At 60.1% G+C, this 56,464-nt stretch carries 54 protein-coding genes (2 of these 54 running past the window's edge); 33 read left to right on the forward strand and 21 right to left on the reverse strand.

What is annotated here, in order from left to right; genetic code table 11:
* The 3 genes in view from gpmM to C9411_RS23570 are tightly spaced (at most 9 nt apart) and all read left to right on the forward strand, a layout consistent with a single transcriptional unit that may run on beyond the window.
* On the forward strand, positions 1-1,062 hold the 3' portion of the coding sequence (gpmM, locus tag C9411_RS23560) for a 2,3-bisphosphoglycerate-independent phosphoglycerate mutase (RefSeq protein WP_107228033.1). 483 nt of this gene lie to the left of the window's left edge; only the last 1,062 of its 1,545 coding nucleotides appear in the window; its start codon lies beyond the left edge, outside the window; its stop codon occupies positions 1,060-1,062.
* 9 nt (positions 1,063-1,071) lie between these two features.
* Positions 1,072-2,406: a murein hydrolase activator EnvC gene (envC, locus tag C9411_RS23565; RefSeq protein ID WP_063991308.1), complete on the forward strand. Its 1,335-nt coding sequence runs from the start codon at positions 1,072-1,074 to the stop codon at positions 2,404-2,406.
* A gap of 2 nt (positions 2,407-2,408) precedes the next feature.
* Positions 2,409-3,359, forward strand: a complete 951-nt coding sequence (locus C9411_RS23570) for a divergent polysaccharide deacetylase family protein (protein WP_107228034.1) — start codon at positions 2,409-2,411, stop codon at positions 3,357-3,359.
* A 41-nt stretch (positions 3,360-3,400) separates the two neighbouring features.
* On the opposite strand, the gene tdh is transcribed toward C9411_RS23570, so the two are convergent.
* Positions 3,401-4,426, reverse strand: coding sequence for an L-threonine 3-dehydrogenase (gene tdh / locus C9411_RS23575; protein WP_107228035.1), 1,026 nt, complete (start codon positions 4,424-4,426; stop codon positions 3,401-3,403).
* Positions 4,427-4,435: 9 nt separating this feature from the next.
* Positions 4,436-5,632, reverse strand: coding sequence for a glycine C-acetyltransferase (gene kbl / locus C9411_RS23580; RefSeq protein ID WP_004931154.1), 1,197 nt, complete (start codon positions 5,630-5,632; stop codon positions 4,436-4,438).
* A gap of 239 nt (positions 5,633-5,871) precedes the next feature.
* Between kbl and rfaD the strand changes: the two genes are divergently transcribed.
* From rfaD to C9411_RS23610, 6 genes are read left to right on the forward strand one after another with little or no spacing between them, the layout of a single operon-like run.
* On the forward strand, positions 5,872-6,801 hold the full coding sequence (rfaD, locus tag C9411_RS23585) for an ADP-glyceromanno-heptose 6-epimerase (protein WP_060453247.1): 930 nt from the start codon (positions 5,872-5,874) through the stop codon (positions 6,799-6,801).
* A 22-nt stretch (positions 6,802-6,823) separates the two neighbouring features.
* On the forward strand, positions 6,824-7,870 hold the full coding sequence (rfaF, locus tag C9411_RS23590; protein WP_063991306.1) for an ADP-heptose--LPS heptosyltransferase RfaF: 1,047 nt from the start codon (positions 6,824-6,826) through the stop codon (positions 7,868-7,870).
* Positions 7,871-7,872: 2 nt separating this feature from the next.
* Entirely contained in the window at positions 7,873-8,838 is a 966-nt protein-coding gene (rfaC, locus tag C9411_RS23595; RefSeq protein WP_063991305.1) for a lipopolysaccharide heptosyltransferase RfaC, read from the forward strand.
* Positions 8,835-10,001 (forward strand): glycosyltransferase, encoded by a 1,167-nt coding sequence (locus tag C9411_RS23600; RefSeq protein ID WP_107228036.1) that lies wholly within the window; start codon positions 8,835-8,837, stop codon positions 9,999-10,001. The genes rfaC and C9411_RS23600 overlap by 4 nt, the downstream gene beginning before the upstream one ends.
* A 28-nt stretch (positions 10,002-10,029) precedes the next feature.
* Positions 10,030-11,271: an O-antigen ligase gene (locus C9411_RS23605; protein ID WP_107228037.1), complete on the forward strand. Its 1,242-nt coding sequence runs from the start codon at positions 10,030-10,032 to the stop codon at positions 11,269-11,271.
* Complete coding sequence (locus tag C9411_RS23610) at positions 11,268-12,245, forward strand: glycosyltransferase (RefSeq protein WP_107228038.1); 978 nt, start codon at positions 11,268-11,270, stop codon at positions 12,243-12,245. Before C9411_RS23605 ends, C9411_RS23610 begins: the two co-directional genes overlap by 4 nt.
* A gap of 36 nt (positions 12,246-12,281) precedes the next feature.
* Here the strand turns inward: C9411_RS23610 and C9411_RS23615 are convergent, their stop codons facing one another.
* On the reverse strand, positions 12,282-13,376 hold the full coding sequence (locus C9411_RS23615; protein ID WP_063991301.1) for a glycosyltransferase family 9 protein: 1,095 nt from the start codon (positions 13,374-13,376) through the stop codon (positions 12,282-12,284).
* 8 nt (positions 13,377-13,384) lie between these two features.
* Positions 13,385-14,341 (reverse strand): polysaccharide deacetylase family protein, encoded by a 957-nt coding sequence (locus tag C9411_RS23620; RefSeq protein ID WP_063991300.1) that lies wholly within the window; start codon positions 14,339-14,341, stop codon positions 13,385-13,387.
* Between the two features lie 210 nt (positions 14,342-14,551).
* Between C9411_RS23620 and rfaQ the strand changes: the two genes are divergently transcribed.
* From rfaQ to C9411_RS23635, 3 genes are read left to right on the forward strand one after another with little or no spacing between them, the layout of a single operon-like run.
* Entirely contained in the window at positions 14,552-15,634 is a 1,083-nt protein-coding gene (gene rfaQ / locus C9411_RS23625) for a putative lipopolysaccharide heptosyltransferase III (RefSeq protein WP_107228039.1), read from the forward strand.
* A complete protein-coding gene (locus C9411_RS23630) occupies positions 15,631-16,758 on the forward strand; it encodes a glycosyltransferase family 4 protein (protein WP_107228040.1) in 1,128 nt (375 codons plus the stop codon). Before rfaQ ends, C9411_RS23630 begins: the two co-directional genes overlap by 4 nt.
* A 2-nt stretch (positions 16,759-16,760) precedes the next feature.
* The gene (locus C9411_RS23635; RefSeq protein ID WP_063991297.1) at positions 16,761-17,861 is read left to right on the forward strand and encodes a glycosyltransferase; all 1,101 of its coding nucleotides are present in this window, start codon (positions 16,761-16,763) and stop codon (positions 17,859-17,861) included.
* Between the two features lie 44 nt (positions 17,862-17,905).
* On the opposite strand, the gene C9411_RS23640 is transcribed toward C9411_RS23635, so the two are convergent.
* Positions 17,906-18,919 carry a glycosyltransferase family 9 protein gene (locus tag C9411_RS23640; RefSeq protein WP_049201837.1) on the reverse strand — a complete coding sequence of 338 codons (1,014 nt, stop codon included), beginning with the start codon at positions 18,917-18,919 and terminating at the stop codon, positions 17,906-17,908.
* Between the two features lie 125 nt (positions 18,920-19,044).
* Between C9411_RS23640 and waaA the strand changes: the two genes are divergently transcribed.
* Genes waaA through coaD form a run of 3 tightly spaced genes read left to right on the forward strand, consistent with a single transcriptional unit; the run spans position 19,045 to position 21,585 of the window.
* Positions 19,045-20,322: a lipid IV(A) 3-deoxy-D-manno-octulosonic acid transferase gene (waaA, locus tag C9411_RS23645; RefSeq protein WP_107228041.1), complete on the forward strand. Its 1,278-nt coding sequence runs from the start codon at positions 19,045-19,047 to the stop codon at positions 20,320-20,322.
* The gene (locus tag C9411_RS23650) at positions 20,323-21,096 is read left to right on the forward strand and encodes a glycosyltransferase family 2 protein (protein ID WP_063991296.1); all 774 of its coding nucleotides are present in this window, start codon (positions 20,323-20,325) and stop codon (positions 21,094-21,096) included.
* 3 nt (positions 21,097-21,099) lie between these two features.
* On the forward strand, positions 21,100-21,585 hold the full coding sequence (coaD, locus tag C9411_RS23655) for a pantetheine-phosphate adenylyltransferase (protein WP_107228042.1): 486 nt from the start codon (positions 21,100-21,102) through the stop codon (positions 21,583-21,585).
* 3 nt (positions 21,586-21,588) lie between these two features.
* Here coaD and mutM read toward each other — a convergent pair whose 3' ends face one another.
* The 4 genes from mutM to radC all read right to left on the reverse strand — a co-directional run bounded on the left by mutM (position 21,589) and on the right by radC (position 23,847).
* On the reverse strand, positions 21,589-22,404 hold the full coding sequence (mutM, locus tag C9411_RS23660) for a bifunctional DNA-formamidopyrimidine glycosylase/DNA-(apurinic or apyrimidinic site) lyase (protein ID WP_107228043.1): 816 nt from the start codon (positions 22,402-22,404) through the stop codon (positions 21,589-21,591).
* Positions 22,405-22,485: 81 nt separating this feature from the next.
* Positions 22,486-22,653 (reverse strand): 50S ribosomal protein L33, encoded by a 168-nt coding sequence (gene rpmG, locus C9411_RS23665; protein WP_002442576.1) that lies wholly within the window; start codon positions 22,651-22,653, stop codon positions 22,486-22,488.
* An 11-nt stretch (positions 22,654-22,664) separates the two neighbouring features.
* Positions 22,665-22,901: a 50S ribosomal protein L28 gene (gene rpmB / locus C9411_RS23670; RefSeq protein ID WP_004931195.1), complete on the reverse strand. Its 237-nt coding sequence runs from the start codon at positions 22,899-22,901 to the stop codon at positions 22,665-22,667.
* Positions 22,902-23,163: 262 nt separating this feature from the next.
* Complete coding sequence (radC, locus tag C9411_RS23675) at positions 23,164-23,847, reverse strand: DNA repair protein RadC (protein WP_025304698.1); 684 nt, start codon at positions 23,845-23,847, stop codon at positions 23,164-23,166.
* Positions 23,848-24,030: 183 nt separating this feature from the next.
* Between radC and coaBC the strand changes: the two genes are divergently transcribed.
* The 3 genes from coaBC (at position 24,031) to slmA (ending at position 26,532) form a co-directional block, all read left to right on the forward strand.
* Positions 24,031-25,248 carry a bifunctional phosphopantothenoylcysteine decarboxylase/phosphopantothenate--cysteine ligase CoaBC gene (gene coaBC, locus C9411_RS23680; protein ID WP_063991342.1) on the forward strand — a complete coding sequence of 406 codons (1,218 nt, stop codon included), beginning with the start codon at positions 24,031-24,033 and terminating at the stop codon, positions 25,246-25,248.
* Complete coding sequence (dut, locus tag C9411_RS23685; protein WP_016929680.1) at positions 25,226-25,684, forward strand: dUTP diphosphatase; 459 nt, start codon at positions 25,226-25,228, stop codon at positions 25,682-25,684. The genes coaBC and dut overlap by 23 nt, the downstream gene beginning before the upstream one ends.
* Positions 25,685-25,935: 251 nt before the next feature.
* A complete protein-coding gene (gene slmA / locus C9411_RS23690; RefSeq protein ID WP_025304700.1) occupies positions 25,936-26,532 on the forward strand; it encodes a nucleoid occlusion factor SlmA in 597 nt (198 codons plus the stop codon).
* Positions 26,533-26,563: 31 nt separating this feature from the next.
* Here the strand turns inward: slmA and pyrE are convergent, their stop codons facing one another.
* A complete protein-coding gene (gene pyrE, locus C9411_RS23695) occupies positions 26,564-27,205 on the reverse strand; it encodes an orotate phosphoribosyltransferase (protein ID WP_004931204.1) in 642 nt (213 codons plus the stop codon).
* 96 nt (positions 27,206-27,301) lie between these two features.
* On the reverse strand, positions 27,302-28,018 hold the full coding sequence (rph, locus tag C9411_RS23700) for a ribonuclease PH (RefSeq protein WP_025160305.1): 717 nt from the start codon (positions 28,016-28,018) through the stop codon (positions 27,302-27,304).
* A gap of 126 nt (positions 28,019-28,144) precedes the next feature.
* Between rph and C9411_RS23705 the strand changes: the two genes are divergently transcribed.
* Positions 28,145-29,008 (forward strand): YicC/YloC family endoribonuclease, encoded by an 864-nt coding sequence (locus C9411_RS23705; protein WP_063991293.1) that lies wholly within the window; start codon positions 28,145-28,147, stop codon positions 29,006-29,008.
* 55 nt (positions 29,009-29,063) lie between these two features.
* Here C9411_RS23705 and C9411_RS23710 read toward each other — a convergent pair whose 3' ends face one another.
* A complete protein-coding gene (locus C9411_RS23710) occupies positions 29,064-29,453 on the reverse strand; it encodes a hypothetical protein (RefSeq protein WP_107228044.1) in 390 nt (129 codons plus the stop codon).
* A 362-nt stretch (positions 29,454-29,815) separates the two neighbouring features.
* Between C9411_RS23710 and C9411_RS23715 the strand changes: the two genes are divergently transcribed.
* Positions 29,816-31,000: a NupC/NupG family nucleoside CNT transporter gene (locus tag C9411_RS23715; RefSeq protein WP_004931212.1), complete on the forward strand. Its 1,185-nt coding sequence runs from the start codon at positions 29,816-29,818 to the stop codon at positions 30,998-31,000.
* Between the two features lie 34 nt (positions 31,001-31,034).
* Here C9411_RS23715 and C9411_RS23720 read toward each other — a convergent pair whose 3' ends face one another.
* Positions 31,035-31,469: a DUF3574 domain-containing protein gene (locus tag C9411_RS23720; protein WP_063991291.1), complete on the reverse strand. Its 435-nt coding sequence runs from the start codon at positions 31,467-31,469 to the stop codon at positions 31,035-31,037.
* Positions 31,470-31,722: 253 nt separating this feature from the next.
* Here C9411_RS23720 and C9411_RS23725 point away from each other — a divergent pair, with 253 nt between their 5' ends.
* Positions 31,723-32,340 carry a trimeric intracellular cation channel family protein gene (locus tag C9411_RS23725; RefSeq protein WP_107228054.1) on the forward strand — a complete coding sequence of 206 codons (618 nt, stop codon included), beginning with the start codon at positions 31,723-31,725 and terminating at the stop codon, positions 32,338-32,340.
* On the opposite strand, the gene C9411_RS23730 is transcribed toward C9411_RS23725, so the two are convergent.
* Entirely contained in the window at positions 32,334-33,230 is an 897-nt protein-coding gene (locus C9411_RS23730; protein ID WP_107228045.1) for a LysR family transcriptional regulator, read from the reverse strand. The two genes, C9411_RS23725 and C9411_RS23730, sit on opposite strands and share 7 nt — an antisense overlap.
* Positions 33,231-33,345: 115 nt before the next feature.
* Here C9411_RS23730 and C9411_RS23735 point away from each other — a divergent pair, with 115 nt between their 5' ends.
* From C9411_RS23735 to recG, 6 genes are all read left to right on the forward strand, one after another.
* The gene (locus C9411_RS23735; protein WP_063991289.1) at positions 33,346-34,869 is read left to right on the forward strand and encodes an MFS transporter; all 1,524 of its coding nucleotides are present in this window, start codon (positions 33,346-33,348) and stop codon (positions 34,867-34,869) included.
* A gap of 205 nt (positions 34,870-35,074) precedes the next feature.
* Positions 35,075-35,698 carry a guanylate kinase gene (gene gmk / locus C9411_RS23740; RefSeq protein ID WP_004931218.1) on the forward strand — a complete coding sequence of 208 codons (624 nt, stop codon included), beginning with the start codon at positions 35,075-35,077 and terminating at the stop codon, positions 35,696-35,698.
* A 54-nt stretch (positions 35,699-35,752) separates the two neighbouring features.
* Complete coding sequence (gene rpoZ, locus C9411_RS23745; protein WP_004931221.1) at positions 35,753-36,028, forward strand: DNA-directed RNA polymerase subunit omega; 276 nt, start codon at positions 35,753-35,755, stop codon at positions 36,026-36,028.
* 18 nt (positions 36,029-36,046) lie between these two features.
* Positions 36,047-38,158 carry a bifunctional GTP diphosphokinase/guanosine-3',5'-bis pyrophosphate 3'-pyrophosphohydrolase gene (gene spoT / locus C9411_RS23750; RefSeq protein ID WP_004931224.1) on the forward strand — a complete coding sequence of 704 codons (2,112 nt, stop codon included), beginning with the start codon at positions 36,047-36,049 and terminating at the stop codon, positions 38,156-38,158.
* A 5-nt stretch (positions 38,159-38,163) separates the two neighbouring features.
* The gene (trmH, locus tag C9411_RS23755) at positions 38,164-38,859 is read left to right on the forward strand and encodes a tRNA (guanosine(18)-2'-O)-methyltransferase TrmH (RefSeq protein ID WP_033639122.1); all 696 of its coding nucleotides are present in this window, start codon (positions 38,164-38,166) and stop codon (positions 38,857-38,859) included.
* Positions 38,856-40,937 (forward strand): ATP-dependent DNA helicase RecG, encoded by a 2,082-nt coding sequence (gene recG, locus C9411_RS23760; RefSeq protein WP_063991288.1) that lies wholly within the window; start codon positions 38,856-38,858, stop codon positions 40,935-40,937. Before trmH ends, recG begins: the two co-directional genes overlap by 4 nt.
* Before the next feature lie 44 nt (positions 40,938-40,981).
* Here recG and gltS read toward each other — a convergent pair whose 3' ends face one another.
* Positions 40,982-42,193: a sodium/glutamate symporter gene (gltS, locus tag C9411_RS23765; RefSeq protein ID WP_033649747.1), complete on the reverse strand. Its 1,212-nt coding sequence runs from the start codon at positions 42,191-42,193 to the stop codon at positions 40,982-40,984.
* 240 nt (positions 42,194-42,433) lie between these two features.
* Between gltS and C9411_RS23770 the strand changes: the two genes are divergently transcribed.
* A complete protein-coding gene (locus C9411_RS23770; RefSeq protein WP_107228046.1) occupies positions 42,434-43,834 on the forward strand; it encodes an NCS2 family protein in 1,401 nt (466 codons plus the stop codon).
* A 128-nt stretch (positions 43,835-43,962) separates the two neighbouring features.
* Positions 43,963-45,624: an AsmA family protein gene (locus C9411_RS23775; RefSeq protein WP_107228047.1), complete on the forward strand. Its 1,662-nt coding sequence runs from the start codon at positions 43,963-43,965 to the stop codon at positions 45,622-45,624.
* Positions 45,625-45,659: 35 nt separating this feature from the next.
* On the opposite strand, the gene fabY is transcribed toward C9411_RS23775, so the two are convergent.
* The 5 genes from fabY to typA all read right to left on the reverse strand — a co-directional run bounded on the left by fabY (position 45,660) and on the right by typA (position 50,588).
* On the reverse strand, positions 45,660-46,607 hold the full coding sequence (fabY, locus tag C9411_RS23780; RefSeq protein WP_063991286.1) for a fatty acid biosynthesis protein FabY: 948 nt from the start codon (positions 46,605-46,607) through the stop codon (positions 45,660-45,662).
* 21 nt (positions 46,608-46,628) lie between these two features.
* Positions 46,629-47,066: a D-aminoacyl-tRNA deacylase gene (dtd, locus tag C9411_RS23785; RefSeq protein WP_025304712.1), complete on the reverse strand. Its 438-nt coding sequence runs from the start codon at positions 47,064-47,066 to the stop codon at positions 46,629-46,631.
* Positions 47,063-47,956, reverse strand: coding sequence for a virulence factor BrkB family protein (locus tag C9411_RS23790; RefSeq protein WP_049201866.1), 894 nt, complete (start codon positions 47,954-47,956; stop codon positions 47,063-47,065). The genes dtd and C9411_RS23790 overlap by 4 nt, the downstream gene beginning before the upstream one ends.
* A gap of 51 nt (positions 47,957-48,007) precedes the next feature.
* Entirely contained in the window at positions 48,008-48,598 is a 591-nt protein-coding gene (gene yihX / locus C9411_RS23795) for a glucose-1-phosphatase (RefSeq protein ID WP_107228048.1), read from the reverse strand.
* A gap of 166 nt (positions 48,599-48,764) precedes the next feature.
* A complete protein-coding gene (gene typA / locus C9411_RS23800; protein WP_004931243.1) occupies positions 48,765-50,588 on the reverse strand; it encodes a ribosome-dependent GTPase TypA in 1,824 nt (607 codons plus the stop codon).
* A 369-nt stretch (positions 50,589-50,957) separates the two neighbouring features.
* Here typA and glnA point away from each other — a divergent pair, with 369 nt between their 5' ends.
* The 4 genes from glnA to C9411_RS25655 all read left to right on the forward strand — a co-directional run bounded on the left by glnA (position 50,958) and on the right by C9411_RS25655 (position 55,267).
* Positions 50,958-52,367, forward strand: coding sequence for a glutamate--ammonia ligase (gene glnA, locus C9411_RS23810; RefSeq protein WP_019452181.1), 1,410 nt, complete (start codon positions 50,958-50,960; stop codon positions 52,365-52,367).
* A gap of 193 nt (positions 52,368-52,560) precedes the next feature.
* Positions 52,561-53,610, forward strand: coding sequence for a nitrogen regulation protein NR(II) (gene glnL, locus C9411_RS23815; protein WP_004931246.1), 1,050 nt, complete (start codon positions 52,561-52,563; stop codon positions 53,608-53,610).
* An 8-nt stretch (positions 53,611-53,618) separates the two neighbouring features.
* Positions 53,619-55,031 (forward strand): nitrogen regulation protein NR(I), encoded by a 1,413-nt coding sequence (glnG, locus tag C9411_RS23820; RefSeq protein WP_015379452.1) that lies wholly within the window; start codon positions 53,619-53,621, stop codon positions 55,029-55,031.
* A gap of 113 nt (positions 55,032-55,144) precedes the next feature.
* Positions 55,145-55,267: a YshB family small membrane protein gene (locus C9411_RS25655; protein ID WP_015379453.1), complete on the forward strand. Its 123-nt coding sequence runs from the start codon at positions 55,145-55,147 to the stop codon at positions 55,265-55,267.
* A 35-nt stretch (positions 55,268-55,302) separates the two neighbouring features.
* On the opposite strand, the gene hemN is transcribed toward C9411_RS25655, so the two are convergent.
* A protein-coding gene (hemN, locus tag C9411_RS23825; protein ID WP_063991284.1) for an oxygen-independent coproporphyrinogen III oxidase crosses the window boundary here: on the reverse strand, positions 55,303-56,464 show its 3' portion. The gene runs 212 nt beyond the window's last position; the window shows 1,162 of its 1,374 coding nt (coding positions 213-1,374); the start codon falls outside the window, past its right edge; its stop codon occupies positions 55,303-55,305.

Here is a 56,464-nt window from a genome sequence, read left to right on the forward strand (position 1 = left end):
GCCGAAGCCCCGCTGCAACGCTGCCGCGACGCCTTCGCCGCGGTGGGCGTCGGGCGCATCGCCTCGCTGATCGGCCGCTACTACGCGATGGACCGCGACAACCGCTGGGATCGCGTGCAGCTGGCCTATGACCTGCTGACCGCGACCAAAGGGGACTCCGTGGCCGAGGATGCGATCGCCGGGCTGCAGGCCGCCTATCAGCGCGGTGAAAACGACGAGTTCGTCAGACCGACCGTGATCCGCGCCGCCGGTGAGGCCGATGCCGCGATGCAGGACGGCGACGCGTTGATCTTCATGAACTTCCGCGCGGACCGCGCGCGCCAGATCACCCGTGCCTTCGTGAACGCGGATTTCGACGGTTTCCCACGCGCCAAACAGGTGCAGTTCGGCGATTTCGTGATGCTGACCGAATACGCCGCCGACATCGCGACCGCCTGCGCCTATCCGCCGGCGTCGCTGTCCAACACCTTCGGCGAATGGCTGATGAAGCACAACAAAACTCAGCTGCGCATCTCGGAAACCGAAAAATACGCCCACGTCACCTTCTTCTATAACGGCGGCGTGGAAGCGCCGTTCAAGGGCGAAGACCGCGTGCTGGTCAACTCGCCGAAGGTCGCCACCTACGATCTGCAGCCGGAGATGAGCGCCGCCGAGCTGACCGACAAGCTGCTGAGCGCCATCCGCAGCGGCAAATATGATGCCATTATCTGCAACTACCCGAACGGCGACATGGTAGGGCATACCGGCGTGTATGAAGCGGCGGTGAAAGCGGTGGAGACGCTGGACGCCTGCATCGCCCAGGTGGTTGATGCGGTGCGCGACGTCGACGGCCAGTTGCTGATCACCGCCGATCACGGCAACGCCGAGCAGATGCGCGATCCGGCCACCGGCCAGGCGCACACCGCCCACACCAGCCTGCCGGTACCGCTGATTTACGTCGGCAAACCGGCGCGGGCGGTCGAAGGCGGCAAGCTTTCGGACATCGCGCCAACCCTGTTAACGCTGATGGGAATGGAAATCCCGCAAGAGATGACTGGTAAGCCGCTGTTCATCGTGGAATAATCCTTCTCCATGAGGGAGAAGGCGTTTTTTGCACTATCAAGGGTAACCCGAAGCGCAAACGCAGGCAGCCGACCGCTGCCTGGACGCACCGCGCCAAGGACGTTCACCGCCATGTGCGCCAGCGTATTTTGCGCTGGCGTCTTGCTGTTGCCGCTCGCCGGCCAGGCGGCGGAAGACAATAAATCCCAGCTGAAAGACATCCAGCAGAGCATCGCCGAGAAAGAAAAAGCGGTGAAGCAGCAGCAACAGCAGCGCAGCTCACTGCAGGATCAGCTGCGTCAGCAGGAAAAAACCATCGCCCAGGCCAGCCGCCAGTTGCGCGACACCCAGGGCACGCTCACCCAGTTGGGCAAGGACATTTCCGGCCTGAACGCCTCGATAGCCAAACTGCAAAAGCAGCAATCGGCCCAACAAAACCTCCTCGCCAAACAGCTCGACGCCGCCTTCCGGCAAGGGCAGCACAGCGCCGTGCAGCTGATCCTCAGCGGTGAAGAAAGCCAGCGCAGCGAACGTATTCTTGCCTATTTCGGCTATCTGAACGAAGCGCGCCAGAAAACCATCGAAGAGCTGAAACAGACCCGCGCCGAGCTGGCGAAGCAAAAAACCACGCTGGTGGCCAAACAGGGCCAGCAAAAATCCTTACTGGGCGAGCAACAGACGCAGCAGCAGAAGCTGGAGCAGGCGCGCGGCGCCCGCAAAAAAACGCTGACCGCGCTGGAAGCCTCGCTGGAAAAAGACCAACAACGCCTGGTGGAACTGCGCCAGAACGAAGCCCGCATGCGCGACAAGATCGCTCGCGCGGAGCGCGAAGCCCGTGCGCGCGCCGAACGCGAAGCCCGTGAAGCGGCCAAGGTGCGCGAACAGGTGCGCATCAAGGAGCAGCAGGCGAAGAAAACCGGCACCACCTACAAACCTAGCGAAGCCGATCGCTCGCTGATGGCGCGCACCGGCGGCCTCGGTCGCCCGGCCGGCCAGCTGATGTGGCCGGTGCGCGGCCGCACGCTGCACGGCTTTGGCGAACAGCAGCAGGGCGAGCTACGCTGGAAAGGCATGGTGATCGAAGCCCGCGAAGGCAGCGAAGTGAAAGCCGTCGCCGATGGCCGCGTGCTGCTGGCCGACTGGCTGCAAGGTTATGGCCTGATGGTGGTGGTCGAACACGGTAAAGGCGACATGAGCGTGTACGGCTACAACCAAAGCGCGTTGGTCAACGTCGGGGCACAGGTGCGCGCCGGCCAGCCGATCGCTCTGGTCGGCACCAGCGGCGGCCAGGGAACGCCGTCGCTCTATTTCGAAATCCGTCGTCAGGGACAGGCGGTTAACCCACTGCCGTGGTTGGGAAGATAGATTTGCGCTATGTCAACACCCGAACAGCTCTGTTAATAGGCTGTCTGCTGCAGGTTTACGCTGCGCAGGCAGGAAAACTCTCCATCGTCATCGATGACGTGGGCTACCGCCCTCACGAAGAAAACGCGGTGCTGCAAATGCCGACGGCGATCTCGGTCGCGGTGTTGCCCAACGCGCCGCATGCCCGCCTGATGGCCACTCGCGCCCATAGCCAGGGCCGCGAAGTCTTGATCCACATGCCGATGGCGCCGCTCAGCAAGCAGCCGCTGGAGCGCGATACCCTGCAGCCCTCCATGAGCAGCGAAGAGATCCAGCGCATCATCCGCAATGCGGTGAACAACGTGCCCTACGCGGTCGGCATGAACAACCACATGGGCAGCGCTATGACCTCCAGCCTGCCGGGCATGCAGAAAGTGATGCAGGCGCTCGAAAGCTACCGCCTGTACTTTCTGGACAGCATGACCATCGGCAGCAGCCAAGCGACCCGCGCCGCGGCCGGCACCGGCGTGAAGGTGATCAAACGCAAGGTGTTCCTCGACGATACCGCGAACGAAGCCGACATCCGCCGCCAGTTCAATCGCGCGGTCGAATTGGCGCGGCGCAACGGCTCCGCCATCGCCATCGGCCACCCGCGCCCGGCGACGGTGAAGGTGCTGCAGCAGATGCTGCCGTCGCTGCCCACCGATATCGTGCTGGTTAAACCGAGCGCGCTGCTGAACGAACCGCAGGGCAACGGCGGTGGTAGCTACGTCCCGCCGGTCAAACCGCAAAAACCGCAGCCGAAGAACCCGTTCAGTGGCGGCATCAAGCAGTGCAAGGTCAAACCGCCGAAGGAAAAAACCAACGCCGGCACCGCGCTGGGCGTCATCGCCGACAGCATCGCCACCTCGCCGCCGGTGACCTTCATCAAGCGTCATTGGCAGCACTGGACGCAAGCCAAACCGCAAACATAAAAAAAGGGCCGGAATTCCGGCCCTTTTCACATCTGGCGAAATCAATCCCAGCTCAGCACCACTTTACCCGACTTGCCGGAGCGCATGGCGTCGAAGCCCTGCTGGAACTCGTCGATCGAGAATCGGTGGGTGATGATCGGGGTTAAATCCAGACCGGACTGGATCAGTGCCGCCATCTTGTACCAGGTTTCAAACATCTCGCGGCCGTAAATCCCTTTGATAAACAGCCCCTTGAAGATGACCTGGTTCCAGTCGATCGACATGTCCGAAGGCGGAATGCCCAGCATGGCGATGCGCCCACCGTGGTTCATCGCATTGAGCAGCGTGCGGAACGCCGGCGGCGCGCCGGACATTTCCAGACCGACGTCGAACCCTTCGGTCATGCCCAGCTCGGCCATCACGTCGTTAAGGTTTTCCTTGCTGACGTTCACCGCGCGGGTCACACCCATCTTGCGCGCCAGTTCCAGGCGGTATTCGTTAACGTCGGTGATCACCACATGGCGGGCGCCAACGTGTTTGCACACCGCCGCCGCCATGATGCCGATCGGGCCGGCGCCGGACACCAGCACGTCTTCCCCGACCAGATCGAACGACAGCGCGGTGTGCACCGCGTTGCCGAACGGATCGAAGATCGAAGCCAGTTCGTCGGAGATGTTATCCGGGATCTTGAAGGCGTTGAATGCCGGGATCACCAGGTATTCCGCGAAGCTGCCCGGGCGGTTCACGCCCACGCCGACGGTGTTGCGGCACAGGTGCGTGCGGCCGCCGCGGCAGTTGCGGCAGTGGCCGCAGGTGATGTGGCCTTCGCCGGACACGCGATCGCCGATGCTGAAGCCTTTGACTTCCTGACCGATCGCCACCACTTCGCCCACGTATTCATGGCCGACCACCATCGGAACCGGAATGGTTTTTTGCGACCACTCGTCCCAGTTGTAGATATGCACATCGGTGCCGCAGATCGCGGTTTTGCGGATTTTGATCATGATGTCGTTGTGACCCAGCTCCGGCAGAGGCACGTCGGTCATCCAAATCCCTTCTTCCGCTTTCAGTTTTGACAGTGCTTTCATGGTTTTACCTTATGCAATAACGCCAAGATCCTTACCGATACGTGTAAACGCCGCCACTGCGCGTTCGATTTGCTCCGGGGTGTGGTCGGCGGACATCTGGGTACGGATGCGCGCCTGGCCTTTCGGCACCACCGGATAGAAGAAACCGGTCACATAGATGCCTTCCTTGAGCAACGCATTGGCGAATTCCTGCGCCAACTTCGCCTCACCCAGCATCACCGGGATGATGGCGTGATCGGCACCGGCCAACGTGAAGCCGGCGGCGGTCATTTTTTCGCGGAACAGACGCGCGTTGGCCCACAGGCGATCGCGCAGGGCATCGCCCTCTTCCAGCAGTTCCAGCACTTTGATCGACGCGGCGACGATCGCCGGCGCCAGCGAGTTAGAGAACAGGTACGGCCGCGAACGCTGACGCAGCCACTCCACCACTTCTTTCTTGGCCGCGGTGTAGCCGCCGGACGCGCCGCCCAGCGCTTTGCCTAACGTACCGGTGATGATATCGACGCGGCCCATCACTTCGCAGTATTCATGGGTGCCGCGCCCGTTGGCGCCGACAAAGCCCACTGCATGGGAGTCATCCACCATCACCAACGCCTGGTACTCGTCTGCCAGATCGCACACCCCTTTCAGGTTGGCGATCACGCCGTCCATCGAGAAGACGCCGTCGGTGGCGATCAGAATGTGGCGCGCGCCGTCGGCTTTGGCCTGCTTCAGCTGCGCGGCCAGCTCGGTCATGTCGTTATTGGCGTAGCGATAGCGTTTGGCCTTGCACAGGCGCACGCCGTCAATGATCGACGCGTGGTTCAGCGCATCGGAGATAATGGCGTCTTCCGGGCCGAGCAGGGTTTCGAACAGCCCGCCGTTGGCGTCGAAGCAGGAGGAGTACAGGATCGCGTCTTCCATGCCCAAAAAGGCCGCCAGTTTCTGTTCCAGCTGCTTGTGGCTATCCTGGGTGCCGCAGATGAAGCGCACCGACGCCATGCCGAAACCGTGGCTGTCCATTCCCGACTTGGCGGCGGCGATCAGCGCCGGGTGGTTGGCCAGGCCCAGGTAGTTATTGGCGCAGAAGTTAATCACATGGCTGCCGTCGGCAACGGCGATATCCGCCTGTTGCGCGGAGGTGATGATGCGTTCTTCCTTGAACAGCCCTTCACTGCGAGTGGCGGCAAGCTGTTGTTCCAACTGCTGATAAAAAGACGCTGACATTCGGTTATCTCCAGGATTGGGCTATTTGCGGCATATTTTACTGATTTGTAACCAAACTGACGAGAATGCGCGGGAGAGAATATTAAAATTGCAGCAGATATCACGGCAAAAAGCGGACTTCAATGGCAATGCGGGATATTCGGAGCCCTTCCGCTGTTTGCCGCGGCATGAAATGCTATGATAACCGCCATTGAGCGTGGGGCATTGTGCCCCGCCAGCAGCTTAGCAGGGGTAACCCAATGATTATCGTCACTGGCGGCGCCGGCATGATCGGCAGCAACATCATTAAGGCACTGAACGACAAGGGATATCGCGATATCCTGGTGGTGGATAACCTGAAAGACGGCACCAAGTTCGTCAACCTGGTCGATCTGGACATCGCCGACTATATCGATAAAGAAGACTTTATCGCCAGCATCATGGCCGGCGACGATCTGGGCGATATCGAGGCGGTCTTCCACGAAGGCGCCTGCTCCGCGACCACCGAGTGGGACGGCAAGTACATGATGGACAATAACTATCAGTACTCCAAAGACCTGCTGCACTACTGCCTGGATCGCGAAATTCCGTTCCTGTACGCCTCCTCCGCCGCCACTTACGGCGGCCGCGAAGAGTTTATCGAAGAGCGTCAGTATGAAGCGCCGCTCAACGTGTACGGCTACTCCAAATTCCTGTTCGATCAGTACGTGCGTGAGATCCTGCCGGAAGCGGACTCGCAGATCTGCGGCTTCCGCTACTTCAACGTTTACGGCCCGCGCGAAGGCCACAAAGGCAGCATGGCCAGCGTCGCTTTCCACCTGAATACCCAGATCAACCGCGGCGAAAACCCGAAACTGTTCGCCGGCAGCGAAAACTTCAAGCGTGACTTCATCTACGTCGGCGACGTGGCGGCGGTTAACCTGTGGTTCTGGGAAACCGGCAAATCCGGCATCTTCAACTGCGGCACCGGCCGGGCGGAAACCTTCCAGGCGGTGGCCGACGCGGTGGTGGACTTCCACCAGAAGGGCGCGGTGGAATATATCGAGTTCCCGGAGAAGCTGAAGGGCCGCTATCAGGCGTACACCCAGGCCGATCTGACCAAGCTGCGCGCCGCCGGCTACGACGCACCGTTTAAAACGGTCGCCGAAGGCGTGAAAGAGTACATGGCCTGGTTGAACCGCACCGCATAAGCTGAAGGAATTAACGCTGGGTATGAAAATACTGGTTATCGGCCCTTCTTGGGTTGGCGACATGATGATGTCGCAAAGTCTCTATCGCACCCTGAAGGCCGAATACCCGTCGGCGGAGATCGATGTGATGGCGCCGGCCTGGTGCCGCCCACTGCTGGCGCGCATGCCGGAAGTCAATCAGGCGCTGGCGATGCCGCTGGGCCATGGCGCGCTGGGGCTCGGCGAACGCCGCCGCCTGGGGCGCGCCCTGCGCGCCAACCGTTACGATCGCGCTTACGTTCTACCCAACTCGTTCAAATCCGCGCTGGTGCCCTTCTTCGCCGATATCCCGCAGCGCACCGGCTGGCGGGGCGAAATGCGCTACGGCCTGCTGAACGACGTCCGCGTGCTCGACAAGGCGGCCTTTCCGCTGATGGTGCAGCGCTACGTGGCGCTGGCCTATGACAAAGGCCGCATTCAGCGCGCCGACGATCTGCCGCAGCCGCTGCTGTGGCCACAGCTGCAGGTGAGCGACGAAGAGATCGCCGACACCACCGCAGCCTTCAACCTGACCGACAGCCGGCCGATCGTCGGCTTCTGCCCAGGTGCGGAGTTCGGCCCCGCCAAACGCTGGCCGCACTACCATTATGCGACGCTGGCTCAGCAGTTGATCGAGGGCGGCTATCAGGTCGCGCTGTTCGGTTCGGCGAAAGACCACGAGGCCGGCGAACAGATCCGTGCCGCGTTGCAGGAAAACACTCGCGATTTCTGTCTTAACCTGGCCGGAAAAACCCAGTTGGAGCAGGCGGTGATCCTGATCGCGGCCTGCCAGGCGGTGGTCAGCAACGACTCCGGTTTAATGCACGTTGCCGCAGCGTTGAACAAACCGCTGATAGCCTTGTACGGCCCAAGCAGCCCCGACTTCACGCCGCCGCTCTCCGACAAGGCGCGGGTGATTCGCTTGATCAGCGGCTACCACAAGGTGCGTAAGGGCGATGCCGAGCAGGGATACCACCAAAGTTTGATCGATATTCAGCCGCAGCAAGTGTTGGATGCGCTGACGCCGTTACTTGTCGCCAGCGAGGAATAGTCATGCAGGTGTTAATCGTAAAAACCTCCTCGATGGGAGACGTGCTGCATACGCTGCCCGCTCTGACCGACGCGCTGCAGGCCATTCCCGATATCCGCTTCGACTGGGTGGTGGAAGAAGGTTTCAGCCAAATCCCGACCTGGCACCCGGCGGTGGATCGCGTGATCCCGGTAGCCATTCGTCGCTGGCGCAAAAACTGGTTCGGCAACGACACCCGACAACAGCGCTGCGACTTCAAGCGCGCGCTGCAAGAACGCCGTTACGACGTGGTGATCGACGCGCAGGGCCTGATCAAAAGCGCCGCGCTGATCACGCGCATCGCCAAAGGCAACAAACATGGCCCGGACTGCAAGAGCGCGCGCGAGCCGTTCGCCAGTTGGTTCTACAACGTGCGCCATGAGATAGACAAGCAGCAGCACGCGGTGGAACGCACGCGCGAACTGTTCGCCAAAAGCCTCGGCTACGATAAACCGGGCAGCTACGGCGATTACGCCATCGCCGCACGCTTTCTCAGCCACCCGCCGGCCGATGCAGGGCAGTATTTGGTGTTTCTGCACGCGACGACCCGTGACGATAAACATTGGCCGGAGCAAAACTGGCGTGAGCTGATCGCGCTGACGGCGGACAGCGGGCTGAAGATCAAACTGCCGTGGGGCGCGGAGCATGAACATCAGCGCGCGCTGCGCTTGGCGGAAGGTTTCTCTCATGTCGAAGTGCTGCCGAAGCTCAGCCTGCAGCAGGTGGCCGAGGTGCTGGCCGGCGCCAAGGGCGTGGTCTCGGTCGACACCGGACTCAGCCATTTGACCGCCGCGCTCGACAAACCCAACATCACGCTGTTCGGGCCAACCGATCCCGGCCTGATCGGCGGCTACGGGCAAAATCAGCACTCGTTGATTTCTCCGGAAAAAAGCATGGCGACAATCGACGCCGATACGGCATGGCAGGCGTTGCAAAAGGTTCTAGCATGAAAAAACTGCATATTATCAACCTGGGTAAAATGGGCGGCGTCGAGCGTCTGTTCCTGCAGTACATCAACGATACCACCGACGGCAGCAACCAGGTCTTGTGCATCAGCGGTGACATCGGCGAAGAGATCCGCCGCCAGTTGCCTGCGCATCAGCCCGTCACCTTCGCCAACCGTCTGATCAATGCGTTGCCGTTGCGCTGCCCGCAGTTCCTGCGCAAATATTTGCTGAAGCGGAAAATCGAGCGGGCGAACGCCGACGTGGTGATCGTCTGGGACCTGGTGCCGGGGCTGGCGGCCAAACCCAAGCGCGGCAAGCTGGTTTATTACGATCACGGCTGCTCCTGGCGTTACCCCAAGAATAAAAAGACGCTGCGTTTCTTCGCCATGCTGGACGGCGTCATTTCCGCCTCACACGCGTCAAAGCGGGTGATGGAGCTGCGCTTTAATCTGCCTTGCCCAAATCACGTGGTGATCAACCGCATCAAGACGCCGGCGGGGATCGACACTGCGCCGAAAATGCTGTCGCAGCCGGTCAGGATCGGCACGGCCTCACGCCTGGTCAGCCTGAAAGGCATCAGCGTTTCATTATTGATGATGCAGGAACTGCTGCGGCGCGGGCATGACGTCACGCTGGAAGTGGCCGGCAAAGGGCCGGATCGCGCGGCGTTCGAGGCACTGGCGGCTCGGCTTCAGCTCGGCGACCGCATCACTTTCAGCGGTTATCAGGATGACGTCGCCGGCTTCTTCAATCGCACGCACATCTACATGAGCACGCCGATCACCGAGCCGTTCGGCTTGTCCTGTATGGAATCGCTCTATTTCGGCGTGCCGGTCATCTTCCCGCAGGTTGACGGCCAGCCGGAAGCGGTCAGGGATGGGGTCTGTGGCATTGGCCTGACGCCGTCGGTCACCATCGAACAGCACCGACAGCTCACCAATATCGAGGTCGACTTCCCGCATGAGGTCTACGATCCGTTGACCGACAGCCTGGTGACGCCCAAGCTGCTGTCGCATATCGACTGCGCGGATGCGGTGGAAACACTGTTGGAACAGGGAACCTATCAAACCATGAGTCTGAATGCGCGGCGCTATCCTGCGAAACATTTCAACTATGCTCAGTTCAAAGTTGAATTCGACGACACGCTGCGATCCTTTATCGCTTAATTGAAACGTGAGCCGGAAAACACGCCCGATGCTAAAACTCAGAACGCCGCACCCTGCCTTCAGCTATTTAATCTATCTGGGGTGCGCCATCGCTTTTTGTACCATTCCTTTCGGTTCCGCGACCGGACGCAATCTGTTTTACGTTTCCAGCTACATCGCCTTTATCGCCGTTTGCCTGTACCCACGCTACTACTTCAGCAACGTTAGAAATCTGCTGCTGCCCGCGCTGATGTTCAGCGTCGGCATGGGAACCATCCTCTGGATGCATCACTTCAAACAGCCGGGCGAGTATATCAATGTTTATCGTTCCTATATGTCAACCGGCAAACTGCAGCTCGCGACCGCTTTCATCTTGCTGATCGCGCTCAATGAGCGACTGTGCGTACAGCGGTTGCTCATCGTTGTGGCCCTCACCACTGGTCTGGCGATCAACGGTTATTCCCTCTATCAAGGGCTGCGTCTCGATATCCCGCGCGTAGAGCTCAACTTCGATCGCGCCACGGTCGCCGCCTACCTGATGACCGCCATCGATCTGGTGATGATGCAAGCCATCCTGATGCTGCGCACCCGTTACCGCCTGGCGTTGTACATCGCGGCGTTTCTGCTGTCCTTTTCTGCGCTGGTGCTCACCGGCACGCGTGCGGCCATGTTGGTCTACCCGGTGGCGGTCTGCCTGTCACTGCTGGCGACCAAACAACTGGTTTCCAGGAAACACAAGCTCGCGTTGGTAGCCTCGGTGCCGCTGCTGCTCATAGCCTGCGGCCTGGTGTTCAAGCCGCAGATAGAAGAACGCATTCAGGCCTTTGAGACCGACATGCGCCTGATGGATCAGCCACAGACTGAAAACTCGATCATTTCCCGGCTGTCGATGCAAACGCTGGCATGGCGCACCGGTTCACAAGCTCCATGGGGCCAATCCGCCGAACAGCGCGGAGAAGAGATCCGCACCATGGTCGCACAGCAGCCTCGCCTGTCTGGCGTCATGCCCTATATCAACGTGCATCTGCATAACGAACTGCTGGAAACCTATTCGCTCAAGGGCGTTTGGGGGGGGCTGCTATTGCTGGCGCTCTACATCTGCCTGTTCTTCTCTTCGTTCCGGCCGCAGCGCAACGCGCTGCTGCTGAGCGTCAGCGCCAGCCTGTTTGTCTACGGCTTGAGCGACGTCATCTTCTTCAGCACGGAAGGCACCGCCATGTTCTGTCTGGCGTTGATCGCCGGGGTGCTCTCCGTGGCGAGACAGCCTTCCGCACAGGAGCAGGCCGCGTGAAAATTCAACCACCGCTGCTCAGCGTTATCGTGCCGTTTTATAATAACGAAGCGTTCGTTATCGCTGCGCTGGATTCGTTATTTGCACAGATTCGCGACGATATCGAGGTGGTGATCATCGATGATGGCTCCACCGACGCCTCCGGCGCGCTGGTCAGCCACTATCTGGCGCAGCGGCGGCACCCGCGCGTGATCTTTACTTCACAGGCCAACGGCGGCATTGCGCACGCCCGCAACGTCGGCTTACGGTTGGCTACCGGACGCTATCTCACCTTCCTCGACGGCGACGATCTGCTGAGCGACGACTATCTGGCCATCCTGCACCCCCTGCTACTCGCCGGTGAATATGACCTGATCGATTTTAATTATCAGAAGTTCACCGAACAACCGCCGAAATCAGAGAACCGCGCGACGCAGCCCGTAGCCTACGACTTTTCACAGTTGGGGCTGAGCTGCCTGCAACCGCTGTTCGCACGCTCGATGTGGCATCTCTGGAGCCGGGTATATAAACGCACGCTGCTGGAAGGGGAAACGTTCGAAGACGGCAGGCGCTATGAAGACGTGATTTTTACGCCTTTTCAGTATTTCAAAACCCGCCGCATCGCCCATCTGGACTGCGAGCTCTATTTCTATCGGGACAACAGCCAGGGCATCACCCGCAATATCAAACCCAAAGATATTGAAGATCTGCTGTTCGCCATGGAGAAGATGCTGCGTTTTGTGGCGCAGCATCCCGGGGATGAGCCGCTACGCCGGTTGGCCGCCCTGATGCTGGCCAACTGCTTTTCCGAGGTCAAAAGCATGTCGAAGGCGGTATACGGCTATTACCATTACGCACCGACAACGCTGCACATCCTGCGCCGCACCGCTGATATCTGCCGCAACAGCGACGTGCCGGGCAAAAAAGTCCGCCAGATGCGCTATGCGCGAGTGGATACCTTTCTTTCGAAGCTGCGCGGGCGCAAGCCGCGCTAACCGCATCGGCCGGGCGGCCGATGCGTCGTCGCTCCTTCAGCGTGTCAAAGGCACGTGCGCGACCAGCTCATCATAAATCCGCTGCGGCTGGATGACCCCCATCGGGCTTTCTGCCTCCAGTGGCATCGTATAGCCGGTACGCGACACCTGAATGATGCGGTGCAGTTCCGCATCCTGAATCGGGCCGGTGGAGCGTGAGTCGGCGGTCACGAACAGGCTGATGGTTTTCACCTTCAACGCCACTGCCAGATGCAGCGGCCCGGTATCGCCGGTGACCAGAACATGGAAACTGTCGAGCAACGTCAGCAAGCCTTGCAGCCCCGTTTTACCGATCTGGTTATCCACGCAGGCCTGCGTTTGCGGGCCGATCAGGCTCATAAACTGTTTGGCCTTGCCGTCGTCGAACGGTGCGCCAATCAGCACGATGCGTACATTAGGGTGCTTCGCCACCAGCTCATCGGCCAGCCGCGCATAGTGCGAAACCGGCCAGCAACGCGACTCTGTTGACGCCCCCAGTTGAAAACCGATGGTGGGATGCTCGCTGCTTTTGACGCCGCGTTGATAATCCACGGGAATTTCCATCGTCGGATCGTCGCTACGGCAGCCTAAAATGGAAATCAGCTCCAGCTTGCGGCGTACGAAGTGGCCGTAATAATGGAAGATATAGTTGGTTAGCCAAGGCTCCAGCCCGCAAATGCCTGAGCTGTAGTTGTCCCTGATAATGTACTTCGCCCCGGCCAGTACGGCACTGATGATGTCATAAGGCAGATGGGAGTGCAGGATCAGCGCCAAATCCGGCTGATGTTCGCGCAACGATTTCAGCAACGGGCGGATCGTCTTGATCTTGCTGTCCCAATACACCACGCGATCGTAATAGCGGCCGTTTTCCACCAGCTCGCGGTTTTTCTTGTGCACCACCAGCGTGATGTGCGCGTTGGGATAGCGTTCCCGCATCGCCCTCAATGCCGGCGTGTTGAACATGAAGTCGCCCAACGCCGTGGTGGAATAGATAACGATATTGTCAAACTGCTGGGCGCCGTCGAACGTCGCCTTGTCCTGAAAACGGCCGTACTTCGCCGTATAGCGACGCAAGAACCAGTCTGCAACCTTGATTTTCCATTTCTTCGACATGTGCGTGCTTAATTCGCTTTAAGTTGATAATACTCGGCCAGCGTCATGCCCACCGTGCGCTGCTGCAGCCAGTCAAACAGCTGCTCCAGATCGCGGTACAGCACTTCGATATCCTGCTCGGTTTTGAACGTCGGGCTGCCGCCCGGCATAAATTCGGAGGAGTGCAGCATAAATTCGACGTAGTCATGCCCCTGCGCCAGCGACGCCTCAGCCACACTTATCATCTTGGCCACGTTGCCGCCACTCGGCCGCAACCAATTGACGGACGGTGAACGCCGCTTGCCACGCAGCCGATCATAACCTTGCTTGAACGCGTTCATCAGCGCCGAGTGCTTGTACTGAATGCTCATCGGCACTTCCAGCAGCGACGAAGCACCCGGTTTGGCAATGTTCTGTGGATCGATGAAATAGGCCTGCGACGGGAACCGGCTGTAATCGGTGCCGCCGTTGCCCTGCGGATTGCCCGGCGAAAACTGCCAGTTGACCCGCGGCGTCACCGAACAGTCCACCTGATAGCCGTATTCCAGCAGCAGCGAGGCATAATATTCGTTGAACGCCCAGCGGCCGGCGCGATGGCTGAGCATTTTGGTCTGGAAGGCATCTTCCAGCAGCTTGGTCATGTGATCGACCTTGGCGCGGATCTGATCGGCGGGATACTCGATCAAATAAGGCTTGTAGCGCCAGTCGTCGTCGGTGAGCGGCGTTAGCGGTGGGCTGTTCCAGGCATGCAGGTGCATACCCACTTCACCCGCGCCGCGGGCAATCACATCACGCGCGAACTCGACGTAAGCCGGGTCCACTGCCATTTCATAGTTGGTGAGATAAACCGGTTTGAAGGCGTATTTTTCGCACAATGCCTGAAAGCGCGGCAAGAAACGCGTGTTTTCGGTCGCGATGCGATCGTGGTTTTGCCACAGATTATCGCCTTCGGTATCAATGGTGATGAGAAACGCCGGTTTAGTCATGAATATCGAGCCTGATATCAACAGAATGCACTATGTTACGCAGGCCGTTTCGCCAGGGCAAACGACTTTGCTGCCTGGTTTGGACAACGTTGAAACGCATTCGTCCCCGGCTCGGCGATTTTTTTGCGGCCCGGCAAGAAAACCTTGCAACAGTAGCCACATGCGATCGGGTCATTTAGAATCAAAGATTGGTTTCCCAGAAAGCGACTCATGATGAACGACGCGCCAGCCCCAACTTCCGCCCCATCCGTACAGCGTATTTTGATCATAAAACTGCGCCATCACGGCGATATGCTGCTGGTCACGCCGGTCATCAGCAGCCTGCGGCAAAACTACCCGCAGGCGCAGATCGATGTGCTGCTGTATCAGGAAACGCAGGAGATGCTGGCCAGCAATCCGGAACTGTCGACGCTGTTCGCCATCGACCGCCAATGGAAAAAACAGGGCACCCGCGCGCACCTGGGGCACGAGCTGGCGCTGCTGCGCCGCCTGAAGGCGCAGCGCTACGATCTGGTGGTCAACCTGGCCGATCAGTGGCGCAGCGCCATTATCACGCGCCTGACCGGCGCGCGCATCCGTCTGGGCTTCGATTTCCCCAAACGCCGCGGCTTCCTGTGGCGCCACTGCCACACGCAGCTGGTGCCGGTCGACAATCACGCCCACCTGCATACCGTCGAACAAAACCTCTCGCTGCTGGCGCCGCTGAACCTGCCCGTGCTCAGTGATCATGTGACCATGAGTTACGATCCGCAGGATTGGCAGACCTGTGAGCAACAATTGCAGAAACAGGGCGTCGCCGGCAGTTATATTGTGGTGCAGCCCACCTCGCGCTGGTTCTTCAAATGCTGGAGCGAAGAGAAAATGGCCGCCACCCTCACCGCCTTACAGGCCGACGGCCACCAGTTGGTGATCACCTCCGGCCCCGACGCCAGAGAACAAGCCATGGTAGAACGCATTTTGGCGCTCTGCCCGCCGCAGGGCGTGATCTCGTTGGCCGGCCAGCTGACGCTGCGCCAACTGGCCGCCCTGATCGACCACGCCAAGCTGTTTATCGGCGTGGATTCGGTGCCGATGCACATGGCCGCCGCGCTGCAAACGCCGTGCGTGGCGCTGTTCGGCCCTTCCAAGCTGACGTTTTGGCGGCCGTGGCAGGCTACCGGCGCCGTGATCTGGGCCGGCGACTTCGGCGAACTGCCCGATCCGGACGCCATCGATACCGGCACCGACGAACGGTATCTCGACCTTATTCCTACAGACGCGGTGATTGCAGCCGCGCGGAGCACGCTGGCATGAAAGCATTTCGTTTGGCGATCGTTCGCCAAAAGTACCGCCCAGACGGCGGAGCCGAACGTTTCGTTTCCCGCGCCCTGGAAGCGCTGGAGCAACAGGATCTCGATCTGAACGTCATCACTCGCGAATGGCAGGGTGACGCCAATCCCAACTGGCACATCCACCTGTGCAATCCGTTAAAGCTCGGCCGTATCAGCCGTGAACGGGGCTTCGCCGTGGCGGCCAGGGCGCTGTGGCAGAAAGAGCGTTTCGATCTGGTGCAAAGCCACGAGCGCATTCCCGGCTGCGACATCTACCGCGCCGGCGACGGCGTGCACCGCCGCTGGCTGCTGCAGCGCGCGCGCCTGCTGCCGGAATGGCGCCGCAAGTGGCTGTTCTCCAATCGTTATCATCGCTATGTGATGTGCGCCGAACGCGCCATGTACGCCGCACCGGAGCTGAAAGCCGTCATCTGCAACGCCGAGATGATCAAGCAGGAAATCATCGCCGACTTTGGCGTACCCGCCGACAAAATCACGGTGATCTATAACGCCATCGACAATCAAAAATTCCCGCCCGCCGACGAGGCCCAGCGCCAACGTCTGCGCGAGCAGTATCAGATCCCGCAACAGGCGCACTGCCTGATCTTCGTCGGTTCCGGCTTTGAACGCAAAGGGCTGGCCGCCGCCATCCGCGCCGTGGCGGCGACCGACAGCCACCTGTTGGTGGTCGGCAAAGACAAGGCCGAAAAACGCTACCGGGCGCTGACGCAGTCGCTGGGCTGCGGCGATCGGGTTCACTTTATGGGCGTGCAGAAACAGACCTTGCCGTTCTATCAGGCCGCGGACGCGCTGCTGCTGCCGACGCTGTACGATCCGTTCCCGAATGTGATTCTGGAAGCGATGTCGTGCGGCCTGCCGGTTATCACCAGCGCCACCTGCGGCGGCGCCGAGTTTATCACCCCCGGCCAGAACGGCTTCGTGACCGACGCGCTCGACGTACCGGCCATCACGGAGGCCATTCGGGCGCTGCCGCGCCAGGCGCTGGGATCATCCATGGGCGAAGCGGCGAGATTGCGCATTATGACGGCTACGCCGGCGCATCTGTCCGAACAGCTGATTTCCCTCTATAACCGGTTACTGGATTAGCTATGCGTATTCTGATGATCATCGACGGCCTGCCGGGAGGCGGCGCGGAAAAAGTGGTGCTGACCCTGTGCCAGGGCATGCAGCAACAGGGGCATGACGTCAGTCTGATCTCGCTGCGCGACGTCTGCAATTATCCTATCCCGTCAGGCATTGATTATCAGGTGGTGGCCGATCGCAGCCGCGCCCCCTGGCGCAAGCTGACCGAGCTGCCGCGCCGCGCCGCCGCGCTGGATCGGGCGATAGCCGAACACGAGCGCCAACGCGGCGCGTTCGATCTGGTGTTCTCCAACCTGCATAAAACCGATCGCATCGTCAGCCGCAGCAAGCGGTTGGCCGCGGATCGCCTGTGGTTCTGCATTCACGGCATTCTCTCCACCTCCTATCTCGGCCACCGCACGGGCCTGGACCGCTGGCTGAAGCAACGCAAAATCGCCAACGTTTACCAGGGGAGAAATATCGTCGCCGTTTCACGGGCGGTTGGCGACGATCTGCAGCAGAACTTGCCGATTCGCCCACGCCGGCTGGCGGTCATCAACAACCCGTTCGACATCGACGCCATCCAGCAACAGGCGGCGGCGCCTTGCGAACTGGCCGGCCAGGACTATCTGGTGCACGTCGGCCGCTTTCACGCCACCAAGCGGCATGACCGTCTGCTGAAAGCCTATGCGCTCTCGGGCATTCAGGCACCGCTGGCCTTGATAGGCACCGGGGACGACGCCAGAGTCGCCGAGGTCAAACGTCTGGCGACAGAGCTGGGCATCGCAGAGCGCGTGCGATTTCTCGGCTTCCAGGCCAATCCCTACCCGTTTATTCGTCATGCCTCGCTGCTGGTGCTCAGCTCCGACAGCGAAGGGTTTGGCAACGTGCTGGTAGAATCGCTGCTGTGCGGCACGCCGGTGGTCAGCACCCGTTGCCCGGGCGGCCCTGCGGAAATTCTGGAAAAAGCCGGCATGGCTAACGCGCTGGCGGAATTAAATGAAGCGTCGCTGGCAGAAAAAATGACGGAAATTTACGCCAATCCGCCGCAGATAAATCAACAGCAATTGCTGAGTTATGGGCTGGAGCCTATTTGCCGTCAATATATTGAGCTGAAAGAAAAATAATAGAGAAATAAATAAGGCAGGGGATACCTGCCTTATTTTCCTCGTTAGCTGAGCGCCTGCATTTTCTGCCAAACCTCGTCGACAGAAACATCCTCACAGTGCCCCGACTCACTCTGCAAAATATGATGACGGCCGGTCCATGGATGCCAGGAGGCTTTATCGGTATCGCCAAAGAACACCACCATGTCCTTATTCAACGCGGCGGCAAGATGCATCTGCCCACCGTCGCTGCACAGCACCCGGTCGCATAAATCGAACCCGCCCAACAGCTCACGTACCGACGCCGTCGGATAAAGCGCGACGCGTTCGTTTTGACACAGCGCCAGCAGCTGCTCGGCGCGCTGCTGGTCACCGATGTCGTCCGGCGCCAGCGTGCCCTGCGGCGACCAGAAGATCAGCACGCCGGTGTGGGGATCGGCAACCAGACGGTTGATGATTTCGGCATAGCGTTCAACCGGCCAACGTCGTTTCGGGCTGCGGCTGCTGATGTGCACGGCGCATACGCGCTCGACCGGCGGCAGACGCTCTTGTAGCCGTTGCGCCGCCAATTGCCGCTCTTCAGGCGTCAGAAACACCCGCACCGGCGGGATCGGTATGGATTGGTCGGTTATCGCCGATAAATAGCTGTAGGTATGTTCGACCTGATGTTGACCGTGGAAATCGTCCTTGCGGAACGGGCGATGAATATCTTTCGTGCCCAAATCGGCGCCGATGATATGGGTGGCGCCGGCCATTTTCGCTAAACGCAAACTGTATTTGCAAGGCACCGGGTTGGCCAGAATGACCGCATCGAACTTTATTTTTCGCAGCTTCAGGAAGATCATCAGGCGTTCGAAATAAACGCCCAACGTCGTTTCATTCTTCGCCTTGTGCTTGGCCTTTTTATAGACAAAAACTTTCTCGAGATGAGGATTGTTTTTAACGACATCCTGGCTGACTTTATTGATCAGCAGATAAACTTTAGCGTCCGGATAGGCAATTTTCACCCCTTCAATCAGAGGCGTGGTGCAAACAAGATCGCCGATGTTGTCGCGGCGAATAATTAAAATATTCTTCATTCCGAGCCTGTCGGCGAAATCGCTCGCCGGTTGTCTGAAACTGACACCCAAGGTTACCAAATTAGCGCCTTTCCCTTCCAGTTATGGTACTATTCCGAATAACCCATATAAATGAAATTGATAGAATGTTGCTGCGTTTATATCAGGTACTACTCTACCTCATCCAACCCCTGATCTGGCTCCGCTTACTGCTGCGCAGCCGCAAAGCTCCAGCCTACCGTAAACGCTGGGCGGAACGCTATGGCTTCTGCGCCGGGAAAGTCGTGCCAGGCGGCATCATGCTGCATTCCGTCTCCGTCGGCGAAACGCTGGCGGCCATCCCGTTGGTACGGGCGCTGCGCCACCGTTACCCCGCTTTGCCGATAACTGTGACCACAATGACCCCAACAGGTTCAGAACGCGTCCAGTCTGCTTTCGGCAAAGACGTACATCATGTCTATCTGCCCTACGATCTGCCCGGTTCCATGAACCGCTTCCTCGATCAGGTGAATCCCAAGCTGGTGATCATCATGGAAACCGAGCTGTGGCCTAACCTGATTAACGCGCTGCACCAGCGGCAAATCCCCCTGGTTATCGCCAATGCGCGTCTGTCGGCCCGCTCCGCCGCCGGCTATAAGAAAATTGGCGGGTTCATGCGCGATATGCTGCGCCGCATTACGCTGATCGCCGCACAGAACCAGGAAGACGGCGATCGGTTTATCGAACTGGGCCTGAAGCGCTCGCAGCTGGCCGTGACCGGCAGCCTGAAATTCGATATCTCCGTCACCCCGGAGCTGGCCGCCCGCGCCGTTACGCTGCGCCGCCAATGGGCACCGCGCCGCCCGGTGTGGATCGCCACCAGCACCCATGACGGTGAAGAAACCATCCTGCTGGAAGTACACCGCAAACTGCTGGAAACACACCCCGACCTGCTGCTGATCCTGGTGCCGCGTCATCCGGAACGCTTCCCGACCGCCAAGGAGCTGGTGCAGAAAGCCGGCTTCAGCTACACCCTGCGCAGCAGCGGCGAAATTCCGTCCGGCAGCACCCAGGTGGTGATCGGCGATACCATGGGCGAACTGATGCTGCTGTACGGCATCGCCGATCTGGCCTTTGTCGGCGGCAGCCTGGTGGAACGCGGCGGTCACAACCCGCTGGAAGCCGCCGCGCACGCCATCCCGGTGCTGATGGGCCCGCATACCTTCAACTTTAAAGACATCTGCGCCAAGCTCTCGCAGGCCGAAGGCCTGATCACCGTGACCGATGTGGATTCGCTGGTGAAGGAAGTGGAAACCCTGTTAACCGACGAAGACTACCGTCGTTACTACGGCCGCCATGCGGTGGAAGTGCTGTATCAGAATCAAGGAGCGTTGCAGCGCCTGCTGCAGCTGCTGGAACCGCACCTGCCGCCCCGGAGCCACTGAATGAGCAGCCGCAAAAGCCTGTCGGTAGTGATGATCGCCAAAAACGAAGCCGGGCTGTTGCCGGACTGTCTGCGTTCGGTCGAGTGGGCCGATGAAATCATCGTGCTGGACTCCGGCAGCGAGGACGACAGCGTCGCCGTCGCCGAAAGCCTGGGCGCCAAAGTCTTCACGCACACCGACTGGCAAGGGTTCGGCAAGCAACGTCAGCTGGCGCAAAGCTACGCCAGCCATGACTACGTATTGATGATCGACGCCGACGAACGCGTCACGCCCGAGCTGCGGCAATCCATCGAGCGGGTGTTGAACGCGCCGGACGATGGCGCCGTCTACAGCTGCGCGCGGCGCAACCTGTTTCTAGGCCGCTTCATGCGCCACAGCGGCTGGTATCCCGACCGCGTCAACCGCCTGTACGCCAACCAACGCTATCGCTATAACGACGATCTGGTGCACGAATCGCTGAACATCGGCGACGCCAAGGTGATCCCCCTCAGCGGCGATATGCTGCACCTGACCTGCCGCGACTTCTTCGCCTTTCAGCGCAAACAGCTGCGTTACGCCGAAGAGTGGGCCACGCAGCGCCACCGGGCCGGCAAGCGTTGCGGCTACCTGTCTATTCTGACCCACACGCTCGGCGCCTTCGTCAAAACCTGGCTGCTGCGTGCCGGCTTCCTCGACGGTAAACAGGGGTTGCTGTTAGCGGTGGTCAACGCGCAATATACCTTCAATAAATATGCCGCATTATGGGCATTGGGCCGCAACTACTCAGAGAAGTGAATCATGACCAGCAAAGCCATCTATCCCGGGACCTTCGATCCCATGACCAACGGCCACCTGGATTTAGTGACACGCGCGTCACTGATGTTCGATCACGTGATTCTGGCCATCGCCGCCAGCCCGAGCAAAAAACCGCTGTTCAGTCTGGAGGAGCGCGTGGCGTTGGCGACGCAGGTCACCTCGCATCTGGGCAATGTGGAAGTGCTGGGTTTCAGCGAGCTGATGGCGCACTTCGCCGCTCACCAGAATGCCAATATCCTGGTGCGCGGCCTGCGTGCGGTGTCTGACTTTGAATATGAATTGCAGCTGGCGAACATGAACCGCCATTTGATGCCGACGCTGGAAAGCGTGTTCCTGATGCCTTCCGAAGAGTGGTCGTTCATCTCCTCCTCACTGGTGAAGGAGGTCGCCCGTCACGGCGGCGATATCTCGCCTTTCCTGCCTGATGTGGTCACCCAGGCGCTGATGGCGAAGCTCGCCGCCGAGTGATGCTCAGCGCTGGCAGCGGCGGCAAAAGAAGGTGCTGCGCTGCCCGTGCTTGGCGGATTCGATCGGCGTGCCGCACGCGCGGCACGGTTCTCCCGCCCGCCCGTAAACCTGCAGCTCCTGCGCGAAATACCCCGGTTTGCCGTCCGACTGCAAAAAGTCGCGCAATGTCGTGCCGCCCTGCTCGATAGAGCGCTGCAATACCGCCTTGATGGTCTTCACCAGCAGTTCCGCTTCGGTTTTGCTCAACGATCCCGCCGGACGATCGGGCAAGATCCCGGCGCTGAACAGCGATTCGCTGGCGTAAATGTTACCGACCCCGACCACCAGCTTATTATCCATCAGCCACGGTTTGATCAGCGTGCGCTTATTACGTGATTTTTCATACAGGTAGTCGCCGTTGAACGCTTCACTCAGCGGTTCCGGCCCCAGATGCGCCAACACGCTGCTGGCCGCCAGGTCTTCGCACCACAGCCAGGCGCCGAAACGGCGCGGATCGGTATAGCGCAAGATCATGCCGTTGCTGATCACCAGATCGACGTGGTCGTGTTTGCCGGCTTCATCTTCGTTTTCCTCGCGCAGTATGCGCAGGCTGCCCGACATGCCCAGGTGCACGATAATCCAACCGCTCTCCAGCTCGATCAGCAGGTATTTGGCCCGGCGCTGCACGCTGAGCACCGGCCGATCGCTCAGCGTCAGGATCTGCTCGGAAACCGGCCAGCGCAGGCGCGCGTTGCGCACCACCGCATACTGAATGCTGTGGCCGACAAGATAAGGCTCTATACCGCGTCTGCTCGTCTCAACTTCCGGTAATTCAGGCATCTGGCTTCCCCTCCGACGTTTTCTACCCTTTATAAAACAAAAAACCCGGCCAAGGCCGGGTTTTTCATTAATCCACTAAAATTATTTAATTTTAGCTTCTTTGTATACTACGTGCTGACGGACAACTGGATCGAATTTCTTCAGTTCCAATTTTTCCGGCTTAGTACGCTTGTTCTTCGTGGTGGTATAGAAGTGACCAGTACCAGCAGAAGAAACCAGCTTGATCTTCTCGCGAACACCTTTAGCCATGATTCAGTTCCTTAATACTTCTCACCACGGGCACGCAGATCGGCCAGAACCGTCTCAATACCCTTCTTATCGATAACACGCATACCTTTAGCAGATACACGCAGAGTTACAAAGCGCTTCTCAGCCTCAACCCAAAAACGGTGTGAGTGCAGGTTAGGCAGAAAACGGCGTTTGGTCGCGTTCATTGCGTGGGAACGGTTGTTACCGCTCACCGGGCGCTTGCCAGTAACTTGGCAGACTCGGGACATGTCTATTCTCCAAAAATCAAATCAGCTCGAGCTTCGTATAGGGTATGGCCGCCTCGTCAGGCTTTTAGAGCCCATCTCAGCAAACTTCATACTGAGGAGACTCTCGTCATCAGGTAGAAACCACACATCAGGTCAGAAACCTGCTGAGATAGGCTCTTGCGCCAAACCCAAGATTCTCAAAGGTGGCGTAGTATACGCTCTGAAGCGTAAGTGCTCAAGTCCCGAACAGCTAAAGATCCCACAAGGATCGCGAAAAAATCGCTTAAAGCCATCCGCGCTCGGCAAAAGAGACGCATTCACCCCGACCGATCACCAAATGATCAAGCACTCGGATCTCCAATAACTGACAGGCTTTCACCACCTGTTCCGTTATCAAACGGTCGGCATGACTGGGTTCAGCCTTACCCGAAGGGTGATTATGCGCGAGAATCAGCGCGGCGGCATTAGCCTTCAACGCTTCACGCACAATTTCTCTCGGGTAGACGACGACGCTGCTGATGGTACCAGCAAACATCTCCTGATGGCGAATAACCCGGTGCTGATTGTCTAAAAACAATACCAAAAAGACCTCTCGCTCGCGATGCGCCAGCAGGCTTTGCAGATAATGCTGGGTGACGCGCGGATTGAGCATGGCGTTTTCCTGCGACAAATGGCTGGAAAAGAAGCGCAGCGCCAGCTCGGCAATCGCCTGTAGCTGCGTATAGCTGGCGTCCCCCAGACCTTTTTGGCTGCAAAAAGCCTGATGGTCGGCCGACATCAGGTGATAAAGCGAGCCGAACCGACGCAGCAGCTGCTCCGCCAGCTGCATCACGTGCACGCCGGGCAACCCGGTACGCAAGAAAATGGCCAACAGCTCTGCGTCGGACAGCGCCGCCGCCCCCTGCATCAACAGCTTTTCACGCGGCGCCAGCGCACCCGGCCAGCACGCCACAATCGGGTTGCTCATCGTATTCCTCCCTGAAAGGGCTACAGCATGCCATGTGCCACCCGGCGCGTTCGACAGGTGTTTGATAACATTGCGAAGTGTTTCGCAAAGCACAATGTAATACCCTGCAGCCATTGCGGAATCACTCACCTGAACGGCGGATATGCTAAAATGGCGCATCTTTCGGCTTTCAATCGGACAATGATGATGACGGGACTTTCCGGCAAACATATTGTGCTTGGCATCAGCGGCGGCATCGCCGCCTACAAATGCCCAGAGCTGGTGCGCCGCCTGCGCGACAGGGGCGCAGAAGTGCGCGTGGTGATGACCCACGCCGCCAAGGCGTTCATTACGCCGCTGACGCTGCAGGCCGTTTCCGGCCACCCGGTGTCCGACGATCTGTTGGATCCCGCCGCCGAAGCCGCCATGGGCCACATCGAACTCGGCAAATGGGCGGATCTGGTGATTCTGGCGCCGGCGACCGCCGATCTGCTGGCGCGCGTCGCCGCCGGCATGGCCAACGATCTGCTGACCACCGTCTGCCTGGCGACCGATGCCCCCATCGCCGCCGCCCCCGCCATGAACCAGCAGATGTATCGCGCCGCCGCCACGCAGGCCAACCTGCAAACGCTGCAGGCGCGCGGCATGCTGCTCTGGGGGCCGGACAGCGGCAGCCAGGCCTGCGGCGACGTCGGTCCGGGCCGCATGCTGGATCCGCTGGACATCGTCGACCTGGCGAACGGTCATTTCTCCGCCCCGCAGGATCTGCAACATTTGCAGGTTATGATCACCGCCGGCCCGACGCGTGAAGCGCTGGATCCGGTACGTTTCATCAGCAACCACAGCTCCGGCAAAATGGGCTTCGCGATTGCCCGCGCCGCCGCCGCCCGCGGCGCGCAGGTGACGCTGATCGCCGGGCCGGTCAATCTGCCGACGCCGCCATCGGTCACCCGAGTGGACGTCACCAGTGCGCTGGAGATGGAGCAGGCGGTGCAACAGCGCGCCGCGCAGCAGCAGATTTTCATCTCCTGCGCCGCCGTGGCCGATTACCGCCCCGAGCAGATCGCCGATGAAAAAATAAAAAAACAGGGTGATGAAATCGTCCTCAAGATGGTAAAAAACCCCGATATCGTCGCCGGCGTGGCGGCGATGACCAAAAATCGACCGTTTGTCGTGGGGTTTGCCGCCGAAACCCAGAATGTGGAAGAATACGCGCGGCAAAAACTGGCGCGTAAGAAGCTGGATTTGATTTGCGCTAACGATGTATCGCTTGCAGAGCACGGGTTCAACAGCGACACCAATGCCCTGCACCTTTTTTGGCAGAATGGAGAAAAGCGCCTGGCGCTGAGCGACAAGGCACTCCTTGGCCAACGTTTAATAGACGAGATAGTCAGCCGTTATGATGAAAAAAATCGACGTTAAGATCCTCGACCCGCGCATCGGTCAGGATTTCCCGCTACCGACCTACGCCACGCCGGGCTCCGCCGGTCTCGACCTGCGCGCCTGCCTGGACAGCGCGGTGGAGCTGGCGCCGGGTGAAACCACGCTGTTGCCTACCGGCCTCGCGATCCACATCGCCGACGCCGGCCTGGCGGCGGTGATCCTGCCGCGCTCCGGCCTGGGCCACAAGCACGGCGTCGTGCTGGGCAACCTGGTCGGCCTGATCGACTCCGATTATCAGGGCCAGCTGATGGTGTCCGTTTGGAACCGCGGCCAGAAACACTTCACCATCGAGCCGGGCGAACGTATCGCGCAGATGGTCTTCGTGCCGGTGGTGCAGGCCGAATTCAACCTGGTGGAAGAATTCGACAGCAGCGAGCGCGGCGAAGGCGGCTTCGGCCACTCGGGGCGCCACTAAGCGCCATCCAAGGCACGATGGCCGGCAGGGAAACGTCGCCTGAACCTTGCCTTTCCGGGGAGAAGGATGTCTCTGCGGCAAAGTTTTACCGCGACAATTGCAGCGCACACCAGGCAGCGCGGAAAAAGGCCGTTAAGGCCGCTGACCCCAGTATCGTAAAAAAGCTATCACATAAGCCGCACAGAGCCTGCTCTGCAGCGGCCGGTGCGCGGGTTTCCGTCAGTTAAGTTTTAGCAAGGGTCTAATCAGACATGGCAGAAAAAGAAAATACGAAAAGGAATCGGCGCGAGGAAATATTGCAGGCGTTAGCCCAGATGCTGGAGTCCAGCGACGGCAGCCAACGCATCACCACCGCCAAGCTCGCCGCGAACGTGGGTGTTTCTGAAGCTGCGCTGTACCGGCATTTCCCCAGCAAGACACGGATGTTCGACAGCCTGATCGAGTTTATCGAAGACAGTCTGATCACCCGCATCAACCTGATCTTGCAGGACGAGAAAGAGACGTTTAATCGTCTGCGCCTGATTTTACTGCTGATTCTGGGCTTTGCGGAACGCAACCCGGGGCTGACGCGCATCATGACCGGCCACGCGCTGATGTTTGAACAGGATCGCCTGCAGGGCCGCATCAACCAGCTGTTCGAACGCATCGAGGCGCAGCTGCGCCAGGTGTTGAAAGAGCGTAAATTGCGCGAAGGCAAAGGCTTTATCGTCGATGAAACGCTGCTGGCGAGCCAGCTGCTGGCCTTCTGCGAAGGCATGTTGTCGCGCTATGTGCGTTCGGAATTCCGCTATCGCCCAACGCAGGAATTCGACGCCCGCTGGCCGCTGTTGGCGGCCCAGCTGCAATAAAGATAACGCCGGGCATGCCCGGCGTTTTTACTTACACCCCGTACTGCTCGCGGTAAGCGCGCACCGCCGCCAGGTGGTCCGCCATTTCCGGCTTCTCTTCCAGATAAGCGATCAGGTCCTTCAGCGTCACGATCGAAATCACCTTGCAATGGTAGTCGCGTTCCACTTCCTGAATGGCGGAGATATCCGCGCGGCCGCGTTCCTGACGGTCGAGGGAGATCAGCACGCCCGCCAGCGAAGCGCCGCTGGCGCCGATGATTTCCATCGACTCGCGGATCGCGGTGCCGGCGGTGATCACATCGTCTACCAACATCACGCGCCCCTGCAGCGGGCTGCCGACCAGCGAACCGCCTTCGCCGTGGGTCTTGGCTTCCTTGCGGTTAAAACAGTAAGGCACGTCGCGCTCATGGTGTTCCGCCAGCGCCACCGCCGTGGTGGTGGCAATAGGAATGCCTTTATAGGCCGGGCCAAACAGCAGGTCGAAATCGATGCCGGAGTCCATCAGGGCTTCGGCGTAGAAGCGCCCCAACAGCGCAAGATCGCGCCCGGTATTAAACAGGCCGGCATTGAAGAAATACGGGCTGGTGCGGCCGGACTTCAGGGTGAACTCGCCGAATTTCAATACCTGCTTGTTAAGCGCGAACTCGATAAACTGGCGCTGATAGGCTTTCATTACTGCTTCTCCTCGTCTGAATCTGCTTGGGTCTTGTCATTGCTGCCGCCCGATCGCCGGGCATAAAAAAGGCGACTTCTCAGTCGCCTTAAAAAATCAGTCCGCCAGCGCCGCTTTCTGCGCCTGGAAGATGGTTTCGATGCCCCCTCGGGCCAGCGCCAATAGCGCCAACAGCTCATCGTGGCTGAACGGCTCGCCTTCGGCGGTACCCTGCACTTCAATCATGCGGCCATCTTCCATCATCACTACGTTCATGTCGGTTTCCGCCGCGGAATCCTCCACATACTCCAGATCGCACAGCGCTTCGCCATTGACGATGCCGACGGAAACCGCCGCCACCATGCCCTTCATCGGGTTGGCTTTCAGCTTGCCGTTGGCCACCAGCGTGTTCAGCGCATCGGCCAGCGCCACGCAGGCGCCGGAGATGGAGGCGGTGCGGGTACCGCCGTCGGCCTGCAGTACGTCGCAGTCGAGGGTGATGGTGAATTCACCGAGCTTTTTCAGATCCACCGCGGCGCGCAGCGAGCGCGCGATCAGACGCTGGATCTCCAGCGTGCGGCCACCCTGCTTGCCTTTGGCGGCTTCACGGGCATTGCGGCTGTGGGTAGAGCGCGGCAGCATGCCGTACTCGGCGGTGATCCAACCTTGCCCCTGGCCTTTCAGGAAGCGCGGAACGCCCTCTTCTACCGTGGCGGTGCACAAGACTTTGGTATCGCCAAACTCAACCAGCACTGAACCTTCAGCGTGTTTGGTATAGTGACGGGTCAGTGTCAGGGGGCGAACTTGCTGTGGTGCTCTGCCTGCAGGACGCATGGGCTCTCTCCGGCTTCAAATCAACGATTGGCTGCGCATTATACGGGCTTCGTGACGTAATGCCTATCCTGCCCGCAGCCGCGACGCTATAATCGCCCCATCTTTTCCTATTACGGGTACGCATCAATGATCCGCAGCATGACCGCCTACGCCCGGCGTGAAATCAAGGGTGAATGGGGCAGCGCAGCCTGGGAGCTGCGTTCCGTTAACCAGCGCTACTTAGAAACCTACATCCGCCTGCCGGAACAATTCCGCAGCCTGGAGCCGGTGATCCGTGAACGTATCCGTGGCCGCCTGACCCGCGGCAAAGTCGAATGCAACCTGCGTTTCGAACTGGATCCAAGCGCGCAAAGCTCGCTGATCCTGAACGAAAAACTGGCCAAACAGCTGGTCGAAGCCGCCAACTGGGTGAAAATGCAGAGCGACGAAGGGGAAATCAACCCGATCGACGTGCTGCGCTGGCCGGGCGTGATGTCCGCGCAGGAGCAGGATCTGGACGCCATCAGCGCCGAGCTGATGCAGTCGCTGGACGGTGCGCTGGATGACTTCATCGTCGCACGCGAAAGCGAAGGCGCCGCGCTGAAAACGCTGATCGAACAACGCCTCGACGGCGTCAGTGCCGAAGTGGTCAAAGTGCGCGCCCAGATGCCGAACATCCTGCAATGGCAGCGCGAGCGTCTGGTCAGCAAGCTGGAAGAGGCGCAGGTACAGCTGGAAAACACCCGCCTGGAGCAAGAGCTGGTGCTGATGGCGCAACGCATCGACGTCGCCGAAGAGCTGGACCGTCTGGAAGCGCACGTGAAAGAGACGCACAACATCCTGAAGAAGAAAGAAGCCGTCGGCCGCCGCCTCGACTTTATGATGCAGGAGTTCAACCGCGAATCGAACACCCTGGCCTCCAAGTCGATCAACGCCGACGTCACCGCTTCCGCCATCGAGCTGAAAGTGCTGATCGAGCAGATGCGCGAGCAGATCCAGAATATCGAGTGATCCCGCTCCGCACGCCACCAAGCCCGCGCCAAGCGGGCTTTTTTATGGCTACAGATCAGCGATAAGCGGCCGCCTGCTCTTCACCCGTCAGCCCCATTTTCTGTAGCTGCACCGTAATGCTCCAGGTTGAGCGCTCGAACTCATCGCTCAGCGCTTCCAGCGTCGCCCCGGCCGCATGGCTCTCGCGCAGCCGCAGTTTTTCCTCTTCCGACCAGGGGAAGTAGGCATTGGCCGGCCGACCCTCGGTGCGATTTTTCTGCCGCTTCTCTTCCGGCGTCAGCCGGGCTTTTTCCTGCAGTTCGGACTCGCCATCGAACTCGTTGGCCAACGCGAACAGCAGGCGGATAGCCTCCGGCGCACAGGCCGCAGAAGCCGGTCTCAACAGCTCGCCGGTATCGGGATTAACGCCGTTGGCCAGCGCCCTGAGCAACGTGCCGGTATTCATCGTTCGCCTCCTTGTTCGAGAAAATGCGCGCCGGTCACGGCACCTTTCCCAAACATGTTTCTCCGCCTCAGCCAAGAAAACCACGCTTTGCGTCGGGAAAAATCACTCATTGCGATCCAGGTTCCAGGCGTTTGCACGCGAGTGACGGCGATTGCATCAGGTTGCGAGCCGGCATGCCTCTGGGGAGAGGGCTCGCCGGGGAGCTTATGAAAAACTGCCGGACAGCGCGTGTGGATGACATTTGGCAAGATATCCCGCATGCCATAAGTATTTTGTTCTAATTATCACGCAAGGTAATGAAAGGACGACGATGCTGTGGCTAAATGTGTTTTTTTCCTGCCCGTGAACCGTACGGACCGTTTATGCCACAAATTCTGCAATTTATTATGGCTCTGGTGGTGATCATCGCCCTGGCGCTGCTGGTCAGCAATAATCGCAAGAAAATCCGCCTGCGCTATATCATCCAGCTGCTGGTGATCGAAGGCGCGCTGGCCTATTTCTTCCTGCATTCCGCCAGCGGGCTCAGCGTGATCAAACACGTCGCCGGCTTCTTCGACACCCTGCTCGCCTACGCCGCCCAAGGATCGGAGTTCGTGTTCGGCGGCATGAGCAAGGATGGCCTGGCGTTCATCTTCCTCGGCGTTTTGTGCCCTATCATCTTTATTTCCGCCCTGATCGGCATTTTGCAGCATTTCCGTATCCTGCCGCTGATCATCCGCCTGGTCGGCACCCTGCTGTCCAAGGTCAACGGCATGGGCAAGCTGGAGTCGTTCAACGCCGTCAGCACGCTGGTGCTGGGGCAGTCGGAGAACTTTATCGCCTACAAGGGCATCATCGGCGATATCTCGCCGCGCCGCATGTACACCATGGCCGCGACCGCCATGTCGACGGTTTCGCTCTCCATCGTCGGCGCCTACATGTCGATGATCGACGCACAATATGTGGTGGCGGCCTTGATCCTTAATATGTTCAGCACCTTCATCATCCTGTCGATCATCAACCCGTATCAGGTCGAAGACGAGCCGGAGCTGAAGCTGAACAAACTGCATGAAGATCAGAGCTTCTTCGAAATGTTGGGTGAGTACATTCTGGCCGGCTTCAAGATTGCGATGATCATCGCGGCGATGCTGATCGGCTTTATCGCACTGATCTCCGCCGTCAATGCGCTGTTCTCCGCGGTGCTCGGCATCAGCTTCCAGCAGATCCTCGGCTATGTGTTCTATCCGCTGGCCTGGCTGATCGGCATCCCGGCGGAAGAGGCGCTGAAGGCGGGCAGCATCATGGCGACCAAACTGGTGGCCAACGAATTCGTGGCGATGATTGAGCTGAAGAAAATCGCGGCGGAGCTGTCGCCGCGCGGGCTGGGCATTCTGTCGGTGTTCCTGGTGTCGTTCGCCAACTTCGCCTCCATCGGCATCGTCGCCGGTGCCATCAAGGGGCTGAACGAGCAGCAAGGCAACGTGGTTTCCCGTTTTGGCCTGAAGCTGGTTTATGGCTCGACGCTGGTGAGCCTGCTGTCGGCGGCCATCGCCGGCCTAGTGCTGTAATCCCCACTCCCGGCCGCATGGCCGGGAGTTCGCTTTAAAACGCCACGCACACCGGTGCATCCACCCGCATCACCGAATCCTGCGCAAACTGCTGCTTATAGCCGCTGCGTAGCGCCTCGATATTCGCCTCGCTCTCTTTGCCCGGCGAATGGATCAACAGCAGCGCCTTGCTGTTCTCGCGCGCCAGCTTGCCGTCGTGGCCCAGCCACTGCCCTTTGGCATCAAAGACCGTCAGCCCGTCTTTAAAGCGGGGCGTCACCTGGCTGTCGACGAAGGTTTGCCACTCGGCCGCGGTGATCGTCGGCCCCGCCGGGCGATTCAGGCCGAAGTAGAGCGTTGTTTGCACCAGCGGATCGCCAGCACGGCAAGCCAGGGCGGATGGCACAGCCTGGTGGCCTGGTGCCACGCAGCCGCTCAGCAGCAGGGCGGCTACCACGGCGCCGGCGGCCAGTTTCGGGGAGTTTTTCATCTGCAGTCTCGGTTTCTCGGTTGAAGGGTTAGCTGCAAAAAGCATAGTCAGCGATGGAAACCAGCGCGAAATTTCTAATGCTTTCATCAACAGCCAGATGTTAAAAAAGGCTGGTTACCGGCAATAAAAACGGAGTTTGGATTAGCTAAATTAATCCGAAACGCCATCGGTGAAAAAAACTCAGTGGCGCGCGCCATCGGCGGCGATTACCCTGCCGGCCATCATTCTGACGCAAGTACGCTGTGAATCCCTTATGTTACTGAGCATCCTTTATATCATCGGCATCACCGCCGAAGCCATGACCGGCGCGCTGGCGGCCGGCCGCCGCCAAATGGACATGTTCGGCGTGATCATCATCGCTTCGGTCACGGCGATCGGCGGCGGGTCGGTGCGCGATATGCTGCTCGGGCATTTTCCATTGGGCTGGGTCAAACACCCGGAATACATCGTCATCGTCGCGATAGCGGCGATCGTCACCACCTGGGTGGCTCCTCTGATGCGCCATCTGCGCCGCCTGTTCCTGGTGCTCGACGCCGTCGGCCTGATCGTCTTCTCCATCATCGGCGCACAGGTAGCCCTGGATATGGGGCATAGCACCATTATCGCCGCCATCGCCGCGGTGATCACCGGCGTCTTCGGCGGGGTGCTGCGCGATATGTTCTGCAACCGCATCCCGCTGGTTTTCCAGAAAGAGATCTACGCCGGCATCTCCTTCAGCGCCGCCTGGCTGTATATCGGCCTGCAGCACCTCAGCCTGCCGCACAATCTGGTGGTGATCCTCACGTTGGTCGCCGGCCTGAGCGCGCGCCTGATCGCCCTGCGCTTCCGCCTCGGCCTGCCGGTGTTCAACTACCAGCATCCGGATCACTGATCGTCCGGCAGCATGTACCGTGCCAGATAATCCACGAACACCCGGACTTTCGGCAACATGTGCCGGTTAGAGGGCCACACGGCAGAAAACGCGCCGCGCTCGGGCGTGCTGTCTTGCAGCACCGCCGTCAGCTGCCCGCCGCGCAGAGCCTGGCTCAAAGTGAAATCCGGCAGGTAGGCGATGCCCAATCCCTGCTGCGCCGCATGGATTAGCGCCTCAACGCTGCTGAAACTCATCGTCACCGGCAAGCTTAACAACAGCGCCTCATCGTCGGCGCTCAGCCGCCACGCTTGCAACTGCTGCCCGCCCGGGAAGCGATAACGCAAACAAGCATGCTCGAGCAGATCCGCCGGTTTCAACGGCGTTCCGCGCCGGCGGAAGTAGTCCGGCGCGCCGACCAAAACCTGGCGAAACGGTCCAAGACGCCGCGCCATCAGGCGGGAATCAGCCAGCTCTCCGCCGCGAACCGCCACATCAACGCCCTCGGCGATCAGATCCGCGATGCGATCGTTGAAGTCCACATCCAACTCAATCTCAGGATAACGTGCGGTAAAATCAGCCAACAGCGGCACCAGCATGCGGTAACCGATGGCGGGCATGCTGACGCGCAGCTTGCCGCGCGGCGCCTCTGAAATACGTGCCATCTCGGCTTCAGCGTTCTCGATATCACTAACAATACGCCGGCAGCGTTCGTAAAATAGCGCCCCTTCCTCCGTCAAATTGATGCGCCGGGTGCTGCGGTTGAACAGCCTAACGCCCAACGACGCCTCCAGCCGCGCCACGCTTTTACCCACCGCCGAGGCTGACACCCCCAATCGCTCCCCAGCAGCGACAAAGCTGCACGATTCGGCAGCGCGAACAAACGCCAGCAGCCCGCTCAAACTTTCCATATGGCCCCCATTAGAGCGTTTTTGTCCTGAAAGTGTGGAATTCAGCCTTATTTTTAACCTATTCAGTCTTATTTATCATCCATACCCATCGAAACCACCGCATCAGGAATCGCCCATGAACGCTCATCCATCCCGGAATGCGCACCCGCAGCGCTGGCTCATACTCTTTTCCGTGTGTCTCGCAGGCCTGATCATGCCGTTGAGCTTTACCGGCCCCGCAGTCGCGCTCACCGCGATCGCCAAAGATTTGGGCGGCGGACTGGTCGCGCTCAGTTGGGTCACCAACGCGTTTATGCTGACCTTCGGCTGCAGCCTGATGCTCGCCGGAGCGCTCGCCGATCGTTTTGGCCGCAAGCGCGTATTTATCTGTGGATTGGCGGCGCTCGCGCTCAGCGCCCTGCTCATGAGCGCAGCGCAAGACATTATGTCCTTCGACGCGATACGCGCGCTGCAAGGCATCTCCGCCGCGGCCGCGCTGGCCGGCGGCACCGCAAGCCTGGCCCAGGTATTTAACGGGCCGGAGAGAAGCAAGGCCTTCAGCCTGCTGGGCACCACGTTCGGCATCGGGCTGGCATTCGGGCCGCTGCTGGCCGGCACGCTGACGCAGCTCTTCGGCTGGCGCGCGCTTTTTCTCTGCCTGGCGCTGCTCAGCGCCATTGCATTGTTCAGCGGCCAGCGCGATATGCCCGAATCGCGCGATCCCGCCGCCTCTCGCCTCGATTGGCCCGGCGCCATCGTCTTTACGCTGGCGCTGTCGCTGTTGACTTACGCCGTGCTGCTGGCGCCCGACAGCGGCTGGAGCAGCACGCAAGTCATTAGGCCGCTGACCGGCGCGCTGCTGTTTATGCTGGCTTTTATCCTGATTGAACGCCGCACCGCTCGGCCGATGCTCGATCTGTCGCTGTTTCGCTACCCGCGCTTTGTCGGCGTACAGCTGTTGGCGGCAGCGCCGGCCTATTCGTACGTGGTGTTGCTGGTGCTACTTCCCCTCCGATTTATCGGCATCGAGGGTTACAGCACCGTGGAAACCGGCATGATGATGCTGACGTTGTCCGCACCAATGCTGGTGCTGCCGCTGCTGACCGGGGCATTCGCTCACCGCTTTTCCGCCGGCGCCGTTTCCAGCCTCGGCTTGTTGATTTGCGCCGCCGGGCTGGCATGGCTGGCGCACTATGCGCCGGGGCAATCGCTCGCGCGGTTACTGCTACCGATGCTGACCATCGGTTGCGGTATCAGCTTGCCCTGGGGATTGATGGACGGTTTAGCCGTCAGCGTCGTGCCGCGAGAGCGAGCGGGCATGGCGACCGGCATTTTCAGCACCGTTCGCGTCGCGGGGGAAGGCATTGCATTGGCGATCGTCGGTGCCCTGTTGGCTTTGTTGGTTGGGCGCCATCTCGCTCCCCCAACCGCAAACGCCGCCGGCGCGCACGCCCTGGCCATGGGGGATATGCCGCGGGCGACCGCCCTGCTCAATGCGGACGCCGCACGGCTGAAGCACGCCTACGAACTGGCTTTCCAGAATCTGCTGTACCTACTCGCCCTGACGACGCTGGCGTCCGCCGTCATTATCTTTCTCTTTCTCCGCCACCCCGCACGGGAAACCCCTTCGTCCGCCCCCCGCATTACCGACGCGCCGTAATCTGACATGGCCTCGCCGCCGAGGCCAAAACTGCTGAAATGTTGCCCTTCGACGCGCAAATTCGCTCATTCGCCGCTTTTTCCGCGCAAAGCGGCGGGCAAAATGCGAGCTAACGCTGCACCCGGCGCGTTAGCCGTGTATACTGTGCGGAGAAAATACACATCCGCTGTTATTGGCATATCAACCGTTATCAACGAACATCATCATGGCTCAAGGCACGCTTTATATTGTCTCTGCTCCCAGTGGCGCAGGTAAATCAAGTCTGATTCAGGCTTTGTTAAAGACGCAACCGCTGTACGACACGCAGGTTTCGGTTTCGCACACCACGCGCGACAGCCGCCCAGGTGAAAATCACGGCGAACACTATTTCTTCGTCTCGAAAGACGAATTCCGCCGGATGATCGAGCAGGACGCGTTTCTTGAGCACGCCGAAGTGTTCGGCAACTATTACGGCACCTCGCGCGCCGCCATCGAACAAGTGTTGGCAACCGGCGTAGACGTGTTTCTGGATATCGACTGGCAGGGCGCACAGCAAATCCGCGCCAAAATGCCGCAGGCGCGCAGCATCTTCATTCTGCCGCCGTCGAAGGAAGAACTGGGCCGCCGCCTTCGCGGGCGCGGGCAGGATTCCGAAGAGGTGATCGCCAAGCGCATGGCTCAGGCCGTGGCGGAAATGACGCATTACGCGGAGTACGATTACCTGATCGTGAACGATGATTTCGATCTGGCGCTGTCCGATCTGAAGACCATCATTCGCGCCGAACGCCTGCGTTTGGGCCGCCAGTTGCTGCGGCATGACGCTTTAATCAGCAAACTATTGGCAGACTGAAGGCAGTTTCAGTATCATGCCCAGTCTTTTCGTCACCTGTGGAGTAGCACAAATATGGCACGCGTAACTGTTCAAGACGCTGTAGAGAAAATTGGTAACCGTTTTGACCTGGTGTTGGTCGCTGCTCGTCGGGCGCGTCAGATCCAGACCGGCGGCAAAGATGCACTGGTTCCGGAAGAGAACGACAAGTACACCGTTATCGCCCTGCGCGAAATCGAAGAAGGCCTGATCACCAGCCAGATCCTCGACGTGCGTGAGCGCCAGGAACAGCAAGAGCAGGAAGCCGCAGAGATTCAAGCGGTTACCGCGATTGCTGAAGGTCGTCGTTAATTAGACTGCGAGTCCGCCTTGTACCTGTTTGAAAGCCTGAATCTGCTGATTCAACGTTACCTGCCCGAGGAGCAGATTAAGCGCCTCAAACAGGCATACCTCGTCGCGCGCGACGCGCACGAGGGCCAGACACGCTCCAGCGGTGAGCCTTACATTACTCACCCGGTCGCCGTGGCCTGCATCCTGGCGGAAATGCGTCTCGATCACGAGACGCTGATGGCGGCATTGCTGCACGACGTCATCGAAGACACCCCAGCCACCTATCAGGATATGGAACAGCTGTTCGGCAAGAGCGTCGCCGAACTGGTTGAGGGCGTCTCCAAGCTCGACAAGCTGAAGTTCCAGGACAAGAAAGAAGCGCAGGCGGAAAACTTCCGCAAGATGATCATGGCGATGGTGCAGGATATCCGCGTCGTGCTGATCAAGCTGGCCGACCGTACGCACAACATGCGCACCCTTGGTTCGCTGCGCCCCGACAAACGCCGGCGCATCGCGCGTGAAACCCTGGAAATCTACAGCCCCCTCGCCCACCGTCTGGGTATTCATCACCTGAAAACCGAGCTGGAAGAGCTGGGTTTCGAGGCGCTGTATCCGAACCGCTATCGCGTGATCAAGGAAGTGGTGAAGGCCGCGCGCGGCAACCGCAAAGAGATGATTCAAAAAATCCTCTCCGAGATCGAAGGGCGGCTGACCGAAGCCGGCATCGCCTGTCGCGTCAGCGGGCGGGAAAAACACCTCTACTCTATCTACCTCAAGATGCACCTCAAAGAACAGCGTTTCCATTCCATCATGGATATCTACGCGTTCCGGGTGATCGTGAAAGAGGTCGATACCTGCTACCGCGTGCTCGGCCAGGTGCATAGCCTGTACAAACCGCGCCCGGGGCGAGTAAAAGATTACATCGCCATTCCCAAGGCCAACGGCTATCAATCGCTGCATACCTCGCTGATCGGCCCGCACGGCGTGCCGGTCGAAGTGCAGATCCGCACCGAAGATATGGATCAGATGGCTGAGATGGGGGTGGCCGCGCACTGGGCTTACAAGGAAAGAGAACAGGGCGAAACCGGCACCACGGCGCAGATCCGCGCCCAGCGCTGGATGCAAAGCCTGCTGGAGCTGCAGCAAAGTGCCGGCAGTTCGTTTGAATTTATCGAGAGCGTCAAATCCGATCTGTTCCCGGATGAGATTTACGTTTTCACCCCGGAAGGCCGCATCGTCGAGCTGCCCGCCGGCGCCACGCCGGTCGACTTCGCCTATGCGGTGCATACCGATATCGGCCATGCCTGCGTCGGCGCACGCGTCGATCGTCAGCCGTACCCGCTGTCGCAGTCGCTGACCAGCGGCCAAACCGTCGAGATCATCACCGCACCGGGCGCACGGCCCAACGCCGCCTGGCTGAACTTCGTGGTCAGCTCGAAAGCGCGCGCCAAAATCCGCCAGATGTTGAAGAACCTCAAGCGTGACGACTCCGTTGGCCTCGGCCGCCGTCTGCTCAACCATGCGTTGGGCGGCAGCCGCAAGCTGGCCGAAATCCCGCAGGAAAACATTCAGCACGAGCTGGACCGCATGAAGCTGGCGACGCTGGACGATCTGCTGGCGGAAATCGGCCTAGGCAACGCCATGAGCGTGGTGGTAGCGAAGAACCTGCAGGGCGATCAGTCCAGCCTGGGCACCTCCTCCGGCGTGCGTAACCTGGCCATCAAGGGCGCCGACGGGGTGTTGATCACCTTCGCCAAGTGCTGCCGTCCGATTCCGGGCGACCCGATTATCGCTCACGTCAGCCCGGGCAAAGGGCTGGTGATCCACCATGAATCCTGCCGCAATATTCGCGGCTATCAGAAAGAGCCTGAGAAGTTCATGGCGGTCGAGTGGGATAAAGAGACCGAGCAGGAGTTCATCGCCGAGATCAAGGTGGATATGTTTAACCACCAGGGCGCGCTGGCCAACCTGACGGCGGCGATCAACGCGGCCGAGTCCAATATTCAGAGCCTGAACACCGAAGAGAAAGACGGTCGGGTTTATAGCGCCTTTATCCGCTTGACCACCCGCGATCGCATCCATTTGGCAAACATTATGCGTAAAATCCGTATCATGCCGGATGTGATCAAAGTTAACCGCAACCGAAACTAGCGCTTATGAGTCCTGAACGCTATGCGCGGATTTGTGAAATGCTCGCGACCCGGCAGCCGGATTTGACGGTCTGCCTGGAGCAAGTGCACAAGCCGCATAACGTCTCCGCCATTATCCGCACCGCCGACGCCGTCGGCGTGCATCAGGTCCACGCCGTGTGGCCCACCACCCGTATGCGCACCCTGGTTTCCTCCGCCGCCGGCAGCAACAGCTGGGTCAGCGTTAAAACCCATCCCACCATCGGCGACGCGGTCGGTCACCTGAAAGCGCAGGGCATGCAAATTCTGGCCACCAACCTGTCTGCGCGCGCGGTTGATTTCCGCGAGGTGGACTACACCCGACCAACCTGCGTGCTGCTCGGCCAGGAAAAAACCGGCATCACCGAAGAAGCGCTGGCGCTGGCCGATCAGGACATCGTCATTCCGATGATCGGCATGGTGCAATCGCTCAACGTCTCCGTGGCCTCGGCACTGATCCTGTATGAAGCGCAGCGCCAGCGGCAGAACGCCGGCCTGTATCGCCGCGACAACAGTATGCTGGATGAAGAAGAGCAGCAGCGTCTGCTGTTCGAAGGCGGTTACCCGGTGCTGGCCAACGTGGCCAAGCGCAAAGGGCTGCCGCGCCCGCAGATTGACGAGCAGGGCCAGGTGGTCGCCAGCGCCGAATGGTGGGCGGCCATGCAGGCGACGGTGCGCAAATGAAAGGCCGCCTGCTGGATGCTGTCCCACTCACCACGCTTTCCGGGGTTGGCGCCAGCCAGGCGGGCAAACTGGCCAAAATTGGCCTCGAGACCATTCAGGATCTGCTGCTGCACCTGCCGCTGCGCTACGAAGACCGCACTCGCCTCTACCCGATCAACGATCTGCTGCCGGGCATCTACGCCACGGTAGAAGGGGAAGTGCTGCGCAGCGACATCAGCTTCGGCCGCCGCCGCATGTTAACCTGCCAGATCAGCGACGGCACCGGCATCCTCACCATGCGGTTCTTCAACTTCAACGCCGCAATGAAGAACAGCCTGGCCACCGGCCGCCGCGTGACCGCCTATGGCGAGATCAAGCGCGGCAACCACGGCGCGGAAATCATCCATCCGGAATACCGCATTCAGGGCGAAGCCAGCGAGGTCGAGCTGCAGGAGTCGCTGACGCCGGTTTACCCCACCACTGAAGGGGTGCGGCAGGCCACGCTGCGCAAGCTGACCGACCAGGCGCTGGAGCTGCTGGATACCTGCGCCATCGCCGAGCTGCTGCCGCCGGAGCTGAGCGGCGGCCTGATGAGCCTGCCGCAGGCGCTGCACACCCTGCATCGCCCGCCGCCGGACATCCAGTTGGCGGATCTGGAGCTGGGCAAACACCCGGCGCAAAAACGCCTGATCCTCGAAGAACTGCTGGCGCATAACCTCAGCATGCTGGCGGTGCGCGCCGGCGCGCAGAGTTATCAGGCGCAGCCGCTGCTGCCGGACGATCGGCTCAAAAACCGTTTTCTCGCCCAGTTGCCGTTCTCGCCGACCGGCGCGCAAACGCGCGTGGTGGCCGACATCGAAGCCGATATGCAAAAAGACTTCCCGATGATGCGGCTGGTGCAGGGCGACGTCGGCTCAGGCAAAACGCTGGTGGCGGCGCTGGCGGCACTGCGCGCCATCGCGCACGGCAAGCAGGTGGCGCTGATGGCGCCGACCGAGCTGCTGGCCGAGCAGCACGCCAACAATTTCCGTCAGTGGTTCGAGCCGCTGGGGCTTGAGGTCGGCTGGCTGGCCGGCAAACAGAAAGGCAAGGCGCGCATCGCGCAGCAGGAAGCCATCGCCAGCGGCCAGGTGTCGATGGTGGTCGGCACCCACGCCATCTTCCAGGAGCAGGTGCAGTTCAACGGGCTGGCGCTGGTGATCATCGATGAGCAGCACCGCTTCGGGGTTCATCAGCGGCTGGCGCTGTGGGAGAAAGGCGAAGAGCAAGGCTTCCACGCCCATCAGCTGATCATGACCGCCACGCCGATCCCGCGCACGCTGGCAATGACCGCCTATGCCGATCTCGATACCTCGGTCATCGACGAGCTGCCGCCGGGCCGCACGCCGGTGACCACCGTCGCCATCCCCGATACCCGCCGCGCCGACATCATTCAACGGGTGAAGAGCGCCTGTCTGGAAGAGGGGCGGCAGGCTTACTGGGTGTGTACGCTGATCGAAGAGTCCGAACTGCTGGAAGCACAGGCGGCGGAAGCCACCTGGGAAGAATTGAAAACCGCGCTGCCGGAGCTGAAGGTGGCGCTGGTGCACGGCCGCATGAAAGCGCAGGAAAAGCAGGCGGTGATGCAGGCGTTTAAACAGGGCGAGCTGCAGCTGCTGGTCGCCACTACGGTGATCGAAGTCGGCGTCGACGTGCCGAACGCCAGCCTGATGATCATCGAAAACCCGGAGCGGCTGGGCCTGGCGCAGCTGCACCAGCTGCGCGGCCGCGTAGGACGCGGCGCCGTGGCCTCACACTGCGTGCTGCTGTACAAAACGCCGCTGAGCAAGACTGCGCAAACGCGCCTGCAGGTGCTGCGCGACAGCAACGATGGCTTCGTCATCGCGCAGCGCGATCTGGAGATCCGCGGTCCGGGCGAGCTGCTGGGCACCCGCCAGACCGGCAGCGCCGAATTCAAGGTGGCGGATCTGCTGCGCGATCAGGCGATGATCCCCGAAGTGCAGCGCGTCGCTCGCCATCTCCATCAGCATTATCCGGAGCACGCCCAGGCGCTGATTGAACGCTGGCTGCCGGAGAAGGCGCGTTATTCCAACGCATAAAAAAGGGCGCCGCAGGCGCCCTCTTTCCGTGATGACTCGCGATATCACCCCACCGCCGGGAACACCGGCAGCAGCAGATACAGCTTGATGACGATGGCATTGGCGATATCGATAAAGAATGCCCCCACCATCGGCACCACCAAAAACGCCACGTGCGACGGACCGAAGCGATCGGTGATCGCCTGCATGTTGGCGATCGCCGTCGGCGTGGCGCCCATGCCGAAGCCGCAGTGGCCAGCGGCCAGCACCGCCGCGTCGTAGTTTTTACCCATCACCCGGTAGGTAACGAAGATCGCGTACAGCGCCATGACCAGCGTCTGCACCGCCAGGATCGCCAGCATCGGCAGCGCCAGCGAGGCCAGCTCCCACAGGCGCAGGCTCATCAGTGCCATCGCCAGGAACAGCGACAGGCTCACGTTGCCCAGCACCGATACCGCGCGCTCGAACACGGTATAGAAACCGGTGAAGGCCAGCGTGTTGCTGAGGATCACCCCGACGAACAGCACGCAAACAAAGTTCGGCAGTTCAAACACCGTGCCGCTCAGCAGACCGGCAATCAGTTGCCCCAGACTCAGACAGATGGCGATCATGGCGATGGTTTCGATCATCACCAACGAGGTGATCAGGCGGCCGCTTTCAGGCTTCTCGAAGCCGCTCGGCTGCACGCTGTCATCCGGGGTGCCTTCCGGCGTGGAGGAGTGTTTGACCAGATAGCGCGCCACCGGGCCGCCGATCAGGCCGCCCAGCACCAGGCCGAAGGTGGCACAGGCCATGGCAACTTCCGTCGCGTTTTCAAAACCGTAGCGCTCGATGAACAGCTTGCTCCAGGCGGCCCCGGTACCATGGCCGCCCGACAGGGTGATCGACCCGGCGATCAGGCCCATCAGCGGATCCAGCCCCAGCATTTTCGCCATGCCGATGCCGATGGCGTTCTGCACGATAAGCAGCCCCAGCACCACGAACAGGAATACCACCAGCACCTTGCCACCGGCGCGCAAACGCGCCAGGTTGGCGTTCAGACCGATGGTAGCGAAGAAGGCCAGCATCAGCGGGTCCTTCAGCGACATGTCAAAACTGATTTCCCAGTTGACGAGCTTTTTCAGGGCTAACAGCAGAAGGGCCACCAGCAAACCGCCGGCGACGGGAGCAGGAATGGTATATTTTCGCAGCAGAGGAATGGTTCTGACGCACTTGCCCCCGAGGAGCAAAACCAGCGTCGCCGCGACTAACGTGCCATAAGTATCAAGATGAAACATCCAGGTACTCCATGTAAGGGAAAAGATCCAAATAAAAATAATAAGTTATAGAAAACCACTTAGTTTTTAAACTTGATGAGTGCGGGATTAGAAGTAAAAAACGCTGAGATGACAAGAAAAAATGAATGAAAATGCGACATAAACGAGAAAGTCGGCAGCATAATATTTACGCGCAACCGTTTGCTTTTGCGGGGAGGAGCATTAAAATGCCTGCTTTGCCGTATCTGGAAACGCCACACCATGAGCATGTCATCCTCCGAGCTTGATGCCGCACGCCAAGCCGCCTCAGAACCCCGCGCCAGTGAACTGATTTATCGCCTGGAAGATCGCCCGCCGCTGCCGCAAACGCTGTTTGCCGCCGGCCAGCATCTGTTGGCGATGTTCGTCGCGGTGATCACTCCGGCCCTGCTGATCTGCCAGGCGCTAGGCCTGCCGGCACAGGATACCCAGCACATCATCAGCATGTCGCTGTTCGCCTCCGGTCTGGCTTCCATTCTGCAAATCAAAACCTGGGGGCCGGTGGGTTCCGGGCTGCTGTCGATTCAGGGCACCAGCTTCAACTTCGTTTCGCCGCTGATCATGGGCGGTCTGGCGCTGAAAAACGGCGGCGCCGATGTGCCGACCATGATGGCCGCGCTGTTCGGCACCCTGATGGTCGCCTCCTGCACCGAAATTTTGCTGTCGCGCGTGCTGCATCTGGCTCGCCGCATCATCACCCCGCTGGTTTCCGGCATCGTGGTGATGATCATCGGCCTGTCGCTGATTCAGGTCGGCCTGACCTCGATCGGCGGCGGCTACGCCGCGATGAACGATCATAGCTTCGGCTCGCCGAAAAACCTGCTGCTGGCCGGCGCGGTGCTGGCCGTGATCATCCTGCTGAACCGCCAGCGCAATCCTTACCTGCGCGTGGCTTCGCTGGTGATCGCCATGGCGGTCGGCTATCTGTTGGCCTGGGCGATGGACATGCTGCCCGCCGATGCCCCGGCGGCCCCCACGGCGGCAATCACTATCCCCACGCCGCTCTATTACGGCCTGGGCTTCGACTGGAACCTGCTGCTGCCGCTGATGCTGATCTTTATGGTCACCTCGCTGGAGACCATCGGCGACATCACCGCTACCTCCGACGTCTCCGAACAGCCGGTCAGCGGGCCGCTGTATATGAAGCGCCTGAAGGGCGGCGTGCTGGCCAACGGCCTGAACTCGATGCTGTCGGCGGTGTTCAACACCTTCCCTAACTCCTGCTTCGGCCAGAACAACGGCGTGATCCAGCTGACCGGCGTCGCCAGCCGCTACGTCGGCTTCGTGGTGGCGCTGATGCTGATCGCGCTGGGGCTGTTCCCGGCGGTGGCCGGCTTCGTGCAGCACATTCCCGAGCCGGTCCTGGGCGGCGCGACCATCGTGATGTTCGGCACCATCGCCGCCTCCGGCGTGCGCATCGTGTCGCGCGAGCGTCTGAACCGCCGTGCCATCATGATCATGGCGCTGTCGCTGGCCGTCGGCATGGGCGTCTCCCAGCAGCCGCTGATCCTGCAGTTCGCGCCGAACTGGCTGAAAACCCTGCTCTCTTCCGGCATCGCCGCCGGCGGCATTACCGCCATCGTGCTGAACCTGGTGTTCCCGCAGGAACACGAGAAGAAGTAACCCGCCCATTGACGTTCAAACGGCCGCTTGCGGCCGTTTTTTATTGTCTATCAGACCATTGCCCTTGAGATGCCCGGCCAATTGCGGCATAAACAGGGTATCTTTTTTGACCGATGCGGATGTAGACGATGAAATTTATCGGAAAGCTGTTGCTGACGTTGCTGCTGCTGATCGTGCTGGCGGTAGTGGTGCTGTACCTGGTGGGGCAAACCCGCTGGGCGGCAGGCCGCCTGAGCGCCTGGATCAGCGACAACAGCGAATACCGCCTGTCGATAGGAAAAATAACCCATTCGTGGAGCCAGCCGGACCAGATCGGTCTGGAAGACGTCCAGCTGGCACGTAACGGCCAGCCGCAGGCGCTGGTCGCCAAACGCGTCGATCTGGGCCTCAGCCTGCGCCAAATCACCGAGCCGCGCTATTTCCACAGCGTCACGCTGCGCGACGGCACGCTGAACGTGCAGCCGCAGGCGGCGGCGCTGCCTGTACAGGCCGACGTGCTGCAGCTGAGCAACATGGCGTTACAGTCCAACGATAACGAGTGGCAGCTCAACGCGCAGCAGGTCACTGCCGGCATCACGCCGTGGCGCCCGCTGGCCGGCCATCTGCTGGGGGACAACAACCAGTTTCAGTTCAGCGCCGGTTCGATGACGCTGAACGGCATCCCCGCCTCGAAGGTGTTGGTGCAAGGGGAGCAAAAGCAGGGCCAGCTGCTGTTGAACAACTTCGGCGCCGATCTGGCGCAGGGCGACCTGACCGGCGTGGCCAGCCGTGCCGTCGACGGCAGCTGGCAGGTGGATCGCCTGCGGCTGAGCGGCGTGCGCCTGCAAACCCCGTTGACGCTGGCGGAATTCATGCAGCGCTTTACTACCCTGCCGCCGGTCACCCTCAAGCGTTTCGATCTGATAGACGCGCGCCTGGAAGGCAAGGCGTGGGCGTTTAACGATCTCGATCTGTCGCTGCAAAACGTCAGCATGGAAAAAGGCGACTGGCGCAGCGAAGACGGCTCGCTCAACGTCAACGCCAGCGATGTGATCAACGGCAGTTTCCACCTGATCGATCCGATCGCCACCCTGCGGCTCTCCTCCGCCGGCATCGCCATTCAGCAATTCACCACCCGCTGGGAAGGCGGGCTGCTGCGCACCTCCGGCAACTGGCTGCGCGCGGGCAAACGCCTGCAGCTGGACGAAGTGGCCATGGCGGCGCTGGAGTACACCCTGCCGATCGACTGGCGCGAGCTGTGGCTGAAACCGCTGCCGGACTGGCTGGCGGAGGTGTACGTCACCAAGCTGACCACCAACCGCAATCTGATCATCGATATCAACCCGGCCTTCCCGTTCCAGATCACCGCGCTGGACGGCTATGGCAGCAACCTGCTGCTGGCGCGCGATCGCCAGTGGGGCATCTGGTCCGGCTCGCTGAACCTGAACGGCAGCGAGGCGACCTTCAACAAGATAGACGTGCGGCGCCCTTCGCTGGCGCTGAACGCCGACGCCAATCAGATTAACGTCACCGAGCTCAGCGCCTTTATGCCTAATGGGTTGCTTGAGGCCAAAGCGACCGTCGATCAGCTGCCGGGCAAGCCGTTCCAACTGACGCTGCACGGCCGTTCGGTACCGATCAACACCTTGCAGCAATGGGGATGGCAGCCGGTACCGCTGACGGGCGACGGCAACCTTGAACTGCAGTTGAAAGGGCTGCTGAACAGCGACGGGCCGTTCAAAGCCTCGTTGAAAGGCAATCTGCAGGCCACCGCCGGCGACGGCCAAGCGGTGAACCAACAACTGCCGTAATGCACTACGCGGCCCGCCCTTAAGGCAGGGCCGCCTTACTCTTCCAGCGCTTCAGAGCCGCCCTGATCCAGCGGCACATCCGGTTCGGCCGGCAACACCATGTAGGTGCCTTCGAACACCGCTCCCTTATCCTCGTCGCCGAACAGATGCACTTCGGCCTGCACGCGCGCGCGGCGGCCACGTGCCAGACGCGCCAAATCGCCGCTCAGCGAGCCGAGATCCGCCACCGCTCGCGGCCTGCCGGTGATCGGTTTGCTGTAGCGAATGTGCGCGTCCGCCAGAATGATGGTGCCGCCGAGATGGCGCTCGCGCAGCAGCAGCCAAATCAGCCCCCAGGCGGTCAGCGTCGCCAGCGAGAACAGGCTGCCGGCGAACAGCGTGTGGTGCGGATTCTGGTTGCCGATTTCCGGCATGGTGGTGACAAAGCGCTGGCCGGTGTATTGGCTGATGCGCACGCCCATCTTTTCGCTCAGCGGGATATGTTCATACCAGGCCTGCTGCAATTGGCCGCACCAGTCGGGGCGATGCAGGATATCGTCCAGCGTCGCTACCGGTTTGATCATCAAAAAGTGGCGGATCGGGGTGGTCTGCGGCGCAGTGATCTCCCCCTGATTGACGAACCCCAGCTTGGCGAAGAAATCCACCGCGTCCTCACGGGCGCTACACACCACCCGCTTTACACCTTCCTGCCGCGCAACGGACTCCAACGTCATCGCCACCAGCGTCCCCAGCCCTTTATCCTGCAGCGTCGGGTCTACCGCCAGAAAACGGATCGCCGCCTCGTTGTCGGCATTAATGTACAGCCGCCCGATGGCGACGATTTTACCGGCCTCGTCCACCACCATTTGGTGATGGGCCATGGCGTCATAGGCATCCTTTTCCGAACCCACCGGCTGGTGCAGCGGCTTGCGCAGCATTTCCCAGCGAAACTGGTAATACTCCTTCAGTTCTTGCTCTGTTACGGGTACTCGTAGGTGATACATAGACGCCTGTTCTCCGAATGCTTAGACCTGTAGCCAGAATGTCACCGGACCATCGTTGACCAGCGCCACCTGCATGTCGGCGGCGAATTCGCCGGTCTGGGTCTCTACGCCGCGTTCGCGGCACTGGCCAACAAAATATTGATACAACCGATCGGCTTCCTGCGGCGCAGCGCCGCGCGAGAAGCTGGGCCGCATGCCCTTTTGGGTGTCCGCCGCCAGGGTGAACTGCGAAACGACCAGCACGCTGCCCCCGGCCTGCTGGACGTTGAGATTCATCTTGTCGTTCTCGTCGCCGAAAATGCGGTATCCCAACACGCGTTCGCACAGGCGCTGCGCTTTTTGCTCGTTATCGCCCTGCTCTACGCCCAATAACACTAACAAACCGGGGCCAATCTTGCCTACCGTCTCGCCACCCACCGTGACGCTGGCGTTTAACACCCGTTGAATCAACGCAATCATTCCTGCTGCCCTTCTGGTTTTTGTTCCTGTTGCTCCGCCTTCTGCCGGCGGTAGTCGCGGTATTCGCCGATGGTCACGGTGATTTCCGCGCCGAGTAACACGATACACCAGCTCCAGTAGACCCACAGGAATAAAATCGGGATCACCGCCAGCACGCCGTAAATCAGCTGATAGGAGGGGAACATGGTGACGTACAGCGCAAATCCCTTCTTGCCCAGCTCGAACAGCAATCCGGCCACCACCGCGCCAATCAGCGCATCCTTCGGCGGCACCCGCACCGTCGGCACGATGCAATACAGCAGCCAGAAGGAGATGCACGACAAAATCAGCGGGAAGATACGCAGCACCTGATCCACCAAACCGTTGACGCCGGTCTGCGCCAACCAGTTGAGCGACAGCAGGTAGGAGCTGATGGCCATGCTGGCGCCCACCAGCAGTGGCCCCAGCGTCAGCACCATCCAGTACACGGCGAAGGAAAAGACGATCGGCCGCTTGTTCTTGCTGCGCCAAATGGTGTTCAGCACGCTGTCCACCGAGGAGATCAACAGCAACGCGGTGACGATCAGCCCGCAGGTGCCGACGGCGGTCATCTTGTTGGAGTTGGCGACGAACTGTTCCAGGTAGTTCTGTATGACGTTGCCGGCGGCCGGCACGAAATTGGAAAAGATGAAGCTCTTCAGCTGTTCGCTGATGTCGGAAAACATCGGGAAAGCGGCGAACAGCGCGAACACCACGGTGACCAGCGGGACCAGCGACAGCAGGGAAACATAGGCGAGATGGCCCGCCAACATCGTCAGGCCATCGTGATCGATACGCTGGTACAGCAACCGTCCGAAGGTGACGCCGGGCTTAATCGCAGAGGGCAGCTTCTTGCGGCGGAAAAACGACATGGTCACTCCTTGATGTCAGTTGATACGCCTTAAGCTTAACGCGCTCCGCACTCATTGAGCAAAATAGGCCGGCACCACGTCGCGATCGGTGACATGCACCGTCTTGATCCCCAACGCCTGCGCGGCGAGGACATTCGCCGGGTGATCGTCGAAGAACACCGCGTCGGCGGCGGTGGTGTTTTCCGCAGCCAGCACATGCTGATAAATGTTGGCTTCCGGCTTGCGCATGCCGAGATCTTGCGACAGATAGAGATGATCGGCGGCGGCGGCCACTTCAGGATAGTGCTGCGGCCAGTAGTTGCAGTGCAGACGGTTGGTGTTCGACAGTACCACCACCCGGTGACCCTCGTTGCGCAGGCGCTGCATGATGTCGATCACCTCCGGGCGAAGCGCGACGAATACCGCCTGCCAGCCGGTGGCGAATTGCTCGAAGCTGAGCGCGATGCCCATTTCATCGCACAGCTTGCCGGCGAAGTCTTCGTCGCTGATTTCACCGCGTTCATGTTGCTGGAACACCTCACCCATGGCGAAACGATCGGACAGCACCGCCAACGGCGTGCCGCTCAAATTGCTCCACACGCCCAGCACACGCTTGAAATCGATATCGACGATCACATTACCTAAATCAAAGATATACAGCATAGTCCTCTCCTGATGGGCCGGTGAGATTTCACTGTAGCGGGAAAAGGAACAGCTGAACAGGGAGCGAACGGAAAAGCGCATAGCGCGCCGCACAAACGGGGAACAACAGAGGAAAAAACTCAGGGCGCGAGAACCGCGCCCTAAGCATGAGACACTCAATCAGCGATTAAGCGTCTTTAGGACCGCGGCTGGCACGCTTACGATCGTTTTCCGTCAGGTGACGCTTACGGATACGGATCGAGGTTGGCGTCACTTCTACCAGTTCGTCGTCATCGATGAACTCCAGAGCTTGCTCCAGGGTCATTTTGATGGCCGGAACCAGGGTAGTCGCTTCGTCAGTACCGGAAGCACGCATGTTGGTCAGCTTCTTACCGGTCAGGCAGTTTACGGTCAGGTCGTTAGAGCGTGAGTGAATACCGATGATCTGGCCTTCATACACTTCTGCGCCGTGGCCCAGGAACAGCTTGCCGCGATCCTGCAGGCCGAACAGCGCGAACGCTACCGCTTTGCCCTGGCCGTTGGAGATCAGCACGCCGTTCTGACGCTGGCCCACTTCGCCCGGACGCACGTCGTCGTAGTGGCTGAAGGTGGAGTACAGCAGGCCGGTACCCGAAGTCATGGTCATGAATTCGTTACGGAAGCCGATCAGACCGCGGCTTGGGATCACGTAGTCGAGACGCACGCGGCCCTTACCGTCCGGATCCATGTTTTTCAGGTCGGCTTTACGCTCACCCATCGCCTGCATCACGGAACCCTGATGCTGCTCTTCGATATCCAGCGTCACGTTCTCGAATGGCTCCTGCTTGCGGCCATCGATTTCACGGAAGATAACTTTCGGACGGGATACCGCCAGCTCGAAACCTTCGCGACGCATGTTTTCGATCAGCACCGACAGGTGCAGTTCGCCACGACCGGAGACGCGGAAGGCGTCCGCATCGTCGGTTTCTTCAACGCGCAGCGCTACGTTGTGCACCAGCTCTTTGTTCAGACGATCAAGGATCTGACGCGACGTCACGTACTTGCCTTCTTTACCGCAGAACGGCGAGGTGTTGACGTTGAAGAACATGGTTACGGTCGGTTCGTCGACGGACAGCGCCGGCAGCGCTTCTACGGCGTTGGTGTCGCAGATGGTGTCGGAGATGTTCAGTTCGCCCAGGCCGGTGATGGCGATGATGTCGCCCGCTTCCGCCAGGGTGCTGTCGATACGCTCCAGACCCAGGTGACCCAGCACTTTGCCCACTTTACCGTTGCGAGTTTTACCTTCGCTGTCGATGATGGTGACCTGCTGGTTCGGCTTCACTTTACCGCGCTTGATGCGGCCGATGCCGATAACGCCCAGGTAGTTGTTGTAGTCCAACTGGGAGATCTGCATCTGGAATGGCGCTTCCAGCTCAACCTGCGGCGCAGACACGTGGTCGACGATCGCCTGATACAGCGGGGTCATGTCTTCCGCCATGTCGGTGTGGTCGACGCCGGCGATGCCGTTCAGCGCAGAAGCGTAGATGATCGGGAAGTCGAGCTGCTCGTCGGTCGCGTCGAGATTCACGAACAGGTCGAACACCTGATCCACAACCCAGTCAGGGCGCGCGCCAGGACGGTCAACCTTGTTGATGACCACGATCGGCTTCAGACCGTTGGCGAAGGCCTTCTTGGTCACGAAGCGGGTTTGCGGCATAGGGCCATCCATTGCATCCACAACCAGCAGCACCGAGTCAACCATCGACATCACGCGCTCTACCTCACCGCCGAAGTCGGCGTGTCCTGGGGTATCCACGATGTTGATACGGTAACCGTTCCAATTAATGGCGGTGTTTTTTGCGAGGATGGTAATCCCACGCTCTTTCTCCAAATCGTTGGAGTCCATTACGCGTTCGGTCGCTTCCGCACGCTCTCCGAAAGTACCGGATTGTTGCAGCAGCTTATCAACCAGGGTGGTTTTACCATGGTCAACGTGGGCAATAATGGCGATGTTACGCAAATTTTCGATCACAGCTTTGCCTCGGGCATTAGAAATAGCGCGCTATTGTACACGTATTAAGCGAGGGACTAAACAAGATCACAACCATCTCTTATAAACAACCGCGTACCGGTCAGTTTGTGATCCCTTTCACGGTGCAAAAAGCCGCAATCGTTGCACTTTTGCACCATTTCAGTGCCCACGCTCACCCTTATTGCACCATAACAGTGCAATTTGTCGTTGGTGGTGCATACTGTGGCTGGGTAAAACCCGCGCAGAAAGGTGATGAACGCCTTTTTAAAAAGTTGGCACGCTTTTCGCTTTAGTCTTTTCAAGGCGAAAAAAGCCAGTTCCACAGATTCGTTCCACGACGACGACAATGATAAACCGGGAGAGTTAAGTATGTCCGCTGAACACGTTTTGACGATGCTGAATGAGCATGAAGTGAAATTCGTAGACCTGCGTTTCACTGACACCAAGGGTAAGGAACAGCACGTGACTATCCCGGCTCACCAGGTAAACGCCGACTTCTTCGAAGAAGGTAAAATGTTTGACGGCTCCTCTATCGGTGGTTGGAAGGGCATCAACGAATCTGACATGGTGCTGATGCCGGACGCCAGCACGGCGGTTCTGGATCCGTTCTTCGAAGAACCAACGCTGATCATTCGCTGCGACATTCTCGAACCGGGCACCATGCAAGGCTACGATCGCGACCCGCGCTCCATCTCCAAACGCGCCGAAGACTTCCTGCGCTCCTCCGGCATCGCGGATACCGTGCTGTTCGGGCCAGAGCCTGAGTTCTTCCTGTTCGACGACATCCGCTTCGGTAGCAGCATCCGCGGTTCCCACGTGGCCATCGACGACATCGAAGGCGCCTGGAACTCCGGCACAAAATACGACGGCGGCAACAAAGGCCACCGTCCGGCGGTGAAAGGCGGTTACTTCCCGGTTCCACCGGTCGACTCTTCGCAGGATCTGCGTTCCACCATGTGTCTGACCATGGAAGAGATGGGCCTGGTGGTTGAAGCGCACCACCACGAAGTGGCGACCGCCGGTCAGAACGAAGTGGCAACCCGCTTCAACACCATGACTAAGAAAGCCGACGAAATTCAGATCTACAAATACGTGGTGCACAACGTGGCGCACGCCTTCGGCAAAACCGCGACCTTCATGCCGAAGCCCATGTTCGGCGACAACGGTTCCGGCATGCACTGCCACATGTCGCTGTCCAAGAACGGCACCAACCTGTTCGCCGGCGACAAATACGGCGGCCTGTCTGAAACCGCGCTGTTCTACATCGGCGGCATCATCAAGCACGCCAAGGCGATCAATGCGCTGGCCAACCCGACCACCAACTCGTACAAGCGTCTGGTGCCAGGCTACGAAGCGCCGGTGATGCTGGCTTACTCCGCCCGTAACCGCTCTGCGTCCATCCGCATCCCGGTGGTCTCCAGCCCGAAAGCGCGCCGCATCGAAGCCCGCTTCCCGGATCCGGCGGCTAACCCATACCTGTGCTTCGCCGCGCTGCTGATGGCCGGCCTGGACGGCATCATCAACAAGATCCACCCTGGCGACGCCATGGACAAAAACCTGTACGACCTGCCGCCGGAAGAAGAAGCCGAGATCCCAAAAGTGGCCGGCTCGCTGGACGAGGCAATGGCCGCACTGAACGAAGACCGCGAGTTCCTGACCCGTGGCGGCGTGTTCACCGACGATGCGATCGATGCCTACATCGAACTGCGCAAAGAAGAGATGGACCGCGTTCGCATGACGCCACACCCGGTTGAGTTCGAACTGTACTACAGCGTCTAAGCCCTACCCGCGCCGTCTGCACAGGCGGACGGCGCCCACATTTTTGTTATCGCTTTTTTGTTGCCGTGGAAACTTTCAGCCCATCTTCGGATGGGTTTTTTTCTCCACCGTATTTTCTGCAAAACTATTCCATACCGCGCCGATCCCGGATGGAGTAGGATAGATGCACTAAAAAGGTGCAGGAGTCTGCTGTATGGCAACTGGCAAGCTGCCCGATGCTGGGCAGATCCTCAATTCACTCATCAACAGCATCCTGCTGTTGGATGACTCACTGGCGGTTCACTACGCCAACCCGGCGGCACAGCAACTGCTGGCGCAAAGCTCCCGCAAGCTGTTCGGCACGCCGCTGCCCGATTTGCTCGGTTATTTTTCGCTGAACGTCTCTTTGATGCGCGAAAGCCTGCGCGCCGGTCAGGGCTTCACCGACAACGAAGTGACCCTGGTGGTCGACGGACGCGCGCACATCCTTTCTCTGACCGCTCAGGCGCTGCCGGAAGGCTATATCCTGGTCGAGCTGGCGCCGATGGACAATCAGCGCCGCCTGAGCCAGGAACAGCTGCAGCATGCTCAACAGGTGGCGGCCCGCGATCTGGTACGCGGTTTGGCGCACGAGATTAAAAATCCGCTGGGCGGCCTGCGCGGCGCGGCGCAGCTGTTGGCCAAGGCGCTGCCCGATCCGGCGCTGACCGAATACACCAAGGTGATCATCGAGCAGGCCGATCGGCTGCGCAATCTGGTGGATCGCCTGCTCGGCCCGCAGCGGCCCGGTCAGCACATTACCCAGAGCATTCATCAGGTCGCGGAGCGCGTCTGCCAGCTGGTGTCGCTGGAAATGCCGGATAACGTCACGCTGGTGCGCGACTACGATCCGAGCCTGCCGGAAATGGCCCACGACCCGGATCAGATTGAACAGGTGCTGCTGAACATCACCCGCAATGCGCTGCAGGCGCTGGGCGAGGCGGGCGGCACCATCACGCTGCGCACCCGCACCGCGTTTCAGATTACGTTGCACGGCACCCGCTACCGCCTGGCGGCGCGCATCGACGTCGAAGACGACGGCCCCGGCGTGCCGGCGCAGCTGCAGGACACGCTGTTCTACCCGATGGTCAGCGGCCGTGAGGGCGGTACCGGCCTGGGATTATCCATCGCCCGCAATCTTATCGATCAGCATTGCGGAAAAATTGAATTCAACAGTTGGCCAGGTCATACCGAATTCTCGGTCTACCTGCCCATTCGTCAGTGAGGTTTGCTATGCAACGAGGGATAGTCTGGATCGTCGATGACGATAGCTCCATCCGCTGGGTGCTTGAGCGCGCGCTCACCGGCGCGGGCCTGAGCTGCGCCACCTTCGAAGGCGGCAATGACGTGCTGGAAGCCTTGGCCACGCAAACCCCCGACGTGCTGCTGTCCGATATCCGCATGCCGGGTATAGACGGCCTGGCGCTGCTCAAGCAGATCAAACAGCGCCACCCAATGCTGCCGGTGATCATCATGACCGCGCATTCGGATTTGGACGCCGCCGTCAGCGCCTATCAGCAAGGGGCCTTCGACTACCTGCCGAAGCCGTTCGACATCGACGAAGCGGTGGCGCTGGTCGAGCGCGCCATCAGCCATTATCAGGAACAGCAGCAGCCGGTGCGCAGCCAGCCGGCCAGCGATCCGGCGGCGGACATCATAGGCGAAGCGCCGGCGATGCAGGACGTGTTTCGCATCATCGGTCGGCTCTCGCGTTCGTCGATCAGCGTGTTGATCAACGGCGAATCCGGCACCGGCAAGGAGCTGGTGGCGCATGCGCTGCACCGCCACAGCCCGCGCGCCAAGTCGCCGTTCATCGCCCTGAACATGGCCGCCATCCCCAAAGATCTGATCGAGTCCGAGCTGTTCGGCCACGAGAAAGGCGCCTTCACCGGCGCGAATCAAATTCGTCAGGGCCGCTTTGAACAGGCCGACGGCGGCACGCTGTTCCTCGACGAGATCGGCGATATGCCGCTCGACGTGCAAACGCGCCTGCTGCGGGTGCTGGCGGATGGCCAGTTCTACCGGGTCGGCGGCTATGCGCCGGTGAAGGTCGACGTGCGCATCATCGCCGCCACGCACCAGAACCTGGAGCTGCGGGTGCAGGAAGGCAAATTCCGCGAGGATCTGTTCCACCGCTTGAACGTGATCCGCGTACACCTGCCGCCGCTGCGCGAGCGCCGTGAAGACATCCCGCGGCTGGCGCGCCACTTCCTGCAGATCGCCGCCAAAGAGTTAGGCGTTGAGGCCAAGAACCTGCACCCGGAAACCGAAACCGCGCTGACCCGCCTGCCCTGGCCGGGCAACGTGCGCCAGTTGGAGAACACCTGCCGCTGGCTGACGGTGATGGCCGCCGGGCAGGAAGTGCTGATTCAGGATCTGCCGGGTGAACTGTTCGAAACCGCCGCGCCGGAAAGCCCCAGCCACAGTTTGCCGGACAGCTGGGCCACGCTGCTGGCGCAGTGGGCCGATCGCGCGCTGCGTTCCGGTCATCAAAACCTGCTGTCGGAAGCACAGCCGGAAATGGAGCGCACGCTGCTCACCACCGCGCTGCGCCACACCCAAGGGCACAAACAGGAAGCCGCGCGCCTGCTGGGCTGGGGGCGAAATACCCTGACCCGCAAGCTTAAAGAGCTGGGCATGGAATAGGAACGGGGATGGATGATGAAAAACGCAGTCCGGCGCACAAAAAAACGCCAACCGCAGGCTTTACAGCCGGTGCGGGCGCAGTATGATCGTGTCGCACACTCTGGAGGTTGACGATGCTGGACTCATTCATCGTATTCATTTCTCAGGGCGCGGAGCTGGGCTCCGCCGCCAGCCACACCCCGCAGGCGGCGGTTGCCGCGGTGTTGTGCGCCGCGCTGATTAACTTCTTCAGTTAAAAAAAACAGCCGCTGATGCGGCTGTTTTTTCATCCTCAGATCACCCGTGAGAATTGCTGGCTGCGCGCCTGTTGCCGCAGATAGCGGTCGAAACACATGCAGATATTGCGGATCAGCAAGCGCCCGCGCGGCGTGACGCGAATGCCCTGCTCGTCGCGCTCCACCAGCCCATCGCGTTCAAACGGCGCTAGCAGCTGCAGGTCTTCGGCGAAGTAGGCGGTGAAATCGATGCCGTATTGCCGTTCGAGCGGCTGATACGCCAACCGGAAGTTGCAGATCAGGGTTTTGATCAGATCGCGCCGCAGACAATCGTCATCCGTCAGCGCCAGCCCACGCCACAGCGCATTACCCTGCGCCTGTACGCTGTCATAGTAACGCTTCAGCTCTTTCTGGTTCTGCGCATAGCTGTCGCCAAGCATGCTGATGGCCGACACGCCCAGCCCCAGCAGATCGCTGTCGCCCTGGGTGGTATAGCCCTGGAAGTTTCGATGCAGCTTACCTTCGCGTTGGGCGATTGCCAGCTCGTCGTCCGGGCGCGCAAAGTGATCCATGCCGATGAACTGATAGCCGGCGCCGGTCAGGAAAGCGATGCTCTGCTGCAGGATATCCAGCTTCTGCTGCGCGCCCGGCAGATCGGCGTCTTTGATTTTGCGCTGGGCGGCGAACAAGTTCGGCATATGCGCGTAGTTGAACACGCTGAGGCGATCGGGATTCAGTTCAGCCACCCGCTGTAGCGTGAAAGCGAAGCTTTCCGGCGTCTGTTTCGGCAGGCCGTAGATCAGATCGATATTGGTCGAGCGGAAGCCCAGCGCTTTGGCCCGCTCGATCAGGGCGAAGATAAAGGCTTCGTCCTGCTCACGGTTGACCAACTGCTGCACCTGCTTATTGAAATCCTGCACCCCCATGCTCAGACGGTTAAAGCCTTCGGCGCGTAAATGATCGAGCACATCCAGCTCTATCTCGCGCGGATCGACCTCGATCGACATCTCCGCATCGGACAGGAAATCAAAGTGTTCGCGCAGCAATGCCACCAGCCGACTGATTTGCGCTTTGTCCAGGTAGGTTGGCGTACCGCCACCCCAGTGCATCTGGCCGACCTTGCGGCCGGCGAACAGCGGCGCACGGCTGGCGATCTCTTGCGCCAAAACGTTCAGGTATTCGTCGGCCTTGTGGGTCTGGCGCGTCACCAGCTTGTTG

Origin of the sequence: Serratia sp. Nf2 (assembly GCF_003028435.1) — a bacterium.
GTDB lineage: Bacteria > Pseudomonadota > Gammaproteobacteria > Enterobacterales > Enterobacteriaceae > Serratia > Serratia marcescens_L.

Bases quoted from the DNA above. Each gene is read 5' to 3' on its own strand.
- C9411_RS23715 (WP_004931212.1), top strand. From the start codon at position 29,816: ATGCCACAAATTCTGCAATTTATTATGGCTCTGGTGGTGATCATCGCC.
- trmH (WP_033639122.1), top strand. From the start codon at position 38,164: ATGAGTCCTGAACGCTATGCGCGGATTTGTGAAATGCTCGCGACCCGG.
- C9411_RS23720 (WP_063991291.1), bottom strand. From the start codon at position 31,469: ATGAAAAACTCCCCGAAACTGGCCGCCGGCGCCGTGGTAGCCGCCCTG.
- rfaC (WP_063991305.1), top strand. From the start codon at position 7,873: ATGCAGGTGTTAATCGTAAAAACCTCCTCGATGGGAGACGTGCTGCAT.
- C9411_RS23705 (WP_063991293.1), top strand. From the start codon at position 28,145: ATGATCCGCAGCATGACCGCCTACGCCCGGCGTGAAATCAAGGGTGAA.
- C9411_RS23650 (WP_063991296.1), top strand. From the start codon at position 20,323: ATGAGCAGCCGCAAAAGCCTGTCGGTAGTGATGATCGCCAAAAACGAA.
- rpmB (WP_004931195.1), bottom strand. From the start codon at position 22,901: ATGTCCCGAGTCTGCCAAGTTACTGGCAAGCGCCCGGTGAGCGGTAAC.
- C9411_RS25655 (WP_015379453.1), top strand. From the start codon at position 55,145: ATGCTGGACTCATTCATCGTATTCATTTCTCAGGGCGCGGAGCTGGGC.
- gmk (WP_004931218.1), top strand. From the start codon at position 35,075: ATGGCTCAAGGCACGCTTTATATTGTCTCTGCTCCCAGTGGCGCAGGT.
- C9411_RS23710 (WP_107228044.1), bottom strand. From the start codon at position 29,453: ATGAATACCGGCACGTTGCTCAGGGCGCTGGCCAACGGCGTTAATCCC.
- envC (WP_063991308.1), top strand. From the start codon at position 1,072: ATGAGGGAGAAGGCGTTTTTTGCACTATCAAGGGTAACCCGAAGCGCA.
- C9411_RS23735 (WP_063991289.1), top strand. From the start codon at position 33,346: ATGAACGCTCATCCATCCCGGAATGCGCACCCGCAGCGCTGGCTCATA.
- dtd (WP_025304712.1), bottom strand. From the start codon at position 47,066: ATGATTGCGTTGATTCAACGGGTGTTAAACGCCAGCGTCACGGTGGGT.
- rfaD (WP_060453247.1), top strand. From the start codon at position 5,872: ATGATTATCGTCACTGGCGGCGCCGGCATGATCGGCAGCAACATCATT.
- C9411_RS23790 (WP_049201866.1), bottom strand. From the start codon at position 47,956: ATGTCGTTTTTCCGCCGCAAGAAGCTGCCCTCTGCGATTAAGCCCGGC.
- dut (WP_016929680.1), top strand. From the start codon at position 25,226: ATGATGAAAAAAATCGACGTTAAGATCCTCGACCCGCGCATCGGTCAG.
- glnL (WP_004931246.1), top strand. From the start codon at position 52,561: ATGGCAACTGGCAAGCTGCCCGATGCTGGGCAGATCCTCAATTCACTC.
- pyrE (WP_004931204.1), bottom strand. From the start codon at position 27,205: ATGAAAGCCTATCAGCGCCAGTTTATCGAGTTCGCGCTTAACAAGCAG.
- C9411_RS23640 (WP_049201837.1), bottom strand. From the start codon at position 18,919: ATGAAGAATATTTTAATTATTCGCCGCGACAACATCGGCGATCTTGTT.
- C9411_RS23770 (WP_107228046.1), top strand. From the start codon at position 42,434: ATGAGCATGTCATCCTCCGAGCTTGATGCCGCACGCCAAGCCGCCTCA.
- C9411_RS23605 (WP_107228037.1), top strand. From the start codon at position 10,030: ATGCTAAAACTCAGAACGCCGCACCCTGCCTTCAGCTATTTAATCTAT.
- waaA (WP_107228041.1), top strand. From the start codon at position 19,045: ATGTTGCTGCGTTTATATCAGGTACTACTCTACCTCATCCAACCCCTG.
- slmA (WP_025304700.1), top strand. From the start codon at position 25,936: ATGGCAGAAAAAGAAAATACGAAAAGGAATCGGCGCGAGGAAATATTG.
- rfaF (WP_063991306.1), top strand. From the start codon at position 6,824: ATGAAAATACTGGTTATCGGCCCTTCTTGGGTTGGCGACATGATGATG.
- glnG (WP_015379452.1), top strand. From the start codon at position 53,619: ATGCAACGAGGGATAGTCTGGATCGTCGATGACGATAGCTCCATCCGC.
- fabY (WP_063991286.1), bottom strand. From the start codon at position 46,607: ATGTATCACCTACGAGTACCCGTAACAGAGCAAGAACTGAAGGAGTAT.
- C9411_RS23775 (WP_107228047.1), top strand. From the start codon at position 43,963: ATGAAATTTATCGGAAAGCTGTTGCTGACGTTGCTGCTGCTGATCGTG.
- coaD (WP_107228042.1), top strand. From the start codon at position 21,100: ATGACCAGCAAAGCCATCTATCCCGGGACCTTCGATCCCATGACCAAC.
- recG (WP_063991288.1), top strand. From the start codon at position 38,856: ATGAAAGGCCGCCTGCTGGATGCTGTCCCACTCACCACGCTTTCCGGG.
- C9411_RS23725 (WP_107228054.1), top strand. From the start codon at position 31,723: ATGTTACTGAGCATCCTTTATATCATCGGCATCACCGCCGAAGCCATG.
- mutM (WP_107228043.1), bottom strand. From the start codon at position 22,404: ATGCCTGAATTACCGGAAGTTGAGACGAGCAGACGCGGTATAGAGCCT.
- C9411_RS23630 (WP_107228040.1), top strand. From the start codon at position 15,631: ATGAAAGCATTTCGTTTGGCGATCGTTCGCCAAAAGTACCGCCCAGAC.
- C9411_RS23635 (WP_063991297.1), top strand. From the start codon at position 16,761: ATGCGTATTCTGATGATCATCGACGGCCTGCCGGGAGGCGGCGCGGAA.
- glnA (WP_019452181.1), top strand. From the start codon at position 50,958: ATGTCCGCTGAACACGTTTTGACGATGCTGAATGAGCATGAAGTGAAA.
- C9411_RS23600 (WP_107228036.1), top strand. From the start codon at position 8,835: ATGAAAAAACTGCATATTATCAACCTGGGTAAAATGGGCGGCGTCGAG.
- tdh (WP_107228035.1), bottom strand. From the start codon at position 4,426: ATGAAAGCACTGTCAAAACTGAAAGCGGAAGAAGGGATTTGGATGACC.
- C9411_RS23620 (WP_063991300.1), bottom strand. From the start codon at position 14,341: ATGACTAAACCGGCGTTTCTCATCACCATTGATACCGAAGGCGATAAT.
- radC (WP_025304698.1), bottom strand. From the start codon at position 23,847: ATGAGCAACCCGATTGTGGCGTGCTGGCCGGGTGCGCTGGCGCCGCGT.
- rph (WP_025160305.1), bottom strand. From the start codon at position 28,018: ATGCGTCCTGCAGGCAGAGCACCACAGCAAGTTCGCCCCCTGACACTG.
- gltS (WP_033649747.1), bottom strand. From the start codon at position 42,193: ATGTTTCATCTTGATACTTATGGCACGTTAGTCGCGGCGACGCTGGTT.
- rfaQ (WP_107228039.1), top strand. From the start codon at position 14,552: ATGATGAACGACGCGCCAGCCCCAACTTCCGCCCCATCCGTACAGCGT.
- C9411_RS23615 (WP_063991301.1), bottom strand. From the start codon at position 13,376: ATGTCGAAGAAATGGAAAATCAAGGTTGCAGACTGGTTCTTGCGTCGC.
- coaBC (WP_063991342.1), top strand. From the start codon at position 24,031: ATGATGACGGGACTTTCCGGCAAACATATTGTGCTTGGCATCAGCGGC.
- kbl (WP_004931154.1), bottom strand. From the start codon at position 5,632: ATGTCAGCGTCTTTTTATCAGCAGTTGGAACAACAGCTTGCCGCCACT.
- rpoZ (WP_004931221.1), top strand. From the start codon at position 35,753: ATGGCACGCGTAACTGTTCAAGACGCTGTAGAGAAAATTGGTAACCGT.
- rpmG (WP_002442576.1), bottom strand. From the start codon at position 22,653: ATGGCTAAAGGTGTTCGCGAGAAGATCAAGCTGGTTTCTTCTGCTGGT.
- C9411_RS23730 (WP_107228045.1), bottom strand. From the start codon at position 33,230: ATGGAAAGTTTGAGCGGGCTGCTGGCGTTTGTTCGCGCTGCCGAATCG.
- yihX (WP_107228048.1), bottom strand. From the start codon at position 48,598: ATGCTGTATATCTTTGATTTAGGTAATGTGATCGTCGATATCGATTTC.